The organism is Peribacillus sp. YIM B13482 (genome assembly GCF_042787975.1).
Classification (GTDB): Bacteria; Bacillota; Bacilli; order Bacillales; family DSM-1321; genus Peribacillus; species Peribacillus simplex_A.
Map to the genome: position 1 here is coordinate 1 of NZ_JBHZPF010000033.1, position 54,289 is coordinate 54,289.

General features: G+C 40.5%; 55 protein-coding genes and 2 tRNA genes. 4 read left to right on the plus strand and 53 right to left on the minus strand.

The genetic code is table 11. From position 1 onward, the window contains the following. Nucleotides 1–254, plus strand: a 254-nt coding sequence (locus tag ACFX4L_RS15855; protein WP_377405618.1) for a hypothetical protein, incomplete at its 5' end; no start/stop codon positions are given. Between the two features lie 225 nt (nucleotides 255–479). Here the strand turns inward: ACFX4L_RS15855 and lysS are convergent. From lysS to spoIIE, 16 genes are all read right to left on the minus strand, one after another. Further along, complete coding sequence (gene lysS / locus ACFX4L_RS15860) at nucleotides 480–1,979, minus strand: lysine--tRNA ligase (RefSeq protein ID WP_377405620.1); 1,500 nt, start codon at nucleotides 1,977–1,979, stop codon at nucleotides 480–482. Nucleotides 1,980–2,166: 187 nt separating this feature from the next. After that, nucleotides 2,167–3,165 (minus strand): tRNA dihydrouridine synthase DusB, encoded by a 999-nt coding sequence (gene dusB, locus ACFX4L_RS15865; protein WP_061440353.1) that lies wholly within the window; start codon nucleotides 3,163–3,165, stop codon nucleotides 2,167–2,169. A 23-nt stretch (nucleotides 3,166–3,188) separates the two neighbouring features. Further along, nucleotides 3,189–3,401: a helix-turn-helix domain-containing protein gene (locus tag ACFX4L_RS15870; RefSeq protein WP_061440352.1), complete on the minus strand. Its 213-nt coding sequence runs from the start codon at nucleotides 3,399–3,401 to the stop codon at nucleotides 3,189–3,191. Next, nucleotides 3,353–3,880: a 2-amino-4-hydroxy-6-hydroxymethyldihydropteridine diphosphokinase gene (gene folK / locus ACFX4L_RS15875; protein WP_289336741.1), complete on the minus strand. Its 528-nt coding sequence runs from the start codon at nucleotides 3,878–3,880 to the stop codon at nucleotides 3,353–3,355. Before folK ends, ACFX4L_RS15870 begins: the two co-directional genes overlap by 49 nt. 2 nt (nucleotides 3,881–3,882) lie before the next feature. After that, entirely contained in the window at nucleotides 3,883–4,242 is a 360-nt protein-coding gene (folB, locus tag ACFX4L_RS15880) for a dihydroneopterin aldolase (protein ID WP_061440350.1), read from the minus strand. Nucleotide 4,243: 1 nt separating this feature from the next. After that, on the minus strand, nucleotides 4,244–5,080 hold the full coding sequence (gene folP, locus ACFX4L_RS15885; protein WP_089364288.1) for a dihydropteroate synthase: 837 nt from the start codon (nucleotides 5,078–5,080) through the stop codon (nucleotides 4,244–4,246). Between the two features lie 160 nt (nucleotides 5,081–5,240). Continuing rightward, nucleotides 5,241–6,167 (minus strand): cysteine synthase A, encoded by a 927-nt coding sequence (cysK, locus tag ACFX4L_RS15890; RefSeq protein ID WP_377405622.1) that lies wholly within the window; start codon nucleotides 6,165–6,167, stop codon nucleotides 5,241–5,243. Nucleotides 6,168–6,294: 127 nt separating this feature from the next. Then, nucleotides 6,295–7,191, minus strand: a complete 897-nt coding sequence (locus ACFX4L_RS15895) for a peptidyl-prolyl cis-trans isomerase (RefSeq protein ID WP_377385005.1) — start codon at nucleotides 7,189–7,191, stop codon at nucleotides 6,295–6,297. Nucleotides 7,192–7,210: 19 nt separating this feature from the next. After that, nucleotides 7,211–8,092 (minus strand): Hsp33 family molecular chaperone HslO, encoded by an 882-nt coding sequence (hslO, locus tag ACFX4L_RS15900; protein ID WP_061440346.1) that lies wholly within the window; start codon nucleotides 8,090–8,092, stop codon nucleotides 7,211–7,213. Nucleotides 8,093–8,119: 27 nt separating this feature from the next. Then, nucleotides 8,120–8,899, minus strand: coding sequence for a type III pantothenate kinase (locus ACFX4L_RS15905; RefSeq protein WP_061440345.1), 780 nt, complete (start codon nucleotides 8,897–8,899; stop codon nucleotides 8,120–8,122). 181 nt (nucleotides 8,900–9,080) lie between these two features. After that, nucleotides 9,081–11,141 (minus strand): ATP-dependent zinc metalloprotease FtsH, encoded by a 2,061-nt coding sequence (gene ftsH, locus ACFX4L_RS15910; protein ID WP_081108653.1) that lies wholly within the window; start codon nucleotides 11,139–11,141, stop codon nucleotides 9,081–9,083. Nucleotides 11,142–11,258: 117 nt separating this feature from the next. After that, complete coding sequence (hpt, locus tag ACFX4L_RS15915) at nucleotides 11,259–11,798, minus strand: hypoxanthine phosphoribosyltransferase (RefSeq protein ID WP_061465930.1); 540 nt, start codon at nucleotides 11,796–11,798, stop codon at nucleotides 11,259–11,261. A 32-nt stretch (nucleotides 11,799–11,830) separates the two neighbouring features. Continuing rightward, nucleotides 11,831–13,225 carry a tRNA lysidine(34) synthetase TilS gene (tilS, locus tag ACFX4L_RS15920; RefSeq protein ID WP_377385008.1) on the minus strand — a complete coding sequence of 465 codons (1,395 nt, stop codon included), beginning with the start codon at nucleotides 13,223–13,225 and terminating at the stop codon, nucleotides 11,831–11,833. Between the two features lie 91 nt (nucleotides 13,226–13,316). Further along, entirely contained in the window at nucleotides 13,317–14,315 is a 999-nt protein-coding gene (locus tag ACFX4L_RS15925; RefSeq protein WP_317778844.1) for a protein kinase domain-containing protein, read from the minus strand. Further along, nucleotides 14,281–15,018: a VWA domain-containing protein gene (locus tag ACFX4L_RS15930; RefSeq protein WP_089364284.1), complete on the minus strand. Its 738-nt coding sequence runs from the start codon at nucleotides 15,016–15,018 to the stop codon at nucleotides 14,281–14,283. The genes ACFX4L_RS15925 and ACFX4L_RS15930 overlap by 35 nt, the downstream gene beginning before the upstream one ends. Nucleotides 15,019–15,219: 201 nt before the next feature. Continuing rightward, nucleotides 15,220–17,694: a stage II sporulation protein E gene (gene spoIIE, locus ACFX4L_RS15935; RefSeq protein ID WP_061440342.1), complete on the minus strand. Its 2,475-nt coding sequence runs from the start codon at nucleotides 17,692–17,694 to the stop codon at nucleotides 15,220–15,222. Nucleotides 17,695–18,020: 326 nt separating this feature from the next. Between spoIIE and ACFX4L_RS15940 the strand changes: the two genes are divergently transcribed. Both ACFX4L_RS15940 and ACFX4L_RS15945 read left to right on the plus strand, forming a co-directional pair. Beyond that, a tRNA-Met gene (locus ACFX4L_RS15940) sits at nucleotides 18,021–18,094 on the plus strand. A 20-nt stretch (nucleotides 18,095–18,114) separates the two neighbouring features. Next, a tRNA-Glu gene (locus tag ACFX4L_RS15945) sits at nucleotides 18,115–18,186 on the plus strand. 198 nt (nucleotides 18,187–18,384) lie between these two features. On the opposite strand, the gene ACFX4L_RS15950 is transcribed toward ACFX4L_RS15945, so the two are convergent. The 26 genes from ACFX4L_RS15950 to metG form a co-directional block, all read right to left on the minus strand. Then, a complete protein-coding gene (locus tag ACFX4L_RS15950) occupies nucleotides 18,385–18,840 on the minus strand; it encodes a S1 domain-containing RNA-binding protein (RefSeq protein WP_061440341.1) in 456 nt (151 codons plus the stop codon). A gap of 80 nt (nucleotides 18,841–18,920) precedes the next feature. Continuing rightward, nucleotides 18,921–19,307 (minus strand): FtsB family cell division protein, encoded by a 387-nt coding sequence (locus tag ACFX4L_RS15955; RefSeq protein ID WP_061440340.1) that lies wholly within the window; start codon nucleotides 19,305–19,307, stop codon nucleotides 18,921–18,923. A 13-nt stretch (nucleotides 19,308–19,320) separates the two neighbouring features. Continuing rightward, nucleotides 19,321–19,953, minus strand: coding sequence for a spore cortex biosynthesis protein YabQ (gene yabQ / locus ACFX4L_RS15960; protein ID WP_284469088.1), 633 nt, complete (start codon nucleotides 19,951–19,953; stop codon nucleotides 19,321–19,323). Next, nucleotides 19,950–20,258, minus strand: coding sequence for a sporulation protein YabP (yabP, locus tag ACFX4L_RS15965; RefSeq protein WP_053348985.1), 309 nt, complete (start codon nucleotides 20,256–20,258; stop codon nucleotides 19,950–19,952). The genes yabQ and yabP overlap by 4 nt, the downstream gene beginning before the upstream one ends. 76 nt (nucleotides 20,259–20,334) lie before the next feature. Then, entirely contained in the window at nucleotides 20,335–20,598 is a 264-nt protein-coding gene (locus ACFX4L_RS15970; RefSeq protein ID WP_061465928.1) for an RNA-binding S4 domain-containing protein, read from the minus strand. Nucleotides 20,599–20,621: 23 nt separating this feature from the next. Next, nucleotides 20,622–22,094 carry a bifunctional methyltransferase/pyrophosphohydrolase YabN gene (yabN, locus tag ACFX4L_RS15975; RefSeq protein WP_377405624.1) on the minus strand — a complete coding sequence of 491 codons (1,473 nt, stop codon included), beginning with the start codon at nucleotides 22,092–22,094 and terminating at the stop codon, nucleotides 20,622–20,624. Further along, nucleotides 22,087–23,706, minus strand: coding sequence for a putative polysaccharide biosynthesis protein (locus ACFX4L_RS15980; RefSeq protein WP_377385014.1), 1,620 nt, complete (start codon nucleotides 23,704–23,706; stop codon nucleotides 22,087–22,089). The genes yabN and ACFX4L_RS15980 overlap by 8 nt, the downstream gene beginning before the upstream one ends. Nucleotides 23,707–23,919: 213 nt before the next feature. Further along, on the minus strand, nucleotides 23,920–24,456 hold the full coding sequence (gene spoVT / locus ACFX4L_RS15985; protein ID WP_061144055.1) for a stage V sporulation protein T: 537 nt from the start codon (nucleotides 24,454–24,456) through the stop codon (nucleotides 23,920–23,922). A 190-nt stretch (nucleotides 24,457–24,646) separates the two neighbouring features. Continuing rightward, entirely contained in the window at nucleotides 24,647–28,183 is a 3,537-nt protein-coding gene (gene mfd / locus ACFX4L_RS15990; RefSeq protein ID WP_061440336.1) for a transcription-repair coupling factor, read from the minus strand. A 169-nt stretch (nucleotides 28,184–28,352) separates the two neighbouring features. Then, complete coding sequence (gene fin, locus ACFX4L_RS15995; RefSeq protein WP_061440335.1) at nucleotides 28,353–28,583, minus strand: anti-sigma-F factor Fin; 231 nt, start codon at nucleotides 28,581–28,583, stop codon at nucleotides 28,353–28,355. Nucleotides 28,584–28,687: 104 nt separating this feature from the next. Beyond that, nucleotides 28,688–29,248 carry an aminoacyl-tRNA hydrolase gene (gene pth / locus ACFX4L_RS16000; RefSeq protein WP_061440334.1) on the minus strand — a complete coding sequence of 187 codons (561 nt, stop codon included), beginning with the start codon at nucleotides 29,246–29,248 and terminating at the stop codon, nucleotides 28,688–28,690. Between the two features lie 261 nt (nucleotides 29,249–29,509). Next, nucleotides 29,510–30,148, minus strand: coding sequence for a 50S ribosomal protein L25/general stress protein Ctc (locus ACFX4L_RS16005; RefSeq protein ID WP_061440333.1), 639 nt, complete (start codon nucleotides 30,146–30,148; stop codon nucleotides 29,510–29,512). 1,133 nt (nucleotides 30,149–31,281) lie between these two features. Next, the gene (locus ACFX4L_RS16010) at nucleotides 31,282–32,235 is read right to left on the minus strand and encodes a ribose-phosphate diphosphokinase (RefSeq protein ID WP_061440331.1); all 954 of its coding nucleotides are present in this window, start codon (nucleotides 32,233–32,235) and stop codon (nucleotides 31,282–31,284) included. A 15-nt stretch (nucleotides 32,236–32,250) separates the two neighbouring features. Continuing rightward, a complete protein-coding gene (gene glmU, locus ACFX4L_RS16015) occupies nucleotides 32,251–33,624 on the minus strand; it encodes a bifunctional UDP-N-acetylglucosamine diphosphorylase/glucosamine-1-phosphate N-acetyltransferase GlmU (protein ID WP_089364278.1) in 1,374 nt (457 codons plus the stop codon). 666 nt (nucleotides 33,625–34,290) lie between these two features. Beyond that, on the minus strand, nucleotides 34,291–34,587 hold the full coding sequence (gene spoVG, locus ACFX4L_RS16020) for a septation regulator SpoVG (RefSeq protein WP_034316332.1): 297 nt from the start codon (nucleotides 34,585–34,587) through the stop codon (nucleotides 34,291–34,293). 198 nt (nucleotides 34,588–34,785) lie between these two features. Further along, on the minus strand, nucleotides 34,786–35,160 hold the full coding sequence (locus tag ACFX4L_RS16025) for a RidA family protein (RefSeq protein ID WP_061440329.1): 375 nt from the start codon (nucleotides 35,158–35,160) through the stop codon (nucleotides 34,786–34,788). Nucleotides 35,161–35,173: 13 nt separating this feature from the next. Then, nucleotides 35,174–35,998: a pur operon repressor gene (gene purR, locus ACFX4L_RS16030; RefSeq protein WP_125162837.1), complete on the minus strand. Its 825-nt coding sequence runs from the start codon at nucleotides 35,996–35,998 to the stop codon at nucleotides 35,174–35,176. Between the two features lie 61 nt (nucleotides 35,999–36,059). Then, nucleotides 36,060–36,929: a 4-(cytidine 5'-diphospho)-2-C-methyl-D-erythritol kinase gene (gene ispE, locus ACFX4L_RS16035; protein WP_061440327.1), complete on the minus strand. Its 870-nt coding sequence runs from the start codon at nucleotides 36,927–36,929 to the stop codon at nucleotides 36,060–36,062. A gap of 323 nt (nucleotides 36,930–37,252) precedes the next feature. Continuing rightward, nucleotides 37,253–37,429 carry a small, acid-soluble spore protein, alpha/beta type gene (locus ACFX4L_RS16040; RefSeq protein ID WP_061440326.1) on the minus strand — a complete coding sequence of 59 codons (177 nt, stop codon included), beginning with the start codon at nucleotides 37,427–37,429 and terminating at the stop codon, nucleotides 37,253–37,255. Between the two features lie 151 nt (nucleotides 37,430–37,580). Beyond that, nucleotides 37,581–37,832 carry a biofilm formation stimulator Veg gene (veg, locus tag ACFX4L_RS16045; protein ID WP_061440325.1) on the minus strand — a complete coding sequence of 84 codons (252 nt, stop codon included), beginning with the start codon at nucleotides 37,830–37,832 and terminating at the stop codon, nucleotides 37,581–37,583. 313 nt (nucleotides 37,833–38,145) lie between these two features. Then, complete coding sequence (yabG, locus tag ACFX4L_RS16050; protein WP_318686164.1) at nucleotides 38,146–39,024, minus strand: sporulation peptidase YabG; 879 nt, start codon at nucleotides 39,022–39,024, stop codon at nucleotides 38,146–38,148. Nucleotides 39,025–39,225: 201 nt separating this feature from the next. Continuing rightward, complete coding sequence (gene rsmA, locus ACFX4L_RS16055) at nucleotides 39,226–40,104, minus strand: 16S rRNA (adenine(1518)-N(6)/adenine(1519)-N(6))-dimethyltransferase RsmA (protein WP_061440323.1); 879 nt, start codon at nucleotides 40,102–40,104, stop codon at nucleotides 39,226–39,228. Next, the gene (rnmV, locus tag ACFX4L_RS16060; RefSeq protein WP_089364275.1) at nucleotides 40,097–40,660 is read right to left on the minus strand and encodes a ribonuclease M5; all 564 of its coding nucleotides are present in this window, start codon (nucleotides 40,658–40,660) and stop codon (nucleotides 40,097–40,099) included. The genes rsmA and rnmV overlap by 8 nt, the downstream gene beginning before the upstream one ends. A 265-nt stretch (nucleotides 40,661–40,925) precedes the next feature. Next, on the minus strand, nucleotides 40,926–42,080 hold the full coding sequence (locus tag ACFX4L_RS16065; RefSeq protein ID WP_377405626.1) for a ubiquitin-like domain-containing protein: 1,155 nt from the start codon (nucleotides 42,078–42,080) through the stop codon (nucleotides 40,926–40,928). A gap of 278 nt (nucleotides 42,081–42,358) precedes the next feature. Beyond that, on the minus strand, nucleotides 42,359–43,126 hold the full coding sequence (locus tag ACFX4L_RS16070) for a TatD family hydrolase (protein WP_061440320.1): 768 nt from the start codon (nucleotides 43,124–43,126) through the stop codon (nucleotides 42,359–42,361). A gap of 209 nt (nucleotides 43,127–43,335) precedes the next feature. Next, nucleotides 43,336–45,297, minus strand: coding sequence for a methionine--tRNA ligase (gene metG / locus ACFX4L_RS16075; protein ID WP_061440319.1), 1,962 nt, complete (start codon nucleotides 45,295–45,297; stop codon nucleotides 43,336–43,338). 626 nt (nucleotides 45,298–45,923) lie between these two features. Between metG and ACFX4L_RS16080 the strand changes: the two genes are divergently transcribed. Continuing rightward, on the plus strand, nucleotides 45,924–46,208 hold the full coding sequence (locus tag ACFX4L_RS16080) for a transition state genes transcriptional regulator AbrB (protein ID WP_048689982.1): 285 nt from the start codon (nucleotides 45,924–45,926) through the stop codon (nucleotides 46,206–46,208). Nucleotides 46,209–46,273: 65 nt separating this feature from the next. Here ACFX4L_RS16080 and rsmI read toward each other — a convergent pair whose 3' ends face one another. From rsmI to ACFX4L_RS16135, 11 genes are all read right to left on the minus strand, one after another. Then, entirely contained in the window at nucleotides 46,274–47,155 is an 882-nt protein-coding gene (gene rsmI / locus ACFX4L_RS16085) for a 16S rRNA (cytidine(1402)-2'-O)-methyltransferase (RefSeq protein ID WP_377405628.1), read from the minus strand. Between the two features lies 1 nt (nucleotide 47,156). Then, nucleotides 47,157–47,417, minus strand: coding sequence for a GIY-YIG nuclease family protein (locus tag ACFX4L_RS16090; protein WP_061440317.1), 261 nt, complete (start codon nucleotides 47,415–47,417; stop codon nucleotides 47,157–47,159). Further along, the gene (locus ACFX4L_RS16095; RefSeq protein WP_317778945.1) at nucleotides 47,404–48,147 is read right to left on the minus strand and encodes a tRNA1(Val) (adenine(37)-N6)-methyltransferase; all 744 of its coding nucleotides are present in this window, start codon (nucleotides 48,145–48,147) and stop codon (nucleotides 47,404–47,406) included. Before ACFX4L_RS16095 ends, ACFX4L_RS16090 begins: the two co-directional genes overlap by 14 nt. Before the next feature lie 178 nt (nucleotides 48,148–48,325). Then, a complete protein-coding gene (gene yabA, locus ACFX4L_RS16100; protein ID WP_375166265.1) occupies nucleotides 48,326–48,664 on the minus strand; it encodes a DNA replication initiation control protein YabA in 339 nt (112 codons plus the stop codon). Nucleotides 48,665–48,714: 50 nt separating this feature from the next. Then, nucleotides 48,715–49,545 carry a PSP1 domain-containing protein gene (locus ACFX4L_RS16105; RefSeq protein WP_061440314.1) on the minus strand — a complete coding sequence of 277 codons (831 nt, stop codon included), beginning with the start codon at nucleotides 49,543–49,545 and terminating at the stop codon, nucleotides 48,715–48,717. Between the two features lies 1 nt (nucleotide 49,546). After that, the gene (gene holB / locus ACFX4L_RS16110; protein ID WP_377385025.1) at nucleotides 49,547–50,551 is read right to left on the minus strand and encodes a DNA polymerase III subunit delta'; all 1,005 of its coding nucleotides are present in this window, start codon (nucleotides 50,549–50,551) and stop codon (nucleotides 49,547–49,549) included. An 8-nt stretch (nucleotides 50,552–50,559) separates the two neighbouring features. Then, nucleotides 50,560–51,000, minus strand: a complete 441-nt coding sequence (locus ACFX4L_RS16115; RefSeq protein ID WP_377385027.1) for a YaaR family protein — start codon at nucleotides 50,998–51,000, stop codon at nucleotides 50,560–50,562. A gap of 24 nt (nucleotides 51,001–51,024) precedes the next feature. Continuing rightward, nucleotides 51,025–51,354, minus strand: coding sequence for a cyclic-di-AMP receptor (locus ACFX4L_RS16120; protein ID WP_061440312.1), 330 nt, complete (start codon nucleotides 51,352–51,354; stop codon nucleotides 51,025–51,027). A 102-nt stretch (nucleotides 51,355–51,456) separates the two neighbouring features. Next, the gene (gene tmk / locus ACFX4L_RS16125) at nucleotides 51,457–52,098 is read right to left on the minus strand and encodes a dTMP kinase (protein ID WP_284469098.1); all 642 of its coding nucleotides are present in this window, start codon (nucleotides 52,096–52,098) and stop codon (nucleotides 51,457–51,459) included. A gap of 39 nt (nucleotides 52,099–52,137) precedes the next feature. Then, the gene (locus ACFX4L_RS16130) at nucleotides 52,138–53,592 is read right to left on the minus strand and encodes an aminotransferase class I/II-fold pyridoxal phosphate-dependent enzyme (RefSeq protein WP_377385029.1); all 1,455 of its coding nucleotides are present in this window, start codon (nucleotides 53,590–53,592) and stop codon (nucleotides 52,138–52,140) included. Nucleotides 53,593–53,821: 229 nt separating this feature from the next. Further along, on the minus strand, nucleotides 53,822–54,040 hold the full coding sequence (locus ACFX4L_RS16135) for a sigma factor G inhibitor Gin (RefSeq protein ID WP_081108652.1): 219 nt from the start codon (nucleotides 54,038–54,040) through the stop codon (nucleotides 53,822–53,824). Between the last annotated feature and the right edge of the window lie 249 nt (nucleotides 54,041–54,289).

Genomic DNA, 54,289 nt, shown 5'->3' on the forward strand with positions numbered 1-54,289 from the left:
CATGTATTAGGCACGCCGCCAGCGTTCGTCCTGAGCCAGGATCAAACTCTCCGAAGAAATGTTTGACTTGCTCATTTGCTTTTTTGATAGTGTGTGCTCACTTAAAATTTAACGTTGGCGCTTTGTTTTGTTCAGTTTTCAAAGAGCAATATCTTTCGGAACAGCTTATTAATAATAACATCTTCATCACTCTGAGTCAACAACTTTTTAAAACTTTTTTTAAAGTTTGTAATCCGTTTGCAACTCGTTCGTAACGACAGATATAAATATAACACCATTACGGTAACTGCGCAATACCTTTTATAAAGTTTTTTGAGATAATGTTGTTTTTCTTTCCAACCCTAGAATCCAATCAATTAAAAGACATGAAATTATAATTAAAAAACAAAAACCGAATTGAACTAACCGGGATCATGAGCTACACTCCTGAATCCCAGCCGTCCGAATTCGGCCCTGCAATCATTAATTACCTTACATTATTAGCGGTGTCTCATTAACGGGAATAACAGCACGTCACGTATAGAAGGAGAATTGGTCAATAGCATAACCAAACGGTCAACACCAATTCCCAATCCGCCAGTTGGCGGCATTCCGTATTCTAAAGCCTCCAAGAAATCTTCATCCATTTCATGAGCCTCATCATTACCTTGCTCTCGTTCTTTTAATTGTGCTTCAAAGCGTTGACGTTGATCAATAGGGTCATTAAGTTCCGTGAAGGCATTTGCATGCTCCCTACCCACAATGAATAACTCAAAACGATCGGTAAAACGGGAATCTTCCGGGTTTTTCTTTGCTAACGGAGAGATTTCCACTGGATGTCCATAAATGAATGTAGGTTGAATTAACTTATCTTCAACCTTCTGTTCAAAGAACTCATTTACAATATGACCAAATTCCATGGATTCCTTAACTTCAATTCCGTTATCTTTAGCAAGCTGTTGGGCTTCTTCTTTATTCATTTGAGTCCAGAAGTCCACACCTGTATATTCTTTTACAGCATCAACCATGTGAAGTCTTTTCCATTCCGGTTTTAACTCTATTTCATACTCCCCATACTGAATGGTAGTCGTCCCCAGAACTTCTTGTGCTATATGGGCAATCAGGTTTTCGGTTAAACTCATGATATCTTGGTAATCAGCATATGCCTCGTATAATTCAATCAATGTGAATTCCGGATTGTGTCTTGTAGATACTCCTTCATTCCTGAAAACCCGTCCTATTTCATAAACTTTCTCTAATCCGCCAACGATTAAGCGTTTTAGATGAAGCTCGATGGCAATCCTTAAATTCAAAGACATATCCAATGCATTATGATGAGTAAGGAAAGGGCGTGCAGCAGCTCCACCAGCAACAGAGTGCAATAGAGGCGTCTCTACTTCAAGGTATCCATGATCATCAAGATATCGTCTCATGGCTTGTACAATACGACTGCGCATGATCAACGTGTTTTTACTTTCCTCATTTGTAATTAAATCAACATAACGTTTCCGATAACGCTCTTCAACATCCTTTAGACCATGAAATTTATCAGGTAATGGGCGAAGCGCTTTAGCAAGGAACACATATTCTTTAGCTTTAATGGAAAGTTCCCCGACTTTCGTTTTGAAAATTACACCAGTGACCCCTACGATATCGCCCAGATCCGTTTGGTTGAAAATTTGGTAAGCATCTTCACCTATATTATCTAAACGGACGTAGATTTGGATTTGGCCGCTAATATCCTGAATATGGGCAAATCCCGCTTTCCCTTTTCCACGCTTAGTCATTACCCGGCCAGCGATCGTAACTTCAATTTCTTTTTCTTCAAGATCTTCTTTTTCTATTTCCCCATAAGCACTAACTATCTCTTGAGTGTTATGTGTGCGCTCGAATCTGCTCCCGAATGGGTCTTGTCCATTATCAATCATGGCCTGCATTTTATCGCGTCTCACTTGCAGTTGGTCATTCAATTCTTCATGACTCACGAAAATCATCTCCATCTTTATTAATAAAAGCTTTATATAATTTATCAGAAATTCTTTTGCATACGTATTTATTCTTACATAAAGTACAAGAATTCAACAGCTTTTTATCTTAAAAACTTCTTTATGTATATATAAAAACTGCCAGGTTTAATGGCAGTTTAAGATATGCGTATTATAGGAAAACAGGAAGGCGAAGTCAACATCAGACCATTTGAATGTTCATTTCCTTCGCTTCAATATCATCGACCATTCCATAAAGAAGGCTCACGACATCTTCCCTTGTTTCACAATCGTTAATCCCTTTACGTGCCTTGGCATTCCCTTTAACACCTTTTAGGTACCAAGAAGCATGCTTACGCATTTCACGGACAGCGACGTTTTCGTTTTTCAGTGCAATCAGACGATCCATATGAAGTACACAAACATCCATCTTTTCACGAACTGTAGGTTCATCCATCAGTTGACCCGTTTCTAAATATTTTACAGTCCGGTAAATCATCCACGGGTTACCTAGTGCTGCACGGCCAATCATGACACCGTCAACACCCGTTTCTTTAAGCATTCTTTCCGCATCCTGCGGAGTTTCCACATCACCGTTACCTATAAGAGGGATATTAATCGATTTCTTCACTTCACGAATGATGTCCCAGTTAGCTTTTCCTTCATACATTTGAACCCGGGTTCTCCCATGCATGGAAACGGCTTTACCACCCGCGCGTTCAACTGCCTGAGCATTTTCAATCGCAAACACATGCTCTTCATCCCAGCCAATGCGCATTTTCACGGTTACAGGCTTTTCGACAGCATCAACAACCGCGGAAACCATCTCATAAATTTTATTCGGGTCTAGAAGCCATTTCGCCCCTGCATCACATTTCGTGATTTTCGGGACAGGGCAGCCCATATTGATATCAATGATATCGGCATTTGTATTCTTATCAACGAATTGAGCAGCTTTGACCAAGGATTTCTTTTCGCCGCCAAAGATTTGCAAACTTAATGGTTTTTCTCTTTCATCTATATAAAGCATATTCAGCGTTTTGGCATTTTGAAGAACGATTCCTTTGTCACTGACCATCTCCGCACAAACTAGACCAGCACCAAATTCCTTGACCGTCAAGCGGAATGCCGAGTTACAGACTCCGGCCATCGGTGCTAGCACTACCGGATTTTTCATTTCTATATCGCCTATTTTTAACACGTGTGACCTCCTATAACATTCTTTCATTTATCCTCAGGAGGTTGAAGCTCCTCAATGGAAACATGAAGGATATCCGCCACTTCCAGTAAAAATGCCTCTGAAGGGTTTCGGTTCCCTCTTTCAACTTCCCCCAACAAGGAAACGGAAACGCCTATTTCTCTCGCAAAGCCTTCCTGTGTATAACCCTTTAACTTTCGAAAAGCGCGAATGCGCCTTCCCCATTTTTCACCTTCCATAATCGAACTCCTTCTTTATCCGGAATCTGTTCAAGCAAGTCGCTCAAAGGTGCATGCATGTGCGGAAGCCTAATATCAGGGTCCACTTCCATTAAAGGCACGATAACAAAAGCCCTCTCGTGCATACGAGGGTGCGGGACTGAAAGAATCTCTGTCTCAATATTTTCATGATTATATAACAAAATGTCAAGGTCTAAAGTACGGGGACCCCACCTAATTTCCCTTTTTCTCCCTAAATCGGTTTCGATTTTCATACAGGCGTGAAGTAATTCCTCTGGTTCTAAATCGGTTTTCACTTTAAGGACAGCATTTAAAAAACAGTCCTGGTCGGCATATCCTATCGGGTCTGTTTCATATAAAGAAGAGCAGGCCGCCAACTGGATATGCGGGTTTTCAGACAATAATTGGAAAGCCGTTCGGAAAGTATCAAGGCGATCCCCTAAGTTCGATCCTATAGAAAGGTAAGCAATATTTACCACAATCAGCGTCCCCTTACAATTTCTATAGCTACCGAGTCATAGTGCCCCGCTATAGGAGGATCTGGTTTATATACCTTCACGGTGCATGTCTCGATGGAAGAATATTTATTAAGTAGTTCAGAAGCAATTTTTTCAGCAACAGCTTCCACTAACTTAAAAGGCTCTCCCTCAACAACACTTTTACACACTTCATATAACTCGCCATAGTTGATTGAGTCTTCAAGGTTGTCACTCTTCCCAGCATTGGCTAAATCAGTCTGGACGATTAAATCCACTTTAAACCGCTGACCAAGCTTCGTTTCTTCCGGAAAAACTCCATGATAACCGTAAAACTCCATTTTATTCACATATATCTTATCCATTTCATTCACCTTTTCCTAAAAGAACATCCATCATCTTTGCAGTCCGTGCCATTTCCTTTACATCATGTACGCGAACCATTTGACAGCCTTGCTGAATGCCGTGGCAGATTGTAGCGGCAGTGCCTTCCATCCGCTCACTAGGCGGCAGGTCCAGAACATGTCCAATCATGGACTTTCTTGATGTCGCAAGCAGCACAGGATAACCTAATGATACCAGCTTATCAAGATTCCTCATCATTTCCAAATTTAACTTTAAATCTTTCGCAAATCCAATGCCTGGATCGAGAATGATGTTTTCGTCCTTGACTCCCGCATCCTTTACCAACATGATACTTTCGAATAAATCTTGAAGTACATCCCGAACAAAATGTCCATAACCCATATTATCCCTGTTATGCATCAAGATAATCGGCACCTTATATTCCGCCGCAACCTTCGCCATCAAGGAATCTGCTTTTCCTCCCCAAATATCATTTAATATATGGGCTCCTGCTTTTACTGCCTCTTCCGCAACTCTTGATTTATACGTATCGACCGATATTGGTATCTCAATATTACGGGAAATGGCCTCAATAATCGGGGCTACTCTCTCAATCTCCTCTTCATCCGATATTCTCTCATAGTTGGGACGGGTGGACTCTCCGCCTACGTCCAAAATATCCGCTCCGTCGTTGACCATCTGTTCGGCATGCTTCAAAGCAGCATCTACCCGATTATATTTCCCGCCATCCGAAAAGGAGTCCGGCGTAACATTCAAAATCCCCATAATTAAGGTTTTCTTGCTATAATCCAAATCAAATGAACCGCATGTTATTTTTGATACTTCAGCTAATGACATCCAACGTTCTCCTTCGCCTAAAGAAATCTATATATACGAGTTTACCCATTTACATAGGTATAGTGCAACCCTCCGTGAAGATTAGAAATACTTCGCAGACTTTCTACAAAAAGAAAAGCAAAGCCCATAAGGAACTTTGCTTCTCATTTAGTATCTGGTCTCACTCAAAGTTATATAATGGTGTACTCAAGTAACGTTCACCATTACTTGGTATGATAGCAAGGACCTTTTTGCCTTTTCCCAGTTTTTCAGCCACTTTAATAGCCGCAGCAATTGCGCCTCCAGAAGAAATTCCGCCAAGAATTCCTTCCTCTTTTGCTGCTCTACGGGCGTAATCGAACGATTCTTCTGTATTGACTTGAATGATTTCGTCATAGAGATCTGTATTTAAAATACTTGGAACGAAGCCTGCACCGATTCCTTGGATTTTATGGGGCCCCGGGGTCCCACCGGATAATACAGGAGAATCCGCAGGCTCAACAGCGTAAATTTTAATGTCAGGATATTTTTCACGCAGGACTTCACCAGCACCAGTAATGGTTCCGCCAGTACCGATTCCGGCAACGAATGCATCCAGACCTTCATCACCAAAGGCTTCAACAATTTCAGGGCCAGTAGTGTTACGATGAACTTCAGGGTTGGCTTCATTCTCGAATTGCTGCGGAATAAAGTAACCTTTTTCTTTAGACAGCTCAGTTGCCTTAGCGATTGCTCCCTTCATTCCTTCTGGACCAGGTGTAAGAACTAACTCTGCCCCATAAGCGCGAAGCAAGTTACGGCGTTCCAGGCTCATTGTCTCCGGCATGACCAGGATTGATTTATAGCCTTTGGCTGCCGCTACCATCGCTAGTCCTATTCCGGTATTTCCGCTTGTAGGTTCAATGATCGTATCACCTGGCTTAAGGTTACCGTTTTTTTCTGCTGCTTCGATCATCGCAAGGGCGATACGGTCTTTTACACTACTGCCTGGGTTAAAATACTCAAGTTTCAAATAAATATCTGCACTGTTTTCATTTTGAAGCTTGTTTAACTTCACAATAGGTGTTCGTCCAATTAAATCGATTACAGAATTAGCTATACGTGCCATTTTCTCCACTCCTTATCATTTCAATACCGAGTATGTTTATTGGTTTTATTAATTAAAGTTACCAGTTTTAATGGTTCATTGTCAATGATTATATACTATATTCTAAATTTTCACACAATCGATTGACCTACTTTTGTTCTTTCAATCCATAAAACCATTCTACATTAAATTCATCCCAGAAAATCTTCCCGGAGACCGGTGCCTGAATCTGTTCAAGAGCTATTTGGCGGTGAATCTTATCTTTAACTTCTTCATATTTATACTGCTTGCCCTCTATTTTTTCATGCAGATAGATAACGGCCCAACCATCTTCCGTTTGTATTGGATCACTCCACTTTTTAGCCTTCAATTTCTCGGCAGCGGTAATGTATTCCTTGGAGACTTGCTCATTATCCTGCGATATATAACCCATGTCGCCTCCCTGATTGGCAGTGAATTCATCAAGGGATTTTTCCATCGCTAAGACATTAAAGGAGACACCTTTCTCCAGTTCACGTATGATTTGGTCCGCCTGCTTTTTTGTAGACAAGGTAATATGGGAAATATGGAAAGTAGTAGGGATTCGGTAAATATCCTTATTATTATCATAGTAATTCTGCATTGCCGTTTCGGAAACCGAAACATCCTTTGTGAGGAGCTTTTCAAGGAGTAGACTAGACTGAATTTCCTGCCTCAATTGATCAGTACTTTTATTAAGAGTCTGACCGGCAGTTCCATACATTGTTTTCATCATTTTAAGTTCCCGATCGATCTCTTCATCCGAAGTTTTCACTTTGTATTTTTCCGCTGCCTGTTTCACTACCTCTTTATCGACCATTTCCTCAAGTACATCTTCCCCATACCTTTTTTCGAGTTCATTAATCCATGCTTCCCGGGAAATATCCTTGGAACCAACCTTTGCGACTGTTTCCTGCCCAATGACGGATTTTGAAATGATCAACGGTTTTATGACAAAGATTATGATGGTCAACAGGTTCAACAATGCAAGGCCGGCAATAATCGCCCGAAGCTTTTGTTTAGGCAAAACCCTTATCCCCCGTAAATTATTTTTTGGTTTCTGCTTCTAGTTCCTCGAGATCTTCCTTCGAGAATTGGTAGGTCTGATTACAAAAATGGCATTGTGCCTCCGCTTGTCCCTCTGTCTCAATAATATCCCGGATCTCATCTTGTCCAAGGCTAATCAATGCATTGGCAATTCTTTCCCTTGAACATTGACAGGAAAATGCAACATCCATTTTCTCTAAAATATTCACATTGCCCTCACCCAAAATCTCGGTTAGGATTTCTTCAGGAGTCAGACCTTTCTGGATCATCTTAGAAACAGGAGCTATTGTGCTTAGACGACTCTCGATTTTGGAAATCGTATCATCGGATGTGCCTGGCATCAATTGAATGATAAATCCACCTGCTGCAAGTATCGAATTATCTGGATTCACCAGGACCCCCACTCCTACAGAAGAAGGCACCTGTTCGGAAGTAGCGAAGTAATAAGTGAAATCTTCACCTAATTCCCCCGATACAAGCGGTACTTGACCTGAAAAATGATCACGGAGACCAATATCTTTCACTACAGTCAACACTCCGTCTGTCCCCACCGCTTTCCTGACATCCAGCTTTCCTTGTTCATTCAAATCAAAATGGGTTTGCGGGTGAGTCACATATCCGCGGACTTCTCCCTTCGCATTGCTGTCGACCAGGATGGATCCAATCGGGCCACCGCCCTCAATTTTAATCGTCAGTTTTTCTTCACCTTTTAACATTCCGCCCATCATCACACCTGCCGTCATTGCACGCCCAAGGGCAGCGGAAGCAGTAGGCCATGTATAATGACGTCGTTGAGCTTCTCCTACGGTATCAGTTGTTGAAACAGCATATGCCCGTACCTGTCCTTCATAGCCTAACGCCTTTATTAGATAATCCTTCATTTGTTATGCTCCTTCCATGCTGTATAATTACTTCTTCACTTGTTCACGATTTCGTTTATAAATCAGCTGCAATCCCTTTAAAGTTAAAAATGGCTCAACAACGTCAATCACAGTAGACTCATTAGCAATTAAGGTAGCCAGTCCGCCTGTCGCTATTACCGTTGGCTCTAGATTACTTTGCGCCTTTATTCGATTAACGATTCCTTCAACCTGTCCAACATACCCAAACAAAATACCAGCCTGCATGGCGGATACCGTATTTTTTCCAATGATTCCTTCAGGTCGGCTGATTTCTATCCTTGGAAGTTTGGCCGCTTTTGAATAAAGTGCTTCTGTAGAAATATTTATGCCCGGAGCAATGGCTCCGCCCATGTATTGTTTATCCTCATTTATGTAGCAATATGTCGTTGCCGTGCCAAAATCCACGATAATGAGAGGGCTTCCATATTCCTGAATGCCTGCAACAGCATTAACGATCCGGTCCGCTCCCACCTCACGGGGATTTTCGTATTTAATATTCAATCCAGTTTTTATTCCAGGCCCCACTATAAGCGGCTTAATGCCAAAGTATTTTTTACACATACGTTCAAGCGCAAACATAATCGGCGGAACTACCGAAGAAATAATGATTCCATCAAACTGATCAAACGAAAGACCCTCATGTTGCAGTAAAGACTTTATGACCATACCATACTCATCTTCTGTTTTATGACGGCTAGTCTCAATTCGCCAATGATATTTTAAAATATCTTCATCGTATACGCCTAATACAGTATTCGTATTCCCAACATCCAATACAAAAATCATCGTTTCATCACTCCGGTAAATTATTCTCCAACATCATACCACACTGTTATTTCCCACGCTATTAGTCGCGCTTTTCGTAAGGTAAAAAAATCCCAGCATCTTTTTCTTACGTCCCCAAAGTCATTTTTAGAGTTAGAAAAGGGTATTTCCGAGGCGGAAATACCCTTTTCTTATAGTCAACTTAAGACTTTTTATTGTCATCTTCGTTCGGGAAGGAAAGCGGCTGATCTTGAGGTGTGCCTTCTTTGATTGGAGGAGTATTCAATCCTTCCTCCGTTATTTCAAGGTCCTCAGGTCCTCTCTTATCCAATGGATCTAATAGGGCCTCTTTTTCTTCCTTCTTCGTATTGATGTTCACCTTGACATTCTCATCAGTAGTTAAATTCCCATTCAAAGCGGTATAATCCCGTTCTGGCAACTTACCGTTATGGAATAAACTTTTGATTTGTTCTGCATCAAGTGTTTCCACTTCAAGCAAGGTTTTTGCAACCAAATCAAGTTTTTCACGATTTTCAGTAAGAATCGTCTTACATCTTTCGTAAGCTTCCCTGATGATGCGTTGAATTTCAAGATCAATTTCATATGCTATTGCATCTGAGTAATTTTGATCATTGTTAAAATCGCGGCCTAGGAAGACCTGACCTTGAGAATTACCGAATTGAAGAGGTCCGAGCTTACTCATACCATATTCCATAACCATGCTTCGAGCTATGCCAGTTGCACGCTGGAAGTCATTATGCGCTCCGGTACTCACTTCTCCGAATGTAACTTCTTCGGATACTCGGCCACCCAAAAGTCCTACGATTTTATCTTTCAGTTCAGGCTCCGTCATGAAGAAACGATCTTCTTTCGGCAGCATAACTGCATATCCGCCAGCTTGACCACGAGGGACAATCGTAACTTTATGAACGACTTCGGCATCATCAAGAACCAATCCAATAATGGTATGGCCCGCTTCATGCCATGCTACAATATTCCGTTCCTTTTTGGAAATGACACGATTTTTCTTAGCAGGTCCCGCAATAACGCGATCCGAAGCTTCATCCAAATCGGACATGTCGATCTTCTTCTTATCTTGACGGGCAGCGACAAGCGCCGCTTCATTCAGTAAGTTTTCAAGATCTGCACCAGAAAATCCTGGTGTACGCTGAGCGATCGCTTTCAAATCAACCGTTTCAGCTAAAGGTTTATTACGTGCATGCACTTTCAATACTTCTTCACGGCCTTTAACATCTGGGCGGCCAACCGTAATTTGACGGTCAAAACGTCCTGGACGCAATAATGCCGGATCCAATACATCAGCACGGTTAGTCGCAGCGATGATAATGATTCCTTCATTCCCACCGAAACCATCCATTTCTACAAGTAGTTGGTTCAGTGTTTGTTCACGTTCATCGTGACCGCCACCTAGACCTGCGCCACGTTGACGACCGACTGCATCAATTTCATCGATAAAGATGATACATGGTGCATTCTTCTTAGCATTTTCAAACAAATCACGAACACGGGATGCACCGACACCTACAAACATTTCAACAAAATCAGAACCACTGATCGAGAAGAAAGGAGTACCGGCTTCACCAGCTACTGCCCGTGCAAGTAAAGTTTTACCTGTACCAGGAGGCCCGACTAAAAGTACCCCTTTAGGAATACGGGCTCCAAGCTCGGCATATTTGCGAGGATCTTTTAAGAATTCAACGACCTCGACAAGTTCCTGCTTTTCTTCGTCCGCTCCGGCAACATCATTGAAGCGTACTTTTTTCTTATCATCATTATACAATTTCGCCTTACTTTTCCCGAAGTTCATGACACGGCCACCACCGCCACCTTGAGCTTGGTTAAGTAAAAAGAAGAAGAGGATAAAAATGATTACAAATGGAATGATTGAAGTGAAAAATGTCACCCAGCCACTTGTCTTTTCTGGAGGTTCAACAGTGATGATGTCTTTACCCAACTTAGTTACGGCATCATTAATTCGACTCTGCGAATATTCACTGAAAGGTACGTACGTCACAAAGTATTTGTTTTCCTCATAACCTTTGAGCTTCCCTGTGATTTCAAACACACTGCTTTCGGGCTGCATCGTTAGTGCTGTAACGTCCCCACTCTCCAAATGTTTATAGAATTCATCTTGGGTCATTTTCTCTGTTGGTTCATTGTTATTATTAAAGATGCTTACAATCCCAATGATGACCAAAAAGATCAGTAAATAAAATATGGTATTACGGAAGATCCGATTCATCCCTTACCTCCTCCCACGGGTAAACAAACTATAGTAAATACTATCATACAAAATTAATGAATTACAATAATTTAACACCGCTGTTTTTATCTGGTCTTCTCTTTCGAACAGGAACGATTAATTCGAGTAAATTTCAGGCTTCAATATGCCAATATACGGGAGATTACGATACTTTTCTGCAAAATCAAGACCATATCCGACAACAAATGCATCAGGAACGATAAATCCGGCATAGTCAGGAGTGATATCGGCTTTCCTGCCTGTTGGTTTATCCAATAGGGTAACGATTTTAATTGATTTTGCTTTTCTATAACGGAAAAGTTCCGCAAGATAGCTAAGGGTTAAGCCGCTATCGATAATATCTTCGATGATTAAAATATCCCGGCCTTCAACGGATGTATTAAGATCTTTGATGATTTTCACTTCACCGGAAGATACAGTAGAGCTACCATAGCTTGAAACATCCATAAAGTCCATTTCAAGATGTGTATCCACGCGTTTCAGTAAATCTGACATAAATGGCATGGCGCCTTTCAGCACTCCGATAGCCAGCGGGAACTTACCTTGGTAATCAGCTTCAAGCTGCGCACCCAATTCCCTGATTTTTTTTTGTAGTTCTTCCTCAGTTATTAACACTTTTTCAATGTCGTTTTGCATGGTCATAGTAATTAATTGCCCCCCATGAAGAATTAAGCTTTTTTATATTCTAAGTAGATTAAAGATTTTTCATCAGAAATTATATCCGGCTCAACATTCGATTTCTTTAAACCAGGAAGCCAAATGGCCGTTCCAGCTTGATCGATGATGACCGGCCACACATTTCTTTCTAGCATCGGGATCTTCTCATTAATAAAAATCTCCTTCAACTTTTTAGTTCCACCTAATCCCTTGACTGCCATCCGTTCGCCTTCATTCCTGGTTCGGACTGTAAGCGGAAACTTCACAGCTGATTCGGGAAGTATAAAAGAATGATTTCCTTTAAGGACTGGAATTTCTTCTTTTATATAGTGCGCTTTAATCTTGTATCCATTCGGAAGAATAGTCTCACCGGGAATTTGTAATTTAAGGGAATATTTATGGCTTTTTTGCCGAAAAAATCTAAAAGTGCAAGTTTGATATGATTTTTCAGCAATAAGGCCCTCCGGAAGATGCAATTCTGCAGATGGTTGAGGATTTAAAAACAAAACTAAAAGTTGATCAATATGTAATGCCGAAAGCGATGAAGGTCTCTCCAAATAAAGATAGTTTAATATTAGTTGAATCGCTCTTCTTTGTAAAGGTTTAGGCATCGCGAGAACCTTATCAATCTGAATAACCGCTTGCTCCTTATCCTGATGGATCCAAACCTCGGTCATTTTGCTTGAAACCAGGTTCTGAAAAAACTCTTCATCTTCATAAAGTTCTTCACTGAATCGTTGAAAATGCTCATGAACCTTTCTATTTTCTTTCTTTAAAAATGGAAGAACTTCATGTCTAAAGCGATTTCTTACATAGTCATCTTTTTCATTGCTCGGATCAAACCTTGGTTCAATATTATGATGGCCCGCATATTCAATAATTTGGCCTTTCGTGATTTCAAGAAATGGCCTGATCAAATGACCCGTGTGAAAACGTCTTTTTATAGGAATGCCTGCTCTTGCTTTACCTGTCGCCCCTCTTGTTAAACGCATGAGCATCGTTTCGATTTGATCATCTCCATGATGTCCCAGGACAAGAGTGGAGGCTTGATACTTATCCATCATTTCTTCATAAAAAGCAAAGCGTGCCTTTCTTGACGTTATTTGTGAACTTTCCCCCGTCTGTTCCATCCGGGCAGGAACATCAATCCTTCTTCCTTCAAATGCGATGCCCCACTGTTCACATATATGCTCGACATATTTATAATCTTCATATGATTCCTCACCACGAAACATATGGTCAACACTTGCAACAATAATCTCATAATGAAAAAGTGATTGAATTTCCTTAAGGATATGGAGAAGCACCAACGAGTCCGGCCCCCCTGAAACCCCTATGAGCAACTTCGAGTTTTCCTGAATCAATTCGTTTCTATAAATGGTATTCAGAACTTTTTCCTTTAACATACAATCTTCCTTCTTTATGGACAGGTATTAGTTTATACGATTCAAACATGAAATGGTTTCAATTATTCCATGCATTCATCCATTAACTATATCATAACAACTGTTCATATATGTAAAGAACATAGAGCATCGATATTATGGCTACCAGTAAAAAGGTTTCAAAAAAGCCTCCCCTCTTATTGTTGGAATGGTTTTGGGACCTTCTGGCTTGCCTTGTTGCAGGTTGGTTTGTTGAAGGCTGCCTCGTCGCTGCCTGGCCCGGTCCCTTTTTGTTCAAATGATTTTGCTTACTTAACACAGTGACTAAATCCTCTCGCATTTGAAGGGCTGAATCATACTGCCCACGGAGTGCTTTATCCAGCATCTTTCTATATGGGTGCAATTCCTTTTTCTGTTTAATCAAGTCGTTAAGCTGTTTATACCCCTCCCCGTTCTTGTGGAAACGTTTAGGGTAGGAAGAATTGATGATAATCATCGCCACTGCGAACAAGTCATATTGCGGATCAGCCTTTCTTGATCCAAGTCCCCAGTAACCTCTGTCGAAGAACTCGGTGAATTCTTTAACAGATCGGCCAATTAAGGTGGTTCCGCCTACATCGACGCACCGCACTTTGTAGGCTGGTGAAGTCACTATCAAATTCTCAGGTTTTAAATCCCCAAACACCCAGCCATTTGTATGCAGGGCAGATAAACTGGTTAAAAGCTGAAGCATTAAGACCCCGATCCACGATGGCCCTTTCTTTTCAATGAAACGCAAAAAATCGTGTCCATGGATATATTCCATGACATAAAACGGGAGTTGCTTTCCTGCTTTGATGAAATCGTCCGCTTCCAAAAAGGAAGGTCCAAGGGTAGACCCCTGGACCTTTGAGAAGGATTTTAGGATATTCATCTCCGAAATAATGGACGTCCCATTATCACTGAGCTTTAAAGCATAATGACGATTTTCACTTTCAACCAAGTAGACGATCCCGTTCGCTCCACACCCCAATTCCTTAATTATTTTGTACTCGTTTTTATTCCATTTTCCAGTGACCAAACCGCCAGGGAGGAGGTTACATTGATTCCTCAAAGTATTGTTCATCATCATGTGATAACAATCCCCTCAATGAACGTTTTTTATTGAAATATGTTAGAGCTTCACGAATGGCTGGACCTGTCGGAGTAAGTCCCCCTGTACTAAGCTTAGGAAAAGTTGCCGTCAAGGCTTCAAGGTTCGGCGTCCAATCCAACAACTTTTCCACATCATTTCTTTTCCCAGGAAATACGAATACTGAAAAACGGCTGTCACCCATTCTTGCATTCATACTAAGGGAAAGATCTAATAAGGAATCTTTTACAGTAGGCAATTTATGTTTCATGCTTGCACTGGTATCAACAAGTATCAGTACTTCGAGCTTGCTTGTTTCCCCAAGCTCATCGACCACCTCCATTACCTCTCCACGTTTTTCCGGCGGAAGATCCTCCATCGTTCTTGAATCTCCCAGTATTTGTTGAAGTTCACGATTGATAACTCCCTGTATAGTTTGGGTCATCGCCTTTTGGGTCACCATTTGGACGGTTTGGGACAACTGCTGGGCATAGACTATTTGACTTACGCCACCTCCTGAACCAGCAATTTTCTCGATTTCCTTAAGTCCCTTTTCATCTATCACATCATTCTCCATTACACCTATTACATTGATGGTTATGCCTTGCTCCCTTGCTAATTCAGCCATGGCAGAGGGCTCCTCACCATGATTTGAACATCCGTCGGTTATAAGCAAAATCTGCCTTAATGTTCCTGCTTTCATGTTTTGCTCTCCCTTCCTTTCAATCTGTTACCATAATTGACTAAAAAGGGGGAAATTATACGCCAAAGGCTTACGCAATCAATTCACATTCATGGAGTGGATTCATTAAATTTTTCTAAAGTCCATCTTTTTACCTTTTACCCGTCTACCAACACACCACCTCGTTTTTAGTTTTATTTATTTTATATATATGAACGGCCCCTACTGGGCCTTTTTACGTTTTGGAGAAACGGGAATGGATGCCCATTTCGGTGTATTATGTTTAATTTTGGACGTTACCACTGTCATATCATCATCTATTATCCCTTTTGTTCGGATGACCTCTTCCAATATTAAATCTGAAATTTCCTGCGGATCTTCTGTCTCCATTTCCTTGATCTTTCGTTTAAGCCAGAACTCGATATTTTCGACATGGGAGGGACCATCGAACACTCCATCGCTCATCATGATTAATATATCCCCTGCCTTCAGCTCTTCTGAAACAACATCAACATCGAAATCCTGGATAATTCCCATAGGCAGGTTACTCGACTCAATTTTTATTATCCTATCACCCCTTTTAATGAAACTCGGTATCGAACAGATTTTTAAAAACTTAGCCTTTGCGTCCTGAAGATCAATCATTGCCAAATCAAGAGTTGAAAATATTTCATCGGTAGTGCGTAGAGATAATACGGAGTTTACGGATTTAATGGCTATTTTTTCTTCTATTCCCGATTGTAAAAATTTTTGAAGCAGCTTTAATGTCTCTGTACTTTCAAAATGGGCCCTTTCCCCATTTCCCATACCATCACTAATGGCTATTGCGAATTTACCGCAACCAATTTCCATGGTCGTATAACTATCTCCTGAAACAAGCCCTCCCCCCTTGGCAGCATGAGCTACACCCGTTTCGACCGTGAATTTTTTTGCTGACCTAAATATCACCTCACATTGCCCGTTTGGATATGTTGCACACTCTTCTGAATGAACGACTATCGTTTCCCCTAGAATGTCCGAAAGCATAGGGGCTATCAACTTTTCACATTCCCCTCTGCCCTGACAGTATGGGACACTCATTTCTATATCAACATTTCCTTGTTCTAGACTGTATATTTCAACATGGCCTATATGGAGGCCAAAATCCTGGATGGCCTCCATGATGGATTCTTCATGTACATGATGATTTTTCCTTTCCCTTTGAATTTCTTTCGCAAAATCATCCATTACTGCAGAAACGCCCCTCAGCTGATCCGCCACTAGTTTCCGGCTTTCTTTCACCTGCCTTTTTAACTTTTGGTTTGCTTCAAAATAAGTAAGTTCCTGTGATATCGCCCCAATGACCTGTGGTCCGCGGCTGCAATATTTCCCCCATTCTTTCGAAGTCTTTTGAGGGAGCTGTCCATCATTTTCACTTAATTGAATCATAATTTCCTGCATACCGTCATAGGTTGTATTGAAGTTCTTGGACCAGCATTGTTCCTTTTTAAAACAGAGCTGGCACGTCTTTTCCGTTACATTACTCAAGAAGTAATCGAATTCTTTCTCATCTTCCTCCAATCTCCCCCTTTCATCCACTTGGGAAAAGCTATTTGAAAGCGCCTCAAATACATGTGAGAATTGCTCCACCCTTTGAGCCGTAACATCCCTCACTTTCCGGGCATACTGCTGCTGTTCATCAGAATTCTCGACTGTTCCCGGTATGTGTTTCGCTATTTTGTTGATTATGGATGACGGTGTTAATATAAATAAAGCCACAGCTACAAGTGATTCATAAAGGGTCACCATAATATTATTGGTGCCCTCACCATATAAACCTATCAGTAACGTAGCAATTAAGAGGCCTACAGCGACCCCTATCTTCCTTCCCTCCTTCAACAACCCGCCCAGAAGTCCGGAAAAAGCGAGAAGGCTCATTTGATAAAGACTGGCAATGCTTGCCAAACTGAATATCAATCCAGTAACTACACCTACAGTGGAGCCTATGGCGGCCCCTCCCGCCAGCCCAAAGAGGAGGACCAGGTATCGTGAGAATATATGGTCGAGTGATAAATCGTATATCATCCAGCCTATGGTTCCAGTCATTACCGAAGCCAATAAGATGATGAGGCTTACGATTTCCTCCGTCTTTAATGATTGGGACTTTGTCCGTATGGTTAGCAGCGGGATGGACTGTATGAAGATTAAGGTTAAAATCATGGCGAGTCCCGCTTCCACTCCTATCATCATTAAGTCGTACAGCTGAATCGTTCGAAATACCAGATATTGCTCGGCCAGGTTGACCAGGAATAGTGAAGCAAAGACGTACATCGACATCGTTTTGAATTGCCCTTCAACGGCGGGCTTCTTGATCTTATGAAATAACAGAAGCAGGAACGCCGATGCAAAGATGACCAAACTATTGGAATAATGAACGGTGAGCCCGCCTGCAATCAATCCGAATAAAGCTAGTGGAGCCCTGTCACGCCTCATGAGAAAAACTGCTGCAAAAAACGGAAGTCCAAATGGTGCCAACTGAGAAAGAATTAATGCCCGTCCTAATAAAAAACCGATAATGGCTAAAGAGATACCTTTCTTTATGAATATATCTTCCGTCTTCGTTTGCAGTTGTTGGATCCAGTTGATGGCCCCTGCCTTCGCTTCCTTTAACTGAACATCTCCAAGAGGTTCCATCATAGGTCTTTCCACTTTTTCCATTTCAACACCCCATTCATATTAGTGATTTTTATTATAAAGAGGGCTTGTTTATTTTTTTGTCAGAATTTTATAAGCGGATAAGAAAAACGTTCGACGAAATTCTTCTTGAACAATCATTTGTATACAGGTTTTTGTACCTTTTTTTTCAATACAGAAACAGGCGTTCTTTTTTTTTTGAAGAAAAGCAAAGTTTTTAGGTTATTTTTGTGGAAAATAACACGAATAAATAATAAGGAAATGGAAACCGACAAACTTTATTTTTTTGTTGACATTTCCCCTTCACGAATGTAAGATATAACTTGTGCTTCAGTAGCACTTACCATTATGGCGGCGTAGCTCAGCTGGCTAGAGCGTACGGTTCATACCCGTGAGGTCGGGGGTTCGATCCCCTCTGCCGCTATCTTTTTCTATTAAAATCACGGCCCGTTGGTCAAGCGGTTAAGACACCGCCCTTTCACGGCGGTAACACGGGTTCGAATCCCGTACGGGTCATCATATACACCGAAAGCGCCCCTGTACACTTATCCGAATAAGTGTACAGAGGCGCTTTTTATTGTCGTTTGAAGGTTTTATTACCATAAGTAAAGCCTTATATAATTAAAAGAAGACAAGCCAGCAAGCTTGCCTTTATCTACACTATGAATAATTTCACAGGAAAAGTAGCTAAACTATTACTTTCAGCAGCAGTTTTTATCCGCGTCTTCCTCCTCGACCTCCCCGTTTCGTTTCGGTGCTACGTTTAAGGGTCGTTAAGCGGTCTTCACTATCTTTTAAGAATTTAGCCATTTTTTGCTCAAAGTTTTCCTTGGGTTGGAAACTGTTACCTTTCGAGCGGAAGTCTTTGGAACGGCTGTCATTCCCTCTTCCTTGGCGCGGACGTGGTGTGTATGCAGGTTTTTGCTCAGCTTCAGGACGGTCTATCGCTTTTTTTATGGACAAGCCAATCTTGCCATCTTTCACATTGATGACTTTCACCTCGACTGTATCGCCCACTTTTAAATGATCATTAATATCTTTGACATAGTTATCAGCCACTTCACTGATATGGACAAGACCGGTTGAACCTTGAGGGAGCTCTACAAATGCACCAAAATTAGTTATGCCTGTTACTTTACCTTGTAACTTGCTGCCTACTTCGATTGACATAAAAAAAATGTTCCTCCTTAGAAATGTTAAAAAATCTCTTCACTCTATATTATAACGAAAGTAAAAAAACAGTGTCAATATTAGTCACTATCTTCCTTCCCTTTTGGAAGGGTAAAAATGATTTCACCTTTTTCAGATAAGAAATAATCCCGTCTGGCTATTTTCGCTATATAGTCATCGTCATTAAGCTTTACGATTTCTTCTTTAAGAAGGGTCTCGTCCTTTTCCAATTTAGCTAACTTTCCCTTCAATTCTTTCTTCTGTTGAATTTTCTCATCAAGTGCAACATTTTGCGTTAGAAGGGTGGGAACAGCCAAAATCAAAAAGACAGCGGCGAAAACTGAGTAAAGTGTCAATCTACGCATTAGACCACGCTTCTTTTTTTCTACTGTTTGTACTTTTTTCTCTTGTTGAGCGACGTAGGGATTTTCTATTTTTGCCACTTTCCTTTTACCAAGGCTACTCATGTATTATCGCTCCTCATTTCTTTTTAGTTCTCCATCTATTTAGCGTTCTATTTATAGAATTCTTTATTTTCAATAAAATCCCTTTTCCTTTATTATAAAACTTCCCGACGTTTTTCGTAACAAAAACCGGCAATAAATTCCATATATAGGTCAGAATCCATTTTAATGGCCTCCAGAAAATATTTAAAATAAAGAGAAGTATTTTCCCCGCCCATTTTAGTAATGCTAAAACGAACTTACCTATCCCGATAATAATGGCTATTACAGATACTATTAACCATTTTATCGGAAGAAATATCAGCATTTGAACCGCATCAGTTATAAATCTCGCCAACTTTATCACCAGTATTATCAAAAGCTCTAAAAAACGTTGATAGAACCCTTTGAAAAGTGCTTGATAAGCTGAAAAACCACATAATAAGGCCAAAAATAAATAGAGGCGAAATTCTCCCTCATTCACTAAAAACAAAACATAAAAAATAAGGAGACCCTGAATGATCCAGAAAAGGAAATCATGGATGAATACAATCCACCTTTTCCTTTCTGAACGCTTCAGGAACCGGCTATACGTATCCAGGGCAGCCCCAAAGGCACTGCCCATGCCTATCATCGCAAGCAACGTATAAAATTGGGTCGTTAAGGTCATTTGAACAATTTGCCAAAGAAGCCTTTAGCTTTCTCCCCTGATTGCTCATCTAAATAAACGAGGTCGAAAATCTTTCCCTTAATGGAAACGATGCCCTTATCAACGTCTAAATTCTTCATTTGCAAGTTTTGGCCCCGGATAGATAAGAATCCCATTGAAGTTTCTAGCAAAAACTCTTCATTATCAAAGCTTTCCACTTGTTTGACACCGGTAATATCAAGTAAACGGCGGCCTTTCATCGTTACATCATGCTCTTGGATCGTTCCCTTTGTGTAACCAGCATTCGGATCAATATATTGGCTCATTTTTTCATCCCTCACAGTACCACTGATTTTGTACAAGTGTATGTCCGTAAGAAGGGAATTAGAACCAAGCCTGTCCTTACTCCTCTGCTAGCTTCTCTTCCTTTATGATGGAATACATATCTGCAGCCGCTTCTTTTTTCGTCGTTTCTTGAATTTTATCGACTCGCACAGTAACCAGCTTTTGACCGAATCGTACAGTTAATTCATCACCATCTTTAACACTCGAACTTGCTTTTGCCTGTTGTCCGTTAATCGTGATTCTCCCTTTATCCGCAACTTCCTTCGCAAGTGTGCGGCGTTTGATCAACCTTGAAACTTTTAGGAATTTATCCAATCTCATCGACATTCAAATCTCTCCCTTAATTAAAGTCCTTTAGCTTTTGCCTCATCCCAATATGAATCCAGTTCTTCTAATGTATAATCCTCAAACTTTTTGTCTGCCCTTTGAATGCTCTCTTCTATATATGTAAAACGCTGGTGAAATTTCTGGTTTGCTTTGTAGACGGCTTCTTCTGCTTGTATGTCATAATAACGTGAAATGTTGACAAGCGCAAAAAAGAGGTCGCCCAGCTCTGATTTAATTCTTTCGACATCCCGATTCGGGCTTAATATTTCCTCTTCTAATTCCTGCACTTCTTCTATAACCTTTTTCCACGCTTCGGAAACCTCATCCCAATCAAATCCAACCTTCGCAGCCCTTTTTTGGTACTCTTCTGCCCGAATTAAGTTTGGCAGCGATTTCTCAATACCATCCAGAATGGAAATTGAAGCCTTTGTTTCGCTCCCTTTCTCATCTTCTTTGATTTTCTGCCAGTTCACTAATACATCTTCCTCGCCATTCACCTCAACATCCCCGAATACATGAGGGTGGCGCCGAATCATTTTTGCAGTAATGCCTTCAATCACATCATCCACCGTGAACATTCCCTCATCTTCGCCGATTTGAGAATGAAGCATCACCTGAAGGAGTACATCCCCAAGTTCACCAACCATGCCCTCATCGTCCTCTTCATCTATGGAATCAATAAGCTCGTATGCCTCTTCTATTAGATATTTCTTCAAGCTTTCATGAGTCTGTTTCTTATCCCAAGGGCATCCGCCAGGACCTCTAAGTTCTGCAATGACTTGCCGCAGTTTAGAAAACTCCCGATACCGTAACGCTTCTTCTCTAACAGGCGGGACATAAACACTCGTCAAGTTACTTAACTCCATCTGACGGTCGAGTTCGAACAGTGCGCACTTTGTCACTTTTTCCTGACTGCTGCCTGCCGCTGTGACGATATATACCTCGTAGTCATCCGGAAGCTTTCCCATTAAAGTCAACTTCACATTGGACGCGCTGAAAGCATCATACACCTGCCCGATTATCATGTGCTGGGTAATGTGCAAATCATCCGGAGAAAGATCTGTACCATCCAAAAGCTGGAACCCTTCAATCGGATCGATCTGAACAGCCTGAAACAAGGGATCAAGAAAACTTTGACCGCCTTCTAGCTTAATGGCTATTCCAAGAGACGGACCCTTTTCGAGCAAAAGCTGAACCGTTTTTTCCGCAACCATTGGATGCCCTGGAACCGCGTAAAGAACGGAACGGCTTGAAGCCTCCTGTAATAGAGTTTCAGCAATCTCTTCATATACCGCTTCAAATTGGTCGTGCTTTTCATATATCTCGTCAAATGCCGTGAAATTGATGCCTTCCCTTTTCAAATCCCCGATTACAGGATGATCTATCGTTCTGACGAAGCATTGTTCAGTTTGTGTCAATTTTTTATAAATCCCTAGCGGAAGCTGATCTAAATCTCCTGCACCAAGGCCTATTATCGTAATCTCATTCATCTCGTATACTCCTATTCGTTATTATAAATCGTTTAAGCTTTGATCCAGCAGGTATAAGTGAAAGTTCTTCTTCACCAAATAAACCTGCACGAATGGCGGTCATCACAAAAACGGCTGCACCGATTCCTACACCGATCAGCGCTTGGATCGTAGCTAACATTCGGCTCTCACCTGAAAATATCAATTGGAATAAGGCATTGAATATAAGAACCGCCGTACCCATGTAAACCGTACTCTTCAAAATTATTAACAGGTACTTCCTTTCAATTAATGTCTTTTTAATATGTACTCTCAATACCGTATAAAATAATGCAGTCATGATCATAAATGCAAGTACGGTTGCCGAGGCTGCTCCCGCAGTTTTGTAATGGGGCACAAGAACAAGGTTCAAAGCCCACTTGCTGCCCACACCTATAATCGTAATGATCACCGGCACAAACGAGTAACCTAAACTTTGAAGCACTGCCGCTTCTGCCATTATGATGGATGTGAATAAAATCGATAAGGAGAAAATTGCTAAAGTAATTGTTCCTTTGGCATCCGTGAACAGCATTTGATTGACCGGCTTAATCGTTACTAACAGTCCAATCGCAGCAGCAAGTCCAATTGTCGTACTTACACGCAGCGCCAATTTAATTTTATTGAGTAATTCTTGTTCACTTTTCTTCTTAACAAATCCAGATATTACAGGTACAAGCGCCAATGCAAAAGAATTAGCCACGACTGTCCCTAGCTGAAGCAATGGCTGTCCACGGTCATATACCCCTTTCCATTCTTTAGCTTCCTTTTCCCCCATCCCCGTATCCCTTAGTAGCGAATACAGGTGCAGTGAATCGACAAACTGAAACAAGATAAGGATCAAGCCAGTTATGCAAAAGGCCAACCCTTGAAAAACCAGGACTTTGGAAATCTTGATGAAATTTACCGGTTTGATATTCATTCTTAAAAAAAGCTTCCATTCTTCTTTTAAAATTACGAAAACAATAAGCAGTACCAGGCCAGTTATGCCGCCAGTAATCGAACCGAAAACCGCCCCCTTACCGACCACATAATGAGAGTAGCCCTGATACACGAATATTGTGGAAAGCACCAGTATCGTCAATACACGGATACATTGTTCAGCGACCTGCGAACTCGCTGTAGGTATCATGTCGTTTATTCCTTGAAAATACCCTCTTAATACGGATGAAATCGGCATTAATAAATAGGAATAGGCAGTGATTCTTAGCAGACTGGCTAAATTCGGATCCTTCATCCATCCGGCAATCCAATCAGCGCCAAGAAACAGTGCAGCAAACATCATGATTCCTATCGAACTTAAGACGATGAATGAGGTGACTAAAATGTCCTTGACCGCAAAATTATTTTTTGAAGACTCCCGCTCTGCGATCAATTTGGATATGACAACAGGGAAGCCAAGTGTTGATAATGTAAAAGCAACACCGTAGAAGGGATATACCTGCTGATAGATATAAAACCCGATGTCGCCTGCTATGTTCTGATAAGGTATGCGATATGCCGCGCTCAAAACTTTAACGATAATCGCTGCTACGCTCAGGATCAGCGCACTTCGAAAAAGTTCATTTGAAGTTTTATAAGGCTTTTCAGCCATTCTTTTTCCCCTTTTCACTCATATGTGGTAGTTATTATAGCATAATTCAAGTGGTTAATTTTCATTTGTAACCATACTGTTAATTAATCCCCATATTCACCTCGAGAAAATGCTCCTCCTTTTTATTGTCCTCCCCAATCCGTTTAATAAAGAGCAAAAAGGGCAGCGATTGCTGCCCTTTCCACATCTAAAAATATAATGGCATGTCCAAACTTACTGTTCCATTTGTCTAGCTAGAAAACTTGCTGCGGTTTCAACCGATTTCTGTTCCACTTCTCCAATGGTACCTTCTTTAGAGAAAATCAAGACGGCACCAATCGGGTCGCCACTCGCAATGATCGGAGCTGCAGTATATGATTGGACCTCTTCGTCATTTGAATCAACGAAGGAAATTTGTCCATTCGGAGATTCCAAAACAGGATTTCTTTCTTCCATGATTTTTTCCACTAGTTCACTAACGCTTTTATTTAAGTATTCTTTTTTGGAGCCACCTGCCACTGCAATGTAAGTATCCCTGTCACAAATCATAACTGGGTTTCCAAGGCTATCATAAAGTGCTTCTGCATATTCTCTTGCAAAATCTCCTAATTCACTAATAGGAGAATATTTCTTTAAGATGACTTCTCCGTCTCTGTCTACAAAGATTTCCAATGGATCCCCTTCACGAATACGGAGGGTCCTTCGAATTTCTTTCGGGATGACGACTCTTCCTAAATCATCAATTCGGCGAACGATACCAGTTGCTTTCATCTAATGTTGCCTCACTTTCATCTAATTGATTTGATAAATCCTCTTTTTGTAGCAAAATCATCACCAGCTATTGTACTTAGTATTTTTCTAATGGTAAGTTCTATGCACTTTGAAAAAATTTTTCTTTTCGTTGCACTCTTTTACCATGGTATCTTAAAAAACATTTCTTCAAGAGGATAATCATTCACTTTTAGTTCTTTGTGGCTTGAGTCTCTTTTTTTACATGCTGTAAGCCCTTGGCCATCTCAAATAGGATATTAAGCCATTTGCTTTGTTCTACGCCTTTTATGTGCAGGACCAGCTTCATTCGATTGCCGTCCATGCCAAAGCCAACCATACGGCCATACTTTGATCCCAGCTCAAACACCTTTTGTCCATCCACATCGCTGCTTACCTTTTCCCTAATAAGAATGCTGATTTCCTGCTTCAATTGTTTAATGCTTTCAATTCCAGCTTTTTCAGCATATACCTTCATCTCGGCGATCATGAATAGATAGGCGACTTCTTCGGGATACTCTCCGAAACGATCGAGCATTTCATCTTGTAATTCTTCCACTTCTTCAAGTGAGGTAATGCCCCTGAACCTTTTATACATTTCTATTTTCTGATGTCCATCCATTATGTAGGCATCAGGTATATATGCATCCACTTCAACGTCAATTTCAAGGGTGTTCTTTTCTTCGACTGGTTGATCATTACGTTTTGCATCCACCGCTTCTTTCAACATTTGTGAGTACAAATCAAAACCAACCGAATCGATGAAGCCGTGTTGTTGAGCCCCTAGAATATTTCCAGCTCCCCTGATGGATAAATCACGCATCGCAATTTTGAACCCTGAACCCAATTCTGTAAATTCCTTAATGGATTGGAGACGTTTTTCTGCGACTTCCGTCAATACTTTATCTTTCCTATAAGTAAAGAATGCATATGCCACCCGATTGGATCGCCCTACACGGCCACGTAGCTGATAGAGCTGTGAAAGTCCCATTCTATCTGCTTCATTCACTATTAGTGTATTTACATTCGGGATATCGACACCTGTCTCAATAATGGTTGTACTTACCAAAACATCATATTCACCCTCTAAAAAGCCAAACATGACGGCTTCCAGCTCTTGCTCTGACATTTGCCCATGAGCAAATGTCACACGGGCATCGGGTACTAACATGGAAATTTCTTCTGCTTTTCTTGCTATATCCTCTACCCGATTGTATAGGAAATAAACCTGGCCATCCCTGGCCAATTCCCGTTCTATCGCTTCCGTTACCAACGAGCCATTATACTCCATCACATAAGTTTGAATCGGGAAGCGATTCTCAGGAGGTGTTTCGATAACGGACAAGTCCCTCACGCCCAACATGGACATATGAAGGGTCCTTGGAATCGGCGTCGCAGTCAAAGTCAGTACATCCACATTTGTTTTTAACCGTTTGATCTTCTCCTTATGTGTAACGCCAAAGCGCTGTTCTTCATCTATGATAAGCAATCCCAAATCGCGGTACACGATATCTTTGGATAAAATCCTATGCGTGCCTACCACAATATCCACCGTGCCGGCCTTCAATCCTTTAATCGTCTCCGTTTGCTGTTTTTTACTCCGGAAACGGCTCATAAGACCAATCGAAATGGGATAATCCTGAAAACGCTCCCTTAATGTTTCATAATGCTGCTGGGCGAGGATTGTGGTCGGAACAAGAAAGGCAACTTGCTTGCCATCCATAATGGCTTTAAAAGCGGCACGGATGGCCACCTCTGTCTTCCCATATCCGACATCACCGCATAATAAACGATCCATCGGCCGTTCCCGTTCCATATCCTTTTTGATTTCGACTATAGAACGTAATTGATCTTCCGTTTCATTATAAGCGAATGAAGTTTCGAACTCTCTCTGCATATCACCATCAGGTGAAAAAGCATAGCCCTTTGCCGCTTCCCTTTCTGCATATAACTTGATTAAATCATCAGCAATGTTTTCAACTGATGATTGAACCTTGCTTTTAACACGTTTCCATTCCGTTCCGCCTAGCTTATAAAGCTTCGGTTCTTTCCCTTCTGAACCGACATATTTTTGGACAAGATCAATTTGGTCAACAGGAACATACAATTTGTCATCCGCTTGATAACGAATATTCAGGTAATCTTTATGGACCCCATTTATCGTAAGGGTTTCAATCCCTAAATATTTCCCGATACCATGGTTAACATGAACGACATAGTCACCGATCTTAAGTTCAGAATAACTCTTGATTCGCTCCGCATTCGATAGTTTCTGTCTCCGTGTCGATTTCTTCGACTTCTTATTAAACAATTCCGTTTCCGTAATGATACAGAATTTCTGCATGGGTAATTCAAAGCCGCTATTTAAACTGCCGCGTAAAATCTGTACTTTACCTGGAAGAATGCTGTTCGCATCAAACAGTTCTGCGGCCTCTATATCATAATCGGCTAAAACCGAATGCAGTTTTTTTACCCGTTCATCATCCTGTCCAAGTATGACGACTGTAAATTTCCCTTTTTTCCACCGTTCCAGTTCAGCTTTGAACACATTCATCTGGCCGTGGAAATTTTGCATTTGTTTACTGGCAAAATTCAGGATATTCTGAGGATTCGTATGCGGTACATGCCGTAAAAATAATGAAAGGTATACAAACGGCCTGCTGGATTTCATTATTAATTCCTGCATGGGATGAGCCAACTTTATGTCATGGATAATCTGTCCCTGACTTAAAAGGTCAGTGTACCAACCAGCCTCTTCCTTTTCCAAAGAATCATTGATTTCCTGGATTCGACTGATTTCATCTAAGAAAACCAAACCATTTACAGGTAAATAATCTATTAAACTAGCTGGATCTTCATAAGCTAAACTTAAGTATTTAAAGATTTGGTCTGGTTTATTTCCCATTTTCAGCTGCTCAAGTTCATAGCTGATCGTTTGAACCAGTTGTTCCTTGGTTTTCTCATCTTTAAGCTTCTTCAAGCTTTTACTTAATCCGCTCTCAAGCCTTGTTATGATTCTTTCGATGTGCTCTGTCTCTAGTAAAGCCTCACTGACGGGACCGATCGTCACTTTCTTGAGTTTCTCGATGGATCGCTGATCTTCGCTTGAAAAGGTCCTTATTGAATCTATTTCGGTATCAAATAATTCAATTCGTATTGGATTAGGTTCCGTGATCGGGTAAATATCGATTATACCGCCCCGGATACTGAATTCACCTGGAGAAGCAACCATTTCAGACCGGTTATACCCCATAGCAATGAATTTATTAAGCGTTGGTTCGAGCCCGATGTCTTCCCCTAAATTGAACGTAAGCTGATGCCTCTTCCAAATATCCTTTGAAGGAAGTACACGACGGACCCCGGGAATCGGCGCAATGACAATCCCTTTCTTCCCCTCCGCCCAAAAATTCAATGCCTCTATACGTTGGGCCCTTAACTCCGGACTGGCCACACTCAAATCAGCCGCAATCAATTCATTGGCTGGATATATATATAATTCTTCCTCGGGAATGAAACTGGATAGGTCTTCATGGAATTTTTGTGCTTGCAATAAATTATGGGTAACTAATAAAATCGGCCTATTCGTCTTTTCATATACGGAAGCCAGCAAAAGTGATCTCGAGGAACCTGTCAGACCAGAGACGATTTGTTCCTTAAGCCCTTCATCAATGCCGGCTATTAACGAATGAACATCATCTTGTTTGGAGAACAAGTTTTGCAATCCATTCATTTTCTTTCCCCCCCTCTATAACGTGCGAAAACCATTTGAAACTCTTGTATTTAAACTTGGCCATTAAAACCAAGCGTCCTCTTTATTAACGGTAATTTCTCATTTTATATGCCCTTGTAAACCAGACAAACGGAAAAATGCTTTGGATTTTGTCCAAAGCCCTCTCCCGCTAATGAATAATATAATCGTTTTCATATAATTCAGGGTTTCTCTGCAGCGATTCATGACAATCTTCACATATCGCCCTTACATGCATATCCCCTTCAGAATCATAAACGATCATCTCTTGTCGCTCTTCATCGGTAAGTTGATTAAAACCTAACTGCTCCGTACTCAGTGAGTGTGCCTCGATTGAGCCCAGTTTAGTTCCGCAATGTCGGCATCGATAATGGAGAGCCATTTCGTAACCCCCTATTTAAGTAATAGTGTTAGTATGTACAAAAGTAGAGGGGATTTATTCAGCGAAACAGGAAGAATTATTCTTTACTTATATCTACTCTTTGCCTATTGGTTATATTCGTTCATGACCTGTATAAATGGTTTTTCCATCCAGGCTTCACAAGAAGCTGCGCTTTTTTCGATTGTTGCCCCTACATGATCCCATTCCTCAGGAGTAAAACGCCCTAATACATAATCAGGTACTGGAATACGGCCTATCGGGCGGCCAATGCCTATTCTGATTCGATTGAATTCTTGGGTACCCAAATGGGCAATTGAAGATTTTATCCCATTATGACCGCCTGCACTTCCTTTTTGACGAAGGCGAAGCTTCCCTGGAGGCAAATCAAGGTCATCATATATAATGACTACATCCGCGATATCCACCTTAAAGAAATGCATGACTGCCGAAATGGATTCTCCTGATAAATTCATGTAGGTTAAGGGTTTAAGCAATAAAACTTTCTCTCCCTTTACCATTCCCACACCATAGATCCCCTTATGTTTTGCTTGGTCAAGTGGGATCGACCATTTTCTGGATAACTCATCTATTACTTCAAATCCGACGTTATGCCGGGTTTTTTCGTATTGTTTACCTGGGTTCCCTAACCCTACAATAATTTTCATGTTTCACACTCCGTCATTACGGTTATTTAGGGAGTTACGTTGGGACGAAGTTTTTTCCAAGATCATTGACCTTAGAAAAATAGTACCCTAATTTCAAGCTGGACTGCAAGCGACCGGAGAACTAATTAGAAATAAACCCTAATTAAAGGAATCAATTCCTAAAAATGGCACAGTTTGAATAAACGCATCCAGAGATTGAAAAGACGTAACTCATTAAGAGCTACGCCTATTATATCATGATTCACTTGTTTAATCCCGGCATCATGACTCTGGTGACGCTTTTGTCTCCCTGCCCTCTGCATTTTCAGGGATACCTCCATCTTGCTGTTCACCTGTACCTATTTCCTCTTCCTGACGAGGAGCCAAAACAGATGCAACAACTTCTTCACCATCATTGTCGATAGTAACTTGCTGATTCGTTTCGATATCAGATATGTAGATTGTATCCCCTACCTGTAGTTCGGTAACGTCAACGTCGATGGATTCAGGAATGTCATTAGGTTTAGCCGTCACCGTCACTTCATGAAGAGACTGCTGAAGGACACCACCGTCTTTAACGCCTTTACAAACACCGACAAGGTTAATGCGAACTTGTGCCTGTAATTGAGCGGACATATCTACAATTAAAAAGTCTGCATGATAAATGAAGTTCTTTATAGGATCCTTTTGATAGTCAGAGAGCATGACTTTATAACTCGTTCCTTCCAAGTCCAAAGAAATGATACCATTACGGCCTATTTCCTTTATTGTCTTTTGAAGTTCAATATTATTGACCGAAATGGCTGTACTGTCATTTTGATTGCCATATACTATCGCAGGGATTTCACCGCTTTCCCTCAAATTCCTTAAATTGGACTGTTTTAAATCCGTACGTTCCTTTGCAGCTAATAAATTACTCATACATCCTCCGCCTTCCTAATTATAAATTACAAGTTTCTCTATATTTAACATTTCCCTAAATGGCGAGGCATTAAACATGAAAGGTAGAAACTGAAGGCTACAATAACAGTATAAACATATGGTAAACAAAGGAATTTCCTGCAAAAAACTTTTTCATTCTTTTTTTTTTGGTTTAAGCGTGAATCGCTTTGTTTTCCATTTTGCCCCTAACTTGCATGACTCTGTTAAGTATTTGGGCAGCTACTATTGAATATTGTCGTTTGCCGTGGTCTCGGCAGATTGATTTCCTTATTCATGACCCCTTTTCCGATTAATAGGACTAGGTCTTAAAAGCAGTACGGCTTCTGCAGCATTTGTAACAAGCAAGGCAGTCAAGTAGTCCTTTTTCCTCTATAGTTCTTCAATCAGCCTTAGATGCAAATCCTCGCCAAAGCATTCCAAGAGGTGAGAGCAGTTTCCTCCAAAGCTTTTGACGAACATCAAAGCCTTTATTCAAACCAACCTTCTTTCCCTTAATCTTTCACATTTTTTAATGGGTGATTCTTTTGCACGACGATAGCCTCTCCTGAAGGGTTTGCTGGCTGTTTAGCCATATAGACAAGTGGAAGCTTTGGCTGCCTGTCCAAATATCGGTGGCGCCTCCCCTGTAAGCCCAAAATCAAGGCTGGACATTCAAGGTTTCAAGTAGCCGGGGTCCTGCTGGAGTCCAATCGACGGATATCCCATATGTTTTAAATGCGTTTCCAGTTCCCCTGTTGATTTTTAAAGATTAACGACCCGAATTTTTGATAACCGATTCGAATGGCATTATCCGACCCTTTCTTTTTTTGGAACTGTTTTTTTCCTCCCCGCCTATGCACTTAATATCAGCATGAGGATGCTCGCCACATATTTCATTCACACCCTTCTTGAACTATTTATCTAAAATAAAAGGCTCCTTTTCTTCACCAATATGACAGTAGGGCAAAAAATGCCTAATGTTCAATGGTAATTGAAAAGGAGCCTTCGGTAGTCCGATCGGCGTTCAGCTTGTATGACCTACTTAACTATGAATTAATTATTTTCGAAAGAATGGTTTGAACCAAAACACGACGAGCCCAAAGGCCCGCCGTGTTTTGGTTACTGTATTGTTATCAATCGAATAATGTGCTGACTGATTGTTCCTCATGGACACGAATAATTGCCTCTGCAATCAACGGTGCTACAGAAAGTCCAACAATTTTATCGATTTTCTTATCTTCGGATAGGGCAATCGAGTTAGTTACGACCAATTCCTTGATTGTTGAATTTTGAATCCTTTCGATGGCAGGACCTGAAAGGACCGGGTGTGTACAACAAGCATAAACTGCTTTAGCACCATTCTCTACAAGTGCATTGGCCGCTAGTGTAATAGTACCTGCAGTATCGATGATGTCATCAATCAGGATAGCTGTCTTCCCTTCAATATTACCTATGATGTTCATGACTTCAGCCACGTTCGGTCTTGGGCGGCGCTTATCGATAATGGCAATCGGTGCTTTTAGGCGATCTGCCATTTTACGTGCACGTGTTACACCACCATGATCAGGAGAAACGATGACGATATCACTTAAATCTTTTTCTTTGAAGAAATCCGCTAAGATCGGAACAGCAACAAGGTGATCAATCAGAATATCGAAGAAACCTTGAATTTGTGGCGCGTGAAGATCTAATGTAATTACACGGTGGGCACCAGCTGTCTCTAAAAGATTAGCAACTAGTTTAGCTGTAATTGGTTCACGCGCACGCGCTTTACGATCTTGTCGGGCATAACCGTAATATGGCATTACGATATTGATCGTTTTAGCTGAAGCACGTTTAAGAGCATCGATCATAATTAAAAGTTCCATTAAATTTTCATTGACTGGCTGACTTGTTGATTGGATTACGTAAACGTCACAGCCACGAATACTTTCTTCAATATTAATCTGAACTTCACCGTCACTGAAACTTGTTACGCTACATTTTCCAAGCTCAACACCGATTGCAGCAGCAATTTCTTGAGCTAAATCGAAGTTTGAATTTAAAGAGAATACTTTTAAATTAGGATCTAAATACTGATTTGACATGTTGACCTCCGTCGGTTATTTATTAAATTTCAATTTCTTGACATAATCTTCTTTATTAACTTGACGAGCCCGAGCAACGGATAGAGCTTCCTGCGGTACATCTTGAGTGATGGTTGACCCTGCAGCTACATATGCTCCTTCTCCTATCGTCACAGGTGCAACAAGATTAGAATTGCAGCCTATGAAGACATTGTCTTCAATCTTCGTCAAATGTTTATTTTCCCCGTCATAATTCACGGTAATAGATCCGCAGCCTATATTAACATTCTCCCCAACCTCTGCATCGCCAATATAACTCAAATGGGAGGCCTTGCTTCCTTTGCCAAAAACGGTCTTTTTAATTTCTACAAAATTACCGATTTTAACGGAATCCTGAATATCTGATTGAGGTCTAACATGTGCAAAAGGACCGATTTTAACAGAACTTCCAATACTGCTTTCGTGTACAACCGATTGGAGGATTTCCGTTCCATCACCAATTTCACAATTTTTGATTTCTGTATTCGGGCCAATCAAACAATCCTGCCCGATAATACTATTTCCTTTTATGCATGACCCAGGGTTAATGACCGTATCCTGTCCGATCTGCACATCCGCTTCAATGAACGTAGTAAGAGGATCGATGATTGTTACGCCATTTCTCATATGCGATTCATTGATGCGTTTCCGTAAAATTTGCTCAGCCTGCGATAAAGCCACTCGGTCATTTACACCTAATGTCTCCTCGAAGTCACTTGATTGGAAGGCCGTCACCACTTCGCCTTCTTGTTTTAAAATTTCAATAACATCCGGTAAGTAATATTCTCCCTGGACATTTTCATTTGAAACTTTTTTCAGCGCGCTAAATAATGCTTGGTTATCGAAGCAATATGTTCCGGTATTTATTTCCTTAACATATTTTTCTTCATCAGTGGCATCCTTATGCTCGACGATTTTTTCTACAAGTCCGCCTCCACCGCGAAGGACCCTTCCATAGCCAGCAGGGTTATCTGCATATGCTGTTAAGATTGTTGCTTTCGCCTGACTCTGCTCATGCAATGCTATAAGCTCTTTCATCGTTTCTGCTTTGATCAAAGGCGTATCACCGCAAATAACAAGGGTCGTTCCACTTTTATCGGATAAAACGCTTTCCGCTTGCATTACAGCATGTGCTGTACCTAATTGCTGACCTTGTAAGGCATACTCGCATGAATCACCAAGTTGTTCTTGAACTTTTTCAGCTCCATGGCCGATAACTGTTACAATATCTTCTATTTGAAGTTGATTGACTTGATCGATGACATGTTGTACCATTGGTTTTCCGCAAACAGGGTGTAAAACCTTATAAAGCTTAGATTTCATCCTAGTACCTTGCCCAGCGGCCAATATTATTGCATAGCGATTACTCATAACAGGCCTCCATTTTCACCTTTTTATCCACTAAAAATATTATCTCAAATAGTGATTCTTTTCAAGGTAACAATTAAAAGTACATATAATTGTCAACAGCAAAGGTAAATTTTCGCAGCCTTAAAAACGTTTTTATTGGTCCTTTTAGTCTTCTTTTAAATCATTCAAGTAATAATAATATGCCTGGTCCATGTTATATTCATTATTGGCATAATACAGAAACCATGTCTTCTCCCCTTTATAACACAAGCTACCCTCCATTATCCCAAAACACTACCCTGATCGCATTATGCCCTATGTACATGCCTTTAGGAGCCACTGCATCCTTTGTTAACGCCCATTCCGAAACTCAGTTACAGATCCATTTCATATTCAGGTCATTAGAGGTATAGTAAACTCCGTTAATGCTATTCTGTCCATCCCGCTTCTTTGGGGAGGCAATATAAGGATGAATAAAAAAGGTTTAAAAAATAAAAAAGTCGGGTACTTAAATCTTTGAAGATAGCACCGTGATCATTACACTATCTGCCAAATTAAACAAATTCCTGTCTGAAAAGGGGATAAGTTCTAAACTTATCGTTTCCGAATAAAATAAAAAAGAGCACTACTTATGAAGTAGGCTCTAGGTGCACGAATTATAAATTTAAAGTTTTAAGGCAAGGTTAATTAAGAAGCTCCTGCTCCAGCTTCCTCTAATTCAGTTTCAAGTTCTCCCAATCGATGATATTCTGTCAAGACAGCTTCTTGAATTTTCCCGCGTGTCGAGGAATTGATTGGATGAGCGATATCCCGGAATTCTCCATCTGGAGTTCGTTTACTTGGCATAGCTACAAATAAACCATTGTTTCCGTCGATTACACGAATATCATGAACCACAAATTCATTATCCAGTGTAATTGATGCGATAGCTCTCATACGACCATCCGTATTCACACGGCGTAATCTTACGTCAGTTACTTCCATTTAAGCTCACCATCCCTTTTTGTTGTTGTTAAAACTTAAAGTACATATTCAACAAAAAAACGTGAACTCCTTCTATTATCTGTAAGTTTTTTAGAAAATTCAGCCTAGTTTTCAAAAATACTAAAAATCACCCTTATATTACAAGGAAATTGCCCATTGCCAATTCCCTTTAAAAAAATTCACAAAAAAAACGCCCGTTTATTTAACGAGCGCAACCACTTCTATTTCCACTAGTGCATCTTTAGGAAGCCTGGCAACCTCTACACAAGAGCGAGCAGGTTTGTGACTTGAAAAATATTCTCCGTATATTTCATTAATCGAACCGAAATCGTCCATGCTTTTAATGAATACCGTAGCTTTAATGACAGTTTCCAATGAGGCTCCCGCTTCTTTCAATACAGCTTGGAGATTTTTAAAGACCTGGTGTGTCTGTTCCTTAACATTCCCTGTTACCATCTCACCAGAAGCAGTAAGAGGGATTTGTCCTGAACTGAAAAATAACTTATCCACGATCACGCCTTGTGAATATGGGCCGATCGCTGCCGGTGCTTCATCCGTATGTATCGTTTTCATGAAATGATTCCCCCTATTCCTTTTGCGAAAAATAATTCCCACGACTGACATTGATTTTTTTGTCTCTTTCGACCACCTGGGTCAACTTGATCAGTGAAACATAGTCCTCGACAAGACATTCTTCAGTATGTTCGGATTCGACCAGCACCGCAATTCCGGCAACTGTTGCCTTAAATTCATCCAATAAACTGACCATACCATTAATGGTACCCCCAGCCTTCATGAAATCATCTACAATTAATACATTCGAACCCTCAACCAAGCTTCTTTTAGAGAGTACCATCGTCTGAATCCTCTTTGAAGAGCCTGAAACATAATTGATGCTCACTGTAGAACCTTCCGTTACTTTATTATTCCTACTTACAATGACAACTGGAACATTCAAATAATTTGCCACGGCGTATGCTAATGATATCCCTTTAGTTGCCATTGTCATAATGACAGAGACATTTTTCTTGGCATACATTGAAGCGATTATCCTTCCAACCTTATTCACGGTTTGTGGATGACCTAATATGTCTGTCATATATAGATAGCCGCCAGGAAGTAACCTTTCGGGACTAGCGATCGTATCGCATAATCCGTCAATGAAGGCATTGACTTCAGCTTCCTTGATGGAAACAATATACTTCACTCCACCTGCCGCACCTGGAACAGTTGTTAAAGAACCTATCCCGCGTTGTTCAAAGGTATCTTTGATGATTGTCAAATCTTCACTGATCGAGGATTTTGCCGAACTATACCTTTCAGCAAAATAAGTCAGCGAAACAAGTTCCCCTGGATGTTCTAATAAATAATTGGTCATATCGACTAGCCTCTCGCTGCGACGAAATTTCATTGAGACACCCCCTTTGTGAATTCCGAATATTATAAAGCAACTATACCACTAATGTACGTTTCTATTCAAGATTGTTTCGATCACCTAATAAGCGGACCGCATAGACTTGATCACAAAATCCCCGAAGTCCATTATAAATTCTTTGCATCCGCGAATCATGCTCCACCAAACCAAAAACGGTCGGACCACTTCCGCTCATCAAGACCGAATCTGCTCCAAATGTTTTCATTTGATCTTTAATATTCGCAACCTCTGGGTATAACTGCAATGTCACTTGTTCTAGAACATTGCCCAAACCCTGACATACATCGTGATAATTATTTTCCTTAATAGCCGAAATCATTCCAGGTACATCTGGGTGATCCATTTTAGAAATTTGGAGCCTTTTGTATATATCAGCAGTCGAAACGCCGATTGTCGGTTTGGCCAAGATGACCCAGCATTTTGGCGGTGCAGGGAGATGCGTGATTTTTTCACCGCGCCCTCTTGCCAATGCCGTTCCTCCATACACACAAAATGAAACATCAGAGCCAATTTCAGCTCCTATTTCCGCAAGTTCATCCATGGAAAGACCAAGCTTCCACAGTCTATTTAAGCCTCTCAAGGTAGCTGCAGCATCACTGCTTCCACCAGCAAGTCCTGCAGCTACAGGTATATTTTTCTCTATGGTTATAGAAACACCTTTATTGATACCAAAACGTTCCTTTAGAATAAATGCGGCTTGATAAGCTAAATTCCGGTGATCATCCGGAACAAATCGATTATGGGATAGAATTTGAATATGATTTCCCTTAATTTCCTTTAGTTCAATTCTATCGGCAAGGTCGACTGTCGTCATGATCATTTCCACCTCATGATACCCATCAGGCCGTTTGAAAAGCACATCCAAAGCCAAATTGATTTTAGCCGGGGCTTTTTCCATAAGCTTCAATATGTCCACCTACTTTAACGTTCTTAAAAGTTCTTGTCCTATTCTATCATATTTGTTTATATTCTAAAGGTTTTTTCACCGTAATTTCAATGTAATGACGCTAAGATGACCTTTAGAGGAGAATAGACACATGTAGGTACATGGGAGATCAACTCATTCCTGCTTCCCAAAAGACTTGCTACATATCCATATATAGCATTTACCGATACATAAAAAAACCAGACTCCTTATCTACAATGTAAGCAAAAATGAATAGGGCTATACATTGTATAAAGAGTCTGGCTTCTTTCAGTATGACAGCATGATACAATTAAGTGTTTATCTTACTCTTTGTTCACCAATTGACGTTGCGCTTTTTCGATCGCAAGTTTCACCATGTTTCCTGCGTCCCTGGCCCGGATTCCTCCCCAGCCTTCTTTCTGGACAACATCGTAAAATCCAAGTTCTTTTGCCAATTCCTCTTTAAGATCGTTTGACATAATCCCTTTTTTCCTGCCCAAGCGAAACAACCCCTTTCACATACTGTCACATGCCTAGTGTTTGCATCATACGCTATTTCATTACATCCTTTTTAAGCCTTTATTGGAGCTCACAGGATATTTTAAAAAAACAAAAAGCAGCAAACAAAAATTGTTCGCTGCCTCGTCTAAGTTAAATCTCTTGTTGTTTGTTTAAAAATGTTAGTTCTACGGTTTCCGTTAAAACATCCGCATAGCTGTAAGATACTCTTTCAAACGCATTTTCGTCTTGGTCGAGCTCAATTACAAAAACAGCCGGATAAGTTTCCGCCAAAGTTCCAAAACGTTCTACAGTCTTTCTTCTTCCACCGTTTGCTTTTAAGAGCAATCTTTTACCTAGGTTTGAATCAAGTGCAGTTTTAATATCAGCTAGAGTTTTTGGCATTTTCGGTCCACCTCACTAAGTTAAGTATATCACAAATTACAAATATACGCAAACAAAATAATAAATTATATCAGCACTTAAAAATGTAGTCAATATATTTTTATCTGAAATTCGGCAAAATCGCGAACAATTTTATTATATCCTGGGAAATGAAAAATTATGTAAACGAACTATTTCATTATTTATTAAGCCGAATTTTCGTAATTAAATCCTCACCTAGTGGCATTACTCAACAAAAACCCTGGTTTTTGTTGATGATATCCGAATTCTGACACGATAAAAGCAAGCTGCATTCTTTCAAAATGCAGCCCGTTCATTCTTCCTGAAATGGCTTGAAAGGCAACCCTGTCCGCAACACCCCTTTTGTCTCAACTCCCCCTAAGCCCTTCTCTCCCGTTAATGTATTCCGAAGGACATCCCATACATGAAGATGCTCAGAAAAAGGCGTAAAGCTTATCTTTCCGACTATATATACTGGATCGAGAGCATGAATATTTACACGGGAAGGGGAACTTGCAAAATTTGCCCCAGCTTGGATCAGCGATTCAAAGTGAGATTGACATGCCCCGGCAAAGATAATAAGTTGATCTAAATGAGAAACCTTCCTTCTCGCTTCTCTAACTGTCAGTACAAAGTCCTTAGAGTGACGGTAGGCATTGATATCGGACATTGGTCCTTTTGATTTTGAATAAGCATCATGACCGGTGACAACAAGGATATCCGGCCGATAATGGTCCAGTAAACCCCCGATTCTTTGGGGCATTTCCTTTTCATTGCAATAGATACCGTTGACCGGAATACCGAATTTCTGATATAGATCCATGCATTTCCTTAAGTAAGATGCATCCCCATCAACATGGAGGACCCTACCTGGTATCTGAAAATATTCACCGCTATAACGATAGCCATTACTGGATTGATAGCCGTTTTTTTGTTGTTGCAGCTCCAGATCTTGTGTTAATAAGCGGTCTGATTGTTCTAGAAGTACCTCATTCGACCTTTGCCTATCATTTCTTTCATTATCATTTATGATCATTAAATCTTGAAAAGGTGCATCTGCAATCAGCCGGATATCTTCCCCATAAAGAATTGCTTCACGTCTTCCATCAATATCGCGGATATCGATTACCCGGAACAACACGTCGCATTTATAAGAAACCCGACCAACAATATCGTTTATTTGAATATTCATGGCCCCACCCCATGAGAAGACTTATTTTCAGCCCGCCCTAGTTTATTTTCATTCTTAAGTTATGCGAATCATTCTTGAATGGTGAAAGATGGGGATTGACTACATTTTTGGGTACGTTCCATTCATGTTAGGCCAAATTCAAAAGAAAAAAGCCGGAAGCTGGGAGTGATCCCATTTCCGACTTGAATTTTTACATTTGATTTATTTGAAATTTGGCAATAACGCATCACTCAAGCGTCCAAACTCTTTGATGCTCAGTGTTTCTCCCCGTCTTGACGGATCCACTTCCGAGGCTTCGAGAGCGGCAAGTATTAGTTCTTTTTTCGATTTACCATCTGGAAGCTGACTGGTTAAGTTGTTTAAAATCGTTTTCCTACGCTGTGCAAAGCTCGCCCGGGTCACAATGAAGAAGAAATCCTCATCAAGGACCTCGACGATCGGCTTAACCCGCCTAGTAAGGCGTATTACAGCTGAATCAACATTAGGTTGAGGCATGAATACCGTTTTGGGTACAATCATCACTGTTTCCGCTTCAGTATAATATTGAATGGCGATGGATAAAGAACCGTATTCCTTTGTCCCAGGTTTAGCGGCAATTCGATCAGCCACTTCTTTTTGCAGCATGCATACGATGCCTCTAATGGGCAGGTCCTCAGACAATAGCTTTAAAATGATGGGCGTCGTGACATAGTAAGGCAGATTTGCAACCACCATTAGGTCCGAGAAGCCAGCAAATTCTTCTTCGATGACCTTCTTAACATCAGCTTTTAGTACATCCCCGTGAATGATGTTAACATTGTTATAAGGAGACAGTGTATCCGATAGGATGGGCAATAAACGCTGATCAATCTCAAAGGCCGTAACCTTTTTGCTGCTTTTTGCTAGTTGTTCAGTCAAGGCGCCGATCCCCGGCCCAATTTCGATGGCGCCGCTTTCCTCTGTTAAATTTGCATGTTCGACAATACGTTTCAGGATATTCGTATCGATTAAAAAGTTCTGACCTAAGCTCTTTTTAAAGGAGAATCCGTACTTCTTCAATATATCTTTCGTTCTGACAGGGGTTGCAATATCCTTATTCATTTTTTTCCTCCTGGTTTATCTGTACCATCGCTTCAGCAAAAGCCTCAGTTGATATTTGGAACATTTTTAGCCTTTTATATAACTGTTTACCATTGGTAAACCCGATTTTCAAAATAAATCCAAGTTTTTCCCTTCGCTCCTTGGCACCGGATCCTCCAATTAAACCTGCATCTATTAAATCCTGCTGTGAAATCTCTTCCGAAGCTTCTTCATCCATTAATTGGGCTTCCTTTAAAGCATTACGAATTGCCTCAGGAGAAGCATGTTCCACACCTATCCCTTTCCCTGACTTAGGAAGGGCTTCCTTCTTCGTTAAAAAGGCGTGTTTACAGCCTTTTACTTGTTCTGAAATTATATTCCTGATTTTTTGACCAGGAAAATCAGGGTCTGTGAAAATGATGGCTCCACGTGTCTTTTGTGCCAGCCTTACCTGCTCAATACAGGAATCATTCACAGCGGAACCGTTCGTTTCGATTGTATCAGCATTTACTGCCCTTTTAATCGCTACCGTATCGTCTTTACCCTCTACAACAATAATTTCTTTAATCTTTTTCATGTTTTCCTCCATACAGAAAAGCGCAAGCGCTTTGCTTAGCTCTTGATAAACGCGTTGGACACCCACCCTTTTTCTTTTTAATTTCCAGGATAGGAGTGAATCCAGGTCAACATCTTTATGAAAGTTTAAACGCTTATAATGAAATCTTATGGAATATTAAGTCGTCTATCTTATTAAAACAGTTTTACATGGGCTTTTTCAAGAAGTGGAAAAATAAAACGTCAAAAAGCAGGAGACGAATTCATCTCCTGCGAGAGAAACTTTATTAGTCCAATACCCGAATCTTAACTTTCTTTGCACCCCAGCGATAGGCATCATTTTTTGAGGAAAAGAAGACGTCAATTCTATTTCCCTTTATTGCCCCGCCTTTGTCAGCAGCTACTGCATAGCCATAGCCCTCTACATATACTTTCGACCCCATAGGGATTACGCTTGGATCGACAGCAATGATTTTCGCACCCGGACTACTCTTTAGATCTACGCCTGTTGACGTGACACCGGAACAGCCCTTACAACTGGCAGTATAAGCCGTTGATGATACGTATATTTCTTTTCCACTAGTAGAACTAACGTTAGTTACTCCGCGGGAAGCCTGGGCAACCGTTGTTTTAGTTCCGACCGTTACAACTTTATCCTGCTTTTTACTAACAACTTTTTCTGAAAGTAATTCTCTTTTGACCTCTTTGCCATCCTCTTTAATAACTTCATATTCCTTAGAAATAAGTCCGTCTTTTCCTTCTTTAACAATTTTCTCTTTCCCTTTTGATAAGGAGTCATCTTTTTTAGTTATGACAGCAAAGTCAACTGGTTCTTCCACTACATCGGTGACTTTTTCAATTCGAATTACGTTTACCGTATTCTCAGCTTCAACTTTTTCGGCTAATTCTGGCTCAACCCGATCCAAATCATTGAGTTTTACTCCTTGTTGCTTTAAAAAGTCAGCGACAGTAGTCGAAGTTGACCATACCTTCTTTTCGTCTCCAGCTACCACTAATTTCAGTGAAAAGGCTTTGTCTATGGAAACTTCCATATTGGCATTCAGCTTCGTATTTTTTGAAGGCGTAATCTTATCCTGTTCCTTCACACTCAGATCTTGTTCTTTTAAAAGTTCGTCTACCGTATCGGCAGTGGACCAAACTTTCTCCGCCTTACCATCTTGTACCAAGACGATTTTTTGTGCAGGCTTCCAAACCACCTCTAAATCATCATCAACCGCCGTGTCTCTTGATGGGTGGACATAGTCTACCGCTTTAACGTTAATCTCTAAATCTTTCAACATATCATTTACAGTAGCAGCGTGTGTCCGCACTACCTCTTTTTTTCCGTCTAGCATTATTGTGACTGTATGCTTTGTTCCTTGATGGATTAGTATTCCCAATGCTGTAGAAACAAGAATCGCACTGCATATGGCAATTGCCATTCTCTTCTTCCCAAAAGGTTTGGGAATAAGGTTTTTCATAGTTTTTAATAGAATGAAAAACTCCTCCTTCCTCCCGGTGATTATATAGACATAGTTATCAAGCTGTCAACCCATTCACTTCTCATTTAGGAAATTACTACCTATTATGCATATCTTATGGTGAAAAGGAAAGGGCGAATTCTCGACATCATAAGCCTAAAATAGGTGTAAGATTTGTAGAAATCTAAAAAAATGCGATTTTGGCTAGCGAATCCCGGGAGATATTGTAAAAAAAGCTGTCAGTTAATGCCGAATAATTTCTTGGCATTTTCGGTTGTTGCCTGGGAAACTTCCTCTATTGTGAGTTGTTTGATTTCTGCGATTTGTTCAGCAACAAGCTTCACATAGGAAGGTTCATTACGCTTTCCTCTATATGGATGCGGAGCCAAATATGGACAATCGGTTTCAATCAGTAAACGCTCTAAAGGTACGGCCGCCGCTACCTCTTTTGGCTTTTTTGCATTCTTGAAGGTCACAGGGCCACCCAATGAAATATAAAAATTCATATTGATGCATTCCAAAGCTGTTTCTGCACTTCCGCTAAAGCAATGCATGATGCCTCCCACCTCTGATGCCGCTTCCTCCTTTAATATGTTCACGATATCCGCGGTCGCTTCCCGATTATGGATGATGATGGGCAGCCCCACTTTTTTCGCCAATCGGATTTGCTTCCTGAATACCTCCATTTGAACATCTTTAGGTGATTTATCCCAATGATAATCAAGACCCATTTCACCAATAGCTACAACCTTTGGATGATTGGATAACTCCTCGATCCATTGTAAGTCCTTCTCGGTCATATCTATAGCGTCCACTGGATGCCATCCGACTGCGGCATACATGAAATCATAAGTTTCTATTAATTCCATTGCCCTTATAATGGTAGGCTGGTCAAAACCAACGACTACCATATTATTCACTCCTGCTTCCTTAGCTCGTTCTATGACATCATCGAGATCCTCGTTGAATTGTTCTGCATTAACATGTACATGTGTGTCAAATAACATTATTTTTCTTCCTTTCTAGCACTATTTTATAAAAAAATGAAAGTTTTATGTTTCACATTTAGGTAACAAAAAGATTACAAAGGAGCCTATATGCCCAACAAGTAAAAATAGACCTAATAATCAAAACCTGTATAATTTACTTTCTCCAAAAACATAAAGAAAAAAACATAAAAATGTTTCATATGAAACACCTTTATGTTTTCGTGGGTTTATTTCACCTTTGAACCATTTGGAATCGATGAATCTATTGTAGCGACTGAGAGCACACCATCCTGGCTGCCCGCCAATATCATTCCTTGAGAGAGCTCTCCACGAAGTTTAACAGGTTTCAAATTCGTTACGCATATCACTTTTTTGCCTACTAAATCTTCAGGTTTATAGTGCTGAGCAATGCCTGATACGACTTGCCGTTTCTCATAACCTAAATCAAGCTGCAGTTTAAGAAGCTTATCCGCTTTCTTTACCGGCTCCACTTCCATGACCTGAGCAACACGAAGCTCTACTTTTGTAAAGTCATCAATAGTGATTTCATCAACCTCTGGAATCGTCTCTTCCACTTTTTCCTCGGCCTCAGGGGCTCCACCCTGCATTTGTTCTTTAATATATAAAACTTCCTCTTCCATATCCAAACGGGGGAAGATCGGCTCACCCTTCAAAACTTTTGTTTCAGCAGGAATTTGACCGAACTCCGCTAAGCTATCCCATGATTTTAAAGCATTATCTTTGATGCTAAGCTGAGCAAAGATTTTTTCCGGTGTTTGCGTCAAGAAAGGCTTTAAAAGAATTGCCGTCCTGCGTAATGACTCCGCCAAATGAACCATGACACTGGCAAGGTCTTCTTTCCTTGATTCATCTTTAGCAAGAGTCCATGGCTGGGTTTCATCAATGAATTTATTAGTTCTGCTCACGAGTTGCCAAATGGATGTGAGTGCAACTGAAAATTCCATGTTTTCCATGGCTTCCTCATACTTGCCTACCGTGCTTTGGTTCATTTCAACCAAAGCTTTTTCGAATTCGCCATTTGATCCTTCGTAACTTGGAATAACACCATCAAAGTACTTATTGACCATTGCCACTGTTCTATTTAATAAATTCCCTAAATCATTTGCAAGGTCAAAATTGATCCGTTCTACAAACCCTTCCGGTGTAAATACTCCATCAGAACCAAATGGGACTTCACGCAATAAGTAATACCGTAAAGAATCCAAACCATAACGATCAATCAATGTAACGGGATCCACTACATTCCCTTTTGATTTGGACATTTTACCATCTTTCATGAGAAGCCAGCCATGTGCAAAGACTTTCTTGGGAAGCGGTACGTCAAGAGCCATTAACATAATCGGCCAATAAATTGTATGGAAACGGACAATTTCCTTTCCGACAAGATGTACATCCGCAGGCCAATAATTCAGGTATTTAGAGTCATTATCCGTTCCATACCCTAATGCCGTTATATAGTTAGTCAATGCATCAATCCATACATAAATAACGTGCTTTGGATCTCCTGGCACCTTGATGCCCCAATCGAAAGTAGTACGTGAAACGGCCAAATCTTCCAATCCAGGTTTGATGAAGTTATTGATCATCTCGTTTTTGCGGGATTCCGGTTGAATGAAATCCGGATTTTCCTCATAAAACTTCAGTAATCGATCCGCATATTTACTCATCTTAAAGAAATAAGACTCTTCTTTCACCTTTTCAACGGGTCTGCCGCAATCTGGACAGTTTCCATTGCTTTCTTCCACCTGACGATCCGTGAAGAAAGATTCACAAGGTGTACAATACCATCCTTCATATTGATCCAAGTATATATCACCCTGGTCCAATAGCCTTTTAAAGATCTTGGCTACAACCTCTTTATGGCGATCTTCTGTCGTCCTAATGAAATCATCATAAGAAATATCAAGTTTTTCCCAGAGCTCTTTAATCCCTGATACGATATTATCTACATATTGCTGTGGAGTGATTCCTTCTTCAGCTGCTTTACGCTGGATTTTTTGACCATGTTCATCAGTGCCTGTTAAATACATCACATCAAAACCACGCATCCTTTTATAACGAGCCATGGCATCACCTGCCACTGTCGTATATGCGTGCCCTATATGTAAATTACCACTCGGATAATATATGGGTGTCGTGATATAGAATGTTTTTAATTTTTCTTGCACTTCGTTCCCTCCTCATCTTTTGCAAAACCGCTTTAGGACTGCCCAAAGCCATAAGACTATATATTTAAGCTATTATCTCTATTTTAACGCTATATACGATTCTACGCGACAATAATCACTAATCAACTTGTTAATAGAATAAAAAATAATATAAGTAAATGTCATTTTAAAAATAAGGGTTCACGATGTCAGCTTCCCTTATGTCAGCATTACCTCTTACCTCAACAAAATATACCTAAAATTCTTTTTTTTGTGCAACAACTCACAAATTTGAAAATATTCCTGGAAAATTATCCTTAATTCAGAACTTTTGTTTTGAAACTAAATTGCATTTAATCATATAATAAAGATGGAGAGATACATGCACACTTTGTCGAATTGTGGTGAATTGAGTAATTATTTGCAGCCTATTATTTCTTGAATTATAAAGACATAAACATTTTTTTCTCTTTAAAAGTCTTTTTTTCATCGGAATGCAGCCGCTTTCTTTTTTACAAAAAAATGAAAATAAATCATTGACGGATTTGGGAATGGCTGGTATTATAAATTTATAAAAAAATTTGTCGAATATTGGCGAAAAAAATAGAAATAGGGTACTAGATTGTAACTGAGAGGAGAATTTTAAAATGAAATCTACAGGTATTGTTCGTAAAGTTGATGAGTTAGGCCGGGTGGTTATTCCAATCGAACTTCGTCGTACATTGGGTATCGCTGAGAAAGATGCTCTTGAGATCTATGTTGATGACGAACGCATCATCTTGAAAAAATACAAACCAAACATGACTTGCCAAGTTACAGGTGAAGTTTCCGATAATAACCTTACACTTGCTAATGGTAAATTGATTCTTAGTCGTGAAGGTGCTGAATTACTTATCCAAGAAATTCAACAAAACTTCACTGCTTCTAAATAAATGATATAAATAAAAAAACTTCCGATCTTCGGAAGTTTTTTTATGCTTATTCATCGTTATAATTTTTATTGTATATCAATGTGATACGCTTGATATACATCGCGTTTTTGTATATTGCGATCTTTTGCGACCTGCTTGATTGCGTCCTTTGAATTGAGCTGCTTGTTTTCTATATAATGATTAACATGACCGACTAAATCAAGTGCCGCCCACCAAGCTTCCTCACATTCATCCTCAGTCAATTGTCCACCTTCTATTATTAAACAGAACTCACCCCGAATCTCGGATTCCATCGCCCACGTCAATGCTTCACTTACCGTCCCTCGAATGAACTCTTCAAATTTCTTAGTTAATTCGCGACATAATACTATTCGACGGTCACCTAAAATTTCATGCATATGTTTCAATGTTTCTTTTAATCGATGTGGCGATTCATAAACGATCCATGTGGATTCCATTTTTTTCAACTTTTCCAACTCCTGCTTTTTTTCTTTTGCTCCCCGTTGTAAAAAGCCATAAAAGTAAAAAGGCTGTGGAATGAGCCCAGATGCAATCAATGCAGTTAATGCAGCATTGGCACCTGGCAACGGAATGACTTTAAACTGTTCAGCAATGGCATCTTTGACCAGTTCATATCCCGGATCGGATATCGTTGGCAGGCCAGCATCACTTACCAATGCGATGACCTCTCCTGATCGAAGCCGCTCGAGCATCTGTTTCCCGCTATATTCTTTATTATGTTCATGGTAACTGACGATAGGTGTCGAAATTTCAAAGTAGTTGCATAATTTCTTCGTATTTCGTGTGTCCTCAGCTGCAATGACATCCGCTTCCTTTAAGATTCTTAAAGCCCGAAAGCTCATATCTTCAAGGTTTCCTATCGGTGTAGGAACCAGATATAGAGCTGGCTCCAATCCTTCTTTTTCAAAACTCTTTTGTTGCCACATATCATGCATCCTCCTTTGCCATCCACTTTTGCTTTTGTTTTCTTGTTAATTGCTTAAACTTATATTCAGCCCGCATGGCCAATGTCTGTGTTTCAAATATTTCATGATGAATCAGTTCAACCGGGGTCCGTCCTCGGGTATACTTTGCCCCCCTGCCTTGATTATGAGCATCAATCCTACGATCCAAGTCATTTGTATACCCAGCATAATAGCTGCCGTCCTTGCATTTTAAAACATAAAAATAGTGCTTATTCCTCTCCATATAAAATCCTTTTTATTTCCGGATTATAATCATTTTGGTCGTTATACACAACAAGAGGAGGTAAAATCTTCAAATCAGGGTTGCCGTCCTTTATCCCTTCAATTAGAATCGTATTTGCTTCTTTTGAACTTTTTGGATAAACGAATTGCAATCGCTTCGGTTCAATCCTGTACATCCTCATTAATCGCAGGATATCCATCAGACGGCCCGGCCTATGAACGAATGCCGCTTTTCCACCTTGACGCAGCAACTGGCTTGAAATACGCATGACGTCCTCAAGATTACACATTATTTCATGACGGGCAATTGCAAAATGCTCATTTTTATTCATTTCCTCAATTGATGGCGTCGGGAAATAGGGTGGATTGCAAGTAACCACGTCATACTTGCTGTATCCTATCTGCTTCGGAATCTCTTTTATATCCCCATGAATCATTTCGATCCGGGAGGATACGCCATTATAGTCCATGCTCCTCTTGGCCATGTCATATAACCGCTCTTGAATCTCAACACCCGTAATTGTCCCTTTCGTTCTTGTACTCAGCAGCAAGGGGATGACCCCATTCCCTGAGCAAAGATCTACGATTTTCCCTTTTTGGATCGGGACATTTACGAACCTTGATAATAAAACGGCATCTAATGAAAAAGAGAATACTGATGGGCTCTGGATAATCCTTAAATTCTCAGCCAATAGATAATCCAGGCGTTCATCTCCTTTAAGTTCTACCATTGCTGTTACCCTCCTAATTATGTATGGAAAACGCATGTTTAGGGTCCATGCTTCGACATTCGTATCGTAAAAAAAGGGATCTGACTCATAGTATGCGTCAGACCCCGAATCACTATATATTGTAAACGGTCTATCTATCACGTAAAAGAGATGGAACATCTTTTATATTATTCCATTATCACTTTTTGTTTAAAAAAGATAAACAGAACAGGCAATCTCCTTCTTTTCGTAAACTGCCAAAATGCAGATTGCAAATATGGAAGCCTTCTTGATAGATACGGGCTAGATTATCATAGCCTTCCCCGATATCCATAACCTTGTCCGTACTAGCAGTACGGTTTTTCACTTTTTGTTTAACCTTCACTGCAGCAGGCGCACTTTCGACTTCCACAAGGCCTAACCGATGACGCAAGTGTTCGTTCTCCAGCTTGAGCGACTGATTTTCCTCAAGGATTTCAGCTAAGTTCTGCTTCAATTCTCCAAGCTGCTTATATAATTGGCCTATCTGGGTTTCCATATTGGTCACCGACTCAAAAATATCTTTCTTATCCACGCTCTCCCACCACCTTAATAATCTGTGGCTTGAATAGAAACGGCTCCCTCTTTTAGAATCTCATCAAGAGTATACTCTAATACTCTTTCCTGCTCGATTAGTTCAATCTGAAGTACGCGTTCTAGAATATTAAGCCCCACTACCTTGCCTTTGCCACCAGGCGTATTAATCATTTCACCTAAATCAGGAAGCATTTCCTTCGCACTTTCATACTCGTCATTTTCATATTTCAGACAGCACATCAATCGACCGCATAATCCTGAGATTTTTGTAGGGTTCAATGATAAATTCTGATCCTTCGCCATTTTGATGGAAACCGGTTCAAAATCTCCAAGAAATGTGGAGCAACAAAGCATTCTGCCACAAGGTCCAATGCCACCAAGCATCTTGGCCTCATCCCTTACCCCAATTTGGCGCAGTTCTATCCGAGTTCTGAATATGGCAGCTAAATCTTTGACTAAATCACGGAAATCCACGCGACCATCCGCTGTAAAATAAAACACGACCTTATTTCTGTCGAAAGTATATGACACATCAACCAGCTTCATATCCAGCTTATGCTCAACAACCTTTTGGCAACATATAGAGTAGGCCTCTTCTGCAGCCGCCTTGTTCTCATCAACAATCAGCTTATCTTTTGCATCAGCGACCCGAAGTACTTTTTTTAACGGCAGGACAACATCGTTTTCATCTACTTGTTTACGGGCTGTAACAACTTTACCGAATTCAACACCGCGGACAGTCTCCACTATTACAAAATCGTCCTTAGGAATAGCGAATTCACCCGGATCAAAGTAGTATATTTTGCCCGCCTTTTTAAAACGGACACCTACAACATCATACAAATCATGATCCCTCCTGCAAATTCAGCACAAGCTGTTCCATCAACAGCTGTGGATTCGTGTTGGACATCAGCTTCCGTTTTGCTTCCAAAATACAACCCATATTTTCGGCAAGGCGTCTTGGAGAAAGATGAAGAGCGTGAGTTTCAAATTCCTTCAGTTTATTTTGGAATACAACGAAGCCCTTTTTGTCCAACTGAATGTATAATAAATCCTTATATATAAGAAGTAACAAATCAAGACCTCTGTCAACCTGTTCTCTTTCTTTAAAGTGTGAAAACCAATCCGTCTGCAGGTACAACAATGCCTTCAAGGAACTAAGTTTTAACACTTCATATAATTTTACCACTATTTTTTGAGCTTGTACAAACCATTCATCATTGCTAAGCTCAATTCCAGCTTCCACATTCTGTGTTATATGTGCGATAACCGAGGCAAGCTGCGGTTCTAAATCCTGTTCTATCAGCTTCCGTTTCACATTCTCCGGGGATAATGGCTTGAACGAAATCACTTGGCATCTTGATAATATGGTCGGCAGAATCCTCTGAAGCTGTTCGGTCATCAATATTGCTACGGTATCGGCCGAAGGTTCTTCTAAAAATTTCAATAGACTGTTGGCTGCCCCCACTGACATTTTGTCCGCATCGGCAATCATATAAACCTTTCGATCCGCCTCTACGCTTTTTTTCGAAAATTCTTCTTGGAGCCCCTTAATTTGTTCTTTCTTTATTGAAAGACCGTCTCTTTCTATTAAATGGACATCAGGATGGTTCCCACTGGAAATCCGTTTGCAATTTCGGCAAAGTTCGCATGGCTTATAACCCGCTTTTGGTGCTTCACATAATAAGCTTTTGGCAAAGGTTTTGCTTATATCTTGCTTACCCGTCCCTTTTTCCCCTTCAAATAAATACGCATGAGCCACCCTGTTCTTCATTATGCTATTTTGCAGCATCATCATTACCTGCGGCTGAATTTGATTCATGTCCTGCCATGTTTTATCCAAAACCATCAACTCACTTAAGTATATAAATTAATCAGAAGACCTTTAATTTCACCTATCATTTCCAATATTTCAAGCGAGCTTTTCTCTTTATTAAGAATTTCCTCGCTTAACTCCACTAATCTTGCATCTATCGTTTCCACGGTTTTCAACGGCCGACTCTGTCCATATTGGTTCCAGCTAGTGGATTGCTTCAGTTCCAGTCCATATTCAACCGCTTCTTTAACAAACCGTTTCACTAATGCTTTATATTTTGCCAGTTCCCTAAAAGTACGTGACCTTACTAAACGCTGTCCCGCCCCTTCTATATCGCCTATCAAACGGTTTAATGTTTGGATTTGCATTTTTTGATCCTGTGTCTGGACCATTTGTTGAAATCTTCCACTCCCAATTTGAAACTGTTTGGCATCCTGGCGCGATTTATCCAGCTTAATAGGGGTATCATGGTTGATTTTCATAATGAACCTCCCTGTAGCTAACCGTTAGAATTGTAAAAAGTTTTCAACCGGCAGAACAAAAATGGTCGCACCGCCTACTTGAATCTCCACTGGGTAAGGTACATAGGACTCGGCATTCCCGCCCATCGGAGAAACCGGTGATACTAACTGGGATCGTGACTGACAATTCTGTTTGATGATCTGGATGGCTTGGTCAACACGTTCATCCTCTGTGCCAATCATAAAAGTCGTATTACCTGATTTTAAAAACCCGCCAGTGCTGGCTAGCTTGGTTGTTCCGAAATTATTTTCAACTAATTCATTTAGCAGGCGATGACTATCCTTGTCTTGAACGACAGCAATGATCATTTTCATTCTCATCATCCTCCGGTTACTCTGAATTTTTCCTAACTCCATTATAGCAACTAGTCTTTGCTTGGAATAGTATTCGGGTTGAATAATATGGAAACCTAATATTTAATTCCCTGTTTTCTCCAGATAATTAAACAAACTGGCTTTCGCTTCTTCAAAAACTTCATCAACTGTACGTCCTGCATCAATGATAATAAAACGGTCTTCCCATCTATTTATAATGGACTGATACCCCTCACAAACTTTTTTATGAAAGTCCAGGGCTTCAAGATCCAGCCGGTTCACTTCCCGTTCCCCATTGGCCTGGATACGTCTCAATCCTTCTTCTGGATCTATATCAAAAAAGAAAGTGGCATCGGGCATCATATCTCCAATTGCGAATTTATTGATACTGTAAACCTCTTCAATATCCAAACCCCTTGCATGGCCTTGGTAGGCTAACGAGCTATCTATAAATCGGTCACAGAGAACAATTCCCCCTCGTTTCAACTCCGGCATGACCACTTCCACTAAATGCTGACGTCTAGCCGCTGCATATAATAAGGCCTCTGTTCTCGAGTCCATAGCTGTATTATCCTTATTAAGGATCACTTCCCTAATCTGCTCCGAAATGGGGACTCCCCCTGGCTCACGCGTTAATAGGACTTTGTAGCCTTCTTGTTGCAGAGCCTTGCCAAGCATTTGGGTAATTGTTGTTTTCCCAGCACCCTCGGGCCCTTCCATTGTAATAAAAATACCACGTTTCATCGATGTACCTCCAAGGTTCTTTGTTTGTAGTATATCATTTTAACCAGCATGCCCGCTTTCATAAACGATCAACTCTCCGTTTGAAAGGGAGGAACCTCCATGAAACCTTGATCCCAGTTCAAGCAGTCTCTTCAGATTGGTAATATGATCTGTCGTAATCATTTCCCCGGACATAATTAATGGAATTCCTGGCGGATAAGGGATGACCATCTCGGCAGATACCTCTCCTACGGCTTCTCTCAATACAACCGGTCTCGATTTACTATGCTTCATGACGGAGTAAGTAATTTCCAGAGCCGTAATCGAACTTCCAGCAAACCAGCTACCCACTTGATTCGCTTCGACGCTTCCAGTTCTGTCTTTAGTCGCACTTTTTATATTTTGAACGATTTCTTGAAAGGGAAAATCGATACTCGTTTTTAATAAAGGTAAAATCATTAATAAATTATTAGGATCAGCTAATTCTGTAAAAATGCCTTCGGCTTCACATAGCTGCTGTAACTCAAACCCGCTTAATCCATTTATTGATTGAATGACTACTTTCAACGGGTCTGCTGAAGTACCTGGTGGCGCCTCTAACACCCTTACTGTTTGTAGGGCGCCCAATTCCCGTCTGAAATCTGATATCTTTTTAATAAGGGATTTTTTATCTTCTGATGTAAAAGCGGCTAAGTATGCTCTGGCTAAGTCGAGCGATCCCATAATTGGGTAAGACGGGCTGCTAGACTGAAGCATTTGTAAATAGAATGATACTTGCCCCACATCAACTAAGGATGAATTGACATGAAGATATGACCCCATCGTCATAGCCGGCAGTGTTTTATGTGCTGAATGGACAACGGCATCTGCCCCTGCGAAAATAGCTGATTTAGGAAACGGACTTCCTAACTGAAAGTGAGCGCCATGTGCTTCGTCCACCAGCACCGGGATTCCCTTTTGATGTGCAAGTCTCACCAATTCCGTCAAGTCTTCACCAAGACCATAATAATTCGGGTAGGTTACAACGATGGCTTTAACATCTGGATTGGCACTCAAAGCTTCTTCAATTAATTTTGATCCTACACCACCAGCAATGCCCCATCCCTCATAAAAATCCGGCTGTAAAAAAATCGGCTGTACATTCGCTAACATCAACCCATGCAAAATTGATTTATGGCAATTTCTTTGGACAAGCACTTTATCACCTTCACGGCAGGTAGCAAGAATCATCGCAATGTTGCCTACCGTTGACCCATTAACCAGAAAGTAACTTTTCTTTACCCCATATAAATCAGCGAGCAGTTGCTCGGACTTTAAAATGGCGCCCTCTGGAGCATGAAGGTCATCTAAACCGCTTATCTCCGTGGCATCTATGCCAAGCAGGGGGTTATATATTGCTTCGCCCTTTTTACTAAAGACCCATCCATTTTTATGTCCTGGCACATGCAGGGATATTGGTCTTTTTTTATAAAGGGCACTCATTGCATCGAACAATGGTGTCTGTGTTTGATTCATTTTTCTCTTCCCTCAAATCATAGTATTTTTTCATTTTATCAAATAAGTTCATATTTATCTCTTATTGCTCGACAGAAAGGCAATTATGTATCTTCGAACACTCTGTTTAGATACAGAAACGCAGCTTGTTACCAAGCATTCTTCTAAAGTACCAAAAAAAGAGTCAGAGAATAAAGAAACACTCCATTTCTTCATTCTCTGACTCTTTAACTTTTCTCAAACTGCTTATTCATGAAAATATTTCAGGATTATTGATTTTTCTTAATTGCTTTAAGTAATATTTGTACTTTGGATCGTTCGTATCCGTCCCGATCATATCCCTTTCACATTCCTCACAAATAAAAGTCGTATATAGATGTATTCCCATCCCTTTTATTTGTTCACAAACCACGCACGATTCCCCTGCCGTTGTTTTGGTTGTTGTTGTCCCCAACATCTCCACCTCCATACCTGCATTCTCCCCAAAAACCATTGTTCACATACATTAATTTAAATAGTTTAAGAGAACCGGGGATGCTTTTAACAATGTATGATGAAGTTTTTCAATACGTGTATGTCTTTATAAAAGTTTCCATATTTGATAAACCCTTTATATCTAATGATTTTTCTTTTCATTCAACAAAAAAGACCAGCCGGATGGCTGATCTTTTAAATGGCTTGGCGGCGTCCTACTCTCACAGGGGGAAACCCCCAACTA

What these genes read in the sequence shown, in the direction of transcription:
- lysS (WP_377405620.1), bottom strand. Translation starts at nt 1,979, where the DNA reads ATGGAGATGATTTTCGTGAGTCATGAAGAATTGAATGACCAACTGCAA.
- ACFX4L_RS15870 (WP_061440352.1), bottom strand. Translation starts at nt 3,401, where the DNA reads ATGGAAGGTGAAAAATGGGGAAGGCGCATTCGCGCTTTTCGAAAGTTA.
- folB (WP_061440350.1), bottom strand. Translation starts at nt 4,242, where the DNA reads ATGGATAAGATATATGTGAATAAAATGGAGTTTTACGGTTATCATGGA.
- folP (WP_089364288.1), bottom strand. Translation starts at nt 5,080, where the DNA reads ATGTCATTAGCTGAAGTATCAAAAATAACATGCGGTTCATTTGATTTG.
- cysK (WP_377405622.1), bottom strand. Translation starts at nt 6,167, where the DNA reads ATGGCACGTATAGCTAATTCTGTAATCGATTTAATTGGACGAACACCT.
- hslO (WP_061440346.1), bottom strand. Translation starts at nt 8,092, where the DNA reads ATGAAGGATTATCTAATAAAGGCGTTAGGCTATGAAGGACAGGTACGG.
- ACFX4L_RS15905 (WP_061440345.1), bottom strand. Translation starts at nt 8,899, where the DNA reads ATGATTTTTGTATTGGATGTTGGGAATACGAATACTGTATTAGGCGTA.
- ftsH (WP_081108653.1), bottom strand. Translation starts at nt 11,141, where the DNA reads ATGAATCGGATCTTCCGTAATACCATATTTTATTTACTGATCTTTTTG.
- hpt (WP_061465930.1), bottom strand. Translation starts at nt 11,798, where the DNA reads ATGCAAAACGACATTGAAAAAGTGTTAATAACTGAGGAAGAACTACAA.
- tilS (WP_377385008.1), bottom strand. Translation starts at nt 13,225, where the DNA reads ATGTTAAAGGAAAAAGTTCTGAATACCATTTATAGAAACGAATTGATT.
- ACFX4L_RS15925 (WP_317778844.1), bottom strand. Translation starts at nt 14,315, where the DNA reads ATGATGATGAACAATACTTTGAGGAATCAATGTAACCTCCTCCCTGGC.
- ACFX4L_RS15930 (WP_089364284.1), bottom strand. Translation starts at nt 15,018, where the DNA reads ATGAAAGCAGGAACATTAAGGCAGATTTTGCTTATAACCGACGGATGT.
- spoIIE (WP_061440342.1), bottom strand. Translation starts at nt 17,694, where the DNA reads ATGGAAAAAGTGGAAAGACCTATGATGGAACCTCTTGGAGATGTTCAG.
- ACFX4L_RS15950 (WP_061440341.1), bottom strand. Translation starts at nt 18,840, where the DNA reads ATGTCAATCGAAGTAGGCAGCAAGTTACAAGGTAAAGTAACAGGCATA.
- ACFX4L_RS15955 (WP_061440340.1), bottom strand. Translation starts at nt 19,307, where the DNA reads ATGAGTAGCCTTGGTAAAAGGAAAGTGGCAAAAATAGAAAATCCCTAC.
- yabQ (WP_284469088.1), bottom strand. Translation starts at nt 19,953, where the DNA reads ATGACCTTAACGACCCAATTTTATACGTTGCTTGCGATGATAGGCATG.
- yabP (WP_053348985.1), bottom strand. Translation starts at nt 20,258, where the DNA reads ATGAGCCAATATATTGATCCGAATGCTGGTTACACAAAGGGAACGATC.
- ACFX4L_RS15970 (WP_061465928.1), bottom strand. Translation starts at nt 20,598, where the DNA reads ATGAGATTGGATAAATTCCTAAAAGTTTCAAGGTTGATCAAACGCCGC.
- yabN (WP_377405624.1), bottom strand. Translation starts at nt 22,094, where the DNA reads ATGAATGAGATTACGATAATAGGCCTTGGTGCAGGAGATTTAGATCAG.
- ACFX4L_RS15980 (WP_377385014.1), bottom strand. Translation starts at nt 23,706, where the DNA reads ATGGCTGAAAAGCCTTATAAAACTTCAAATGAACTTTTTCGAAGTGCG.
- spoVT (WP_061144055.1), bottom strand. Translation starts at nt 24,456, where the DNA reads ATGAAAGCAACTGGTATCGTTCGCCGAATTGATGATTTAGGAAGAGTC.
- mfd (WP_061440336.1), bottom strand. Translation starts at nt 28,183, where the DNA reads ATGAATGGATTGCAAAACTTGTTCTCCAAACAAGATGATGTTCATTCG.
- fin (WP_061440335.1), bottom strand. Translation starts at nt 28,583, where the DNA reads ATGGCTCTCCATTATCGATGCCGACATTGCGGAACTAAACTGGGCTCA.
- pth (WP_061440334.1), bottom strand. Translation starts at nt 29,248, where the DNA reads ATGAAAATTATTGTAGGGTTAGGGAACCCAGGTAAACAATACGAAAAA.
- ACFX4L_RS16005 (WP_061440333.1), bottom strand. Translation starts at nt 30,148, where the DNA reads ATGAGTAATTTATTAGCTGCAAAGGAACGTACGGATTTAAAACAGTCC.
- ACFX4L_RS16010 (WP_061440331.1), bottom strand. Translation starts at nt 32,235, where the DNA reads ATGTCAAATCAGTATTTAGATCCTAATTTAAAAGTATTCTCTTTAAAT.
- glmU (WP_089364278.1), bottom strand. Translation starts at nt 33,624, where the DNA reads ATGAGTAATCGCTATGCAATAATATTGGCCGCTGGGCAAGGTACTAGG.
- spoVG (WP_034316332.1), bottom strand. Translation starts at nt 34,587, where the DNA reads ATGGAAGTAACTGACGTAAGATTACGCCGTGTGAATACGGATGGTCGT.
- ACFX4L_RS16025 (WP_061440329.1), bottom strand. Translation starts at nt 35,160, where the DNA reads ATGAAAACGATACATACGGATGAAGCACCGGCAGCGATCGGCCCATAT.
- purR (WP_125162837.1), bottom strand. Translation starts at nt 35,998, where the DNA reads ATGAAATTTCGTCGCAGCGAGAGGCTAGTCGATATGACCAATTATTTA.
- veg (WP_061440325.1), bottom strand. Translation starts at nt 37,832, where the DNA reads ATGCCAAAAACTCTAGCTGATATTAAAACTGCACTTGATTCAAACCTA.
- yabG (WP_318686164.1), bottom strand. Translation starts at nt 39,024, where the DNA reads ATGAATATTCAAATAAACGATATTGTTGGTCGGGTTTCTTATAAATGC.
- rsmA (WP_061440323.1), bottom strand. Translation starts at nt 40,104, where the DNA reads ATGAATAAGGATATTGCAACCCCTGTCAGAACGAAAGATATATTGAAG.
- rnmV (WP_089364275.1), bottom strand. Translation starts at nt 40,660, where the DNA reads ATGAAAAAGATTAAAGAAATTATTGTTGTAGAGGGTAAAGACGATACG.
- ACFX4L_RS16065 (WP_377405626.1), bottom strand. Translation starts at nt 42,080, where the DNA reads ATGGCAATTGCCATATGCAGTGCGATTCTTGTTTCTACAGCATTGGGA.
- ACFX4L_RS16070 (WP_061440320.1), bottom strand. Translation starts at nt 43,126, where the DNA reads ATGTTATTTGACACACATGTACATGTTAATGCAGAACAATTCAACGAG.
- ACFX4L_RS16080 (WP_048689982.1), top strand. Translation starts at nt 45,924, where the DNA reads ATGAAATCTACAGGTATTGTTCGTAAAGTTGATGAGTTAGGCCGGGTG.
- rsmI (WP_377405628.1), bottom strand. Translation starts at nt 47,155, where the DNA reads ATGTGGCAACAAAAGAGTTTTGAAAAAGAAGGATTGGAGCCAGCTCTA.
- ACFX4L_RS16090 (WP_061440317.1), bottom strand. Translation starts at nt 47,417, where the DNA reads ATGGAGAGGAATAAGCACTATTTTTATGTTTTAAAATGCAAGGACGGC.
- ACFX4L_RS16095 (WP_317778945.1), bottom strand. Translation starts at nt 48,147, where the DNA reads ATGGTAGAACTTAAAGGAGATGAACGCCTGGATTATCTATTGGCTGAG.
- yabA (WP_375166265.1), bottom strand. Translation starts at nt 48,664, where the DNA reads ATGGAAACCCAGATAGGCCAATTATATAAGCAGCTTGGAGAATTGAAG.
- holB (WP_377385025.1), bottom strand. Translation starts at nt 50,551, where the DNA reads ATGGTTTTGGATAAAACATGGCAGGACATGAATCAAATTCAGCCGCAG.
- ACFX4L_RS16115 (WP_377385027.1), bottom strand. Translation starts at nt 51,000, where the DNA reads ATGAAAATCAACCATGATACCCCTATTAAGCTGGATAAATCGCGCCAG.
- ACFX4L_RS16120 (WP_061440312.1), bottom strand. Translation starts at nt 51,354, where the DNA reads ATGAAAATGATCATTGCTGTCGTTCAAGACAAGGATAGTCATCGCCTG.
- tmk (WP_284469098.1), bottom strand. Translation starts at nt 52,098, where the DNA reads ATGAAACGTGGTATTTTTATTACAATGGAAGGGCCCGAGGGTGCTGGG.
- ACFX4L_RS16130 (WP_377385029.1), bottom strand. Translation starts at nt 53,592, where the DNA reads ATGAATCAAACACAGACACCATTGTTCGATGCAATGAGTGCCCTTTAT.
- ACFX4L_RS16135 (WP_081108652.1), bottom strand. Translation starts at nt 54,040, where the DNA reads ATGGAGGTGGAGATGTTGGGGACAACAACAACCAAAACAACGGCAGGG.